The 56,918-nt window shown below is 45.5% G+C and carries 57 protein-coding genes and 1 tRNA gene (1 of these 58 running past the window's edge); 32 read left to right on the top strand and 26 right to left on the bottom strand.

The genetic code is table 11. The features are described from left to right. The 7 genes from H8S84_RS18770 to rimO all read left to right on the top strand — a co-directional run. Window positions 1–497: the 3' portion of an aminopeptidase P family protein gene (locus H8S84_RS18770; RefSeq protein WP_187068927.1), read on the top strand. The gene continues 1,120 nt to the left of window position 1, outside the view; the window shows 497 of its 1,617 coding nt (coding positions 1,121–1,617); its start codon lies beyond the left edge, outside the window; the stop codon is at window positions 495–497. A gap of 136 nt (window positions 498–633) precedes the next feature. Continuing rightward, entirely contained in the window at window positions 634–822 is a 189-nt protein-coding gene (rpmG, locus tag H8S84_RS18765) for a 50S ribosomal protein L33 (protein ID WP_187068926.1), read from the top strand. Window positions 823–824: 2 nt separating this feature from the next. Beyond that, entirely contained in the window at window positions 825–980 is a 156-nt protein-coding gene (locus tag H8S84_RS18760) for a DUF4295 domain-containing protein (RefSeq protein WP_119432107.1), read from the top strand. A gap of 107 nt (window positions 981–1,087) precedes the next feature. Then, complete coding sequence (gene ftsY / locus H8S84_RS18755; RefSeq protein ID WP_187068925.1) at window positions 1,088–2,047, top strand: signal recognition particle-docking protein FtsY; 960 nt, start codon at window positions 1,088–1,090, stop codon at window positions 2,045–2,047. Between the two features lie 12 nt (window positions 2,048–2,059). Next, a complete protein-coding gene (locus H8S84_RS18750; protein WP_187068924.1) occupies window positions 2,060–2,602 on the top strand; it encodes a carboxypeptidase-like regulatory domain-containing protein in 543 nt (180 codons plus the stop codon). 117 nt (window positions 2,603–2,719) lie between these two features. Next, window positions 2,720–3,124, top strand: a complete 405-nt coding sequence (locus tag H8S84_RS18745) for a hypothetical protein (RefSeq protein WP_187068923.1) — start codon at window positions 2,720–2,722, stop codon at window positions 3,122–3,124. A 258-nt stretch (window positions 3,125–3,382) separates the two neighbouring features. Beyond that, window positions 3,383–4,696 carry a 30S ribosomal protein S12 methylthiotransferase RimO gene (gene rimO, locus H8S84_RS18740; RefSeq protein ID WP_187068922.1) on the top strand — a complete coding sequence of 438 codons (1,314 nt, stop codon included), beginning with the start codon at window positions 3,383–3,385 and terminating at the stop codon, window positions 4,694–4,696. Window positions 4,697–4,996: 300 nt separating this feature from the next. Here rimO and H8S84_RS18735 read toward each other — a convergent pair whose 3' ends face one another. After that, window positions 4,997–5,377: a PH domain-containing protein gene (locus tag H8S84_RS18735; protein WP_187068921.1), complete on the bottom strand. Its 381-nt coding sequence runs from the start codon at window positions 5,375–5,377 to the stop codon at window positions 4,997–4,999. Between the two features lie 218 nt (window positions 5,378–5,595). On the opposite strand from H8S84_RS18735, the gene bshC reads away from it, so the two are divergent. Both bshC and H8S84_RS18725 read left to right on the top strand, forming a co-directional pair. After that, window positions 5,596–7,158: a bacillithiol biosynthesis cysteine-adding enzyme BshC gene (bshC, locus tag H8S84_RS18730; protein ID WP_230407259.1), complete on the top strand. Its 1,563-nt coding sequence runs from the start codon at window positions 5,596–5,598 to the stop codon at window positions 7,156–7,158. Further along, window positions 7,158–7,733: a 5-formyltetrahydrofolate cyclo-ligase gene (locus tag H8S84_RS18725; protein ID WP_187068920.1), complete on the top strand. Its 576-nt coding sequence runs from the start codon at window positions 7,158–7,160 to the stop codon at window positions 7,731–7,733. Before bshC ends, H8S84_RS18725 begins: the two co-directional genes overlap by 1 nt. A 1-nt stretch (window position 7,734) precedes the next feature. Here H8S84_RS18725 and H8S84_RS18720 read toward each other — a convergent pair whose 3' ends face one another. The 4 genes from H8S84_RS18720 to mnmD all read right to left on the bottom strand — a co-directional run bounded on the left by H8S84_RS18720 (window position 7,735) and on the right by mnmD (window position 10,964). Then, on the bottom strand, window positions 7,735–8,841 hold the full coding sequence (locus tag H8S84_RS18720; RefSeq protein ID WP_187068919.1) for an endonuclease/exonuclease/phosphatase family protein: 1,107 nt from the start codon (window positions 8,839–8,841) through the stop codon (window positions 7,735–7,737). 173 nt (window positions 8,842–9,014) lie between these two features. Continuing rightward, window positions 9,015–9,323 carry a hypothetical protein gene (locus H8S84_RS18715; RefSeq protein WP_187068918.1) on the bottom strand — a complete coding sequence of 103 codons (309 nt, stop codon included), beginning with the start codon at window positions 9,321–9,323 and terminating at the stop codon, window positions 9,015–9,017. A gap of 222 nt (window positions 9,324–9,545) precedes the next feature. Next, the gene (locus H8S84_RS18710; RefSeq protein ID WP_187068917.1) at window positions 9,546–10,220 is read right to left on the bottom strand and encodes a TlpA family protein disulfide reductase; all 675 of its coding nucleotides are present in this window, start codon (window positions 10,218–10,220) and stop codon (window positions 9,546–9,548) included. 66 nt (window positions 10,221–10,286) lie between these two features. Beyond that, window positions 10,287–10,964 (bottom strand): tRNA (5-methylaminomethyl-2-thiouridine)(34)-methyltransferase MnmD, encoded by a 678-nt coding sequence (gene mnmD / locus H8S84_RS18705; RefSeq protein ID WP_187068916.1) that lies wholly within the window; start codon window positions 10,962–10,964, stop codon window positions 10,287–10,289. A gap of 161 nt (window positions 10,965–11,125) precedes the next feature. On the opposite strand from mnmD, the gene H8S84_RS18700 reads away from it, so the two are divergent. The 3 genes from H8S84_RS18700 (at window position 11,126) to H8S84_RS18690 (ending at window position 13,566) form a co-directional block, all read left to right on the top strand. Continuing rightward, the gene (locus tag H8S84_RS18700; RefSeq protein WP_187068915.1) at window positions 11,126–11,554 is read left to right on the top strand and encodes a thioesterase family protein; all 429 of its coding nucleotides are present in this window, start codon (window positions 11,126–11,128) and stop codon (window positions 11,552–11,554) included. Window positions 11,555–11,575: 21 nt separating this feature from the next. Then, entirely contained in the window at window positions 11,576–12,649 is a 1,074-nt protein-coding gene (rlmN, locus tag H8S84_RS18695; protein ID WP_187068914.1) for a 23S rRNA (adenine(2503)-C(2))-methyltransferase RlmN, read from the top strand. 146 nt (window positions 12,650–12,795) lie between these two features. Beyond that, a complete protein-coding gene (locus H8S84_RS18690; RefSeq protein ID WP_187068913.1) occupies window positions 12,796–13,566 on the top strand; it encodes an outer membrane beta-barrel protein in 771 nt (256 codons plus the stop codon). Here the strand turns inward: H8S84_RS18690 and H8S84_RS18685 are convergent. Further along, entirely contained in the window at window positions 13,556–14,554 is a 999-nt protein-coding gene (locus tag H8S84_RS18685; protein WP_230407258.1) for a YihY/virulence factor BrkB family protein, read from the bottom strand. The genes H8S84_RS18690 and H8S84_RS18685 overlap by 11 nt on opposite strands. 122 nt (window positions 14,555–14,676) lie before the next feature. Between H8S84_RS18685 and H8S84_RS18680 the strand changes: the two genes are divergently transcribed. Next, window positions 14,677–15,420 (top strand): hypothetical protein, encoded by a 744-nt coding sequence (locus H8S84_RS18680; RefSeq protein ID WP_187068911.1) that lies wholly within the window; start codon window positions 14,677–14,679, stop codon window positions 15,418–15,420. A gap of 96 nt (window positions 15,421–15,516) precedes the next feature. On the opposite strand, the gene H8S84_RS18675 is transcribed toward H8S84_RS18680, so the two are convergent. The 3 genes from H8S84_RS18675 to H8S84_RS18665 all read right to left on the bottom strand — a co-directional run bounded on the left by H8S84_RS18675 (window position 15,517) and on the right by H8S84_RS18665 (window position 18,561). Beyond that, window positions 15,517–16,971: a DUF4403 family protein gene (locus H8S84_RS18675; protein WP_317175457.1), complete on the bottom strand. Its 1,455-nt coding sequence runs from the start codon at window positions 16,969–16,971 to the stop codon at window positions 15,517–15,519. Between the two features lie 96 nt (window positions 16,972–17,067). Next, window positions 17,068–17,385, bottom strand: coding sequence for a thioredoxin family protein (locus H8S84_RS18670; protein WP_187068910.1), 318 nt, complete (start codon window positions 17,383–17,385; stop codon window positions 17,068–17,070). A 195-nt stretch (window positions 17,386–17,580) separates the two neighbouring features. Beyond that, entirely contained in the window at window positions 17,581–18,561 is a 981-nt protein-coding gene (locus tag H8S84_RS18665) for an NAD-dependent epimerase/dehydratase family protein (RefSeq protein WP_187068909.1), read from the bottom strand. 404 nt (window positions 18,562–18,965) lie between these two features. Between H8S84_RS18665 and H8S84_RS18660 the strand changes: the two genes are divergently transcribed. Both H8S84_RS18660 and kbl read left to right on the top strand, forming a co-directional pair. After that, window positions 18,966–20,081 (top strand): hypothetical protein, encoded by a 1,116-nt coding sequence (locus H8S84_RS18660; RefSeq protein ID WP_187068908.1) that lies wholly within the window; start codon window positions 18,966–18,968, stop codon window positions 20,079–20,081. 61 nt (window positions 20,082–20,142) lie between these two features. Next, window positions 20,143–21,339: a glycine C-acetyltransferase gene (kbl, locus tag H8S84_RS18655; RefSeq protein WP_187068907.1), complete on the top strand. Its 1,197-nt coding sequence runs from the start codon at window positions 20,143–20,145 to the stop codon at window positions 21,337–21,339. Between the two features lie 195 nt (window positions 21,340–21,534). Here kbl and H8S84_RS18650 read toward each other — a convergent pair whose 3' ends face one another. Next, the gene (locus tag H8S84_RS18650) at window positions 21,535–23,265 is read right to left on the bottom strand and encodes a tetratricopeptide repeat protein (protein ID WP_187068906.1); all 1,731 of its coding nucleotides are present in this window, start codon (window positions 23,263–23,265) and stop codon (window positions 21,535–21,537) included. Window positions 23,266–23,890: 625 nt separating this feature from the next. Here H8S84_RS18650 and H8S84_RS18645 point away from each other — a divergent pair. The 3 genes from H8S84_RS18645 (at window position 23,891) to H8S84_RS18635 (ending at window position 29,612) form a co-directional block, all read left to right on the top strand. After that, window positions 23,891–28,996: an MBG domain-containing protein gene (locus H8S84_RS18645; protein WP_187068905.1), complete on the top strand. Its 5,106-nt coding sequence runs from the start codon at window positions 23,891–23,893 to the stop codon at window positions 28,994–28,996. Window positions 28,997–29,094: 98 nt separating this feature from the next. Continuing rightward, the gene (locus H8S84_RS18640) at window positions 29,095–29,382 is read left to right on the top strand and encodes a hypothetical protein (protein ID WP_187068904.1); all 288 of its coding nucleotides are present in this window, start codon (window positions 29,095–29,097) and stop codon (window positions 29,380–29,382) included. Between the two features lie 17 nt (window positions 29,383–29,399). Further along, on the top strand, window positions 29,400–29,612 hold the full coding sequence (locus H8S84_RS18635; protein WP_187068903.1) for a PLDc N-terminal domain-containing protein: 213 nt from the start codon (window positions 29,400–29,402) through the stop codon (window positions 29,610–29,612). Here H8S84_RS18635 and cdaA read toward each other — a convergent pair. Continuing rightward, window positions 29,609–30,457, bottom strand: a complete 849-nt coding sequence (gene cdaA / locus H8S84_RS18630; RefSeq protein ID WP_187068902.1) for a diadenylate cyclase CdaA — start codon at window positions 30,455–30,457, stop codon at window positions 29,609–29,611. The two genes, H8S84_RS18635 and cdaA, sit on opposite strands and share 4 nt — an antisense overlap. Next, complete coding sequence (gene folP, locus H8S84_RS18625; protein ID WP_230407264.1) at window positions 30,454–31,311, bottom strand: dihydropteroate synthase; 858 nt, start codon at window positions 31,309–31,311, stop codon at window positions 30,454–30,456. Before folP ends, cdaA begins: the two co-directional genes overlap by 4 nt. Window positions 31,312–31,354: 43 nt before the next feature. Between folP and H8S84_RS18620 the strand changes: the two genes are divergently transcribed. The 4 genes from H8S84_RS18620 (at window position 31,355) to H8S84_RS18605 (ending at window position 34,651) form a co-directional block, all read left to right on the top strand. Then, window positions 31,355–31,909, top strand: a complete 555-nt coding sequence (locus H8S84_RS18620) for a DUF1599 domain-containing protein (RefSeq protein WP_187068900.1) — start codon at window positions 31,355–31,357, stop codon at window positions 31,907–31,909. Between the two features lie 371 nt (window positions 31,910–32,280). After that, window positions 32,281–33,372: a BT_3928 family protein gene (locus H8S84_RS18615; RefSeq protein ID WP_187068899.1), complete on the top strand. Its 1,092-nt coding sequence runs from the start codon at window positions 32,281–32,283 to the stop codon at window positions 33,370–33,372. 54 nt (window positions 33,373–33,426) lie between these two features. Further along, complete coding sequence (locus H8S84_RS18610; protein WP_187068898.1) at window positions 33,427–33,933, top strand: shikimate kinase; 507 nt, start codon at window positions 33,427–33,429, stop codon at window positions 33,931–33,933. 103 nt (window positions 33,934–34,036) lie between these two features. Continuing rightward, on the top strand, window positions 34,037–34,651 hold the full coding sequence (locus H8S84_RS18605; protein WP_187068897.1) for a sterol desaturase family protein: 615 nt from the start codon (window positions 34,037–34,039) through the stop codon (window positions 34,649–34,651). A 40-nt stretch (window positions 34,652–34,691) separates the two neighbouring features. Here H8S84_RS18605 and H8S84_RS18600 read toward each other — a convergent pair whose 3' ends face one another. After that, entirely contained in the window at window positions 34,692–34,862 is a 171-nt protein-coding gene (locus tag H8S84_RS18600) for a hypothetical protein (RefSeq protein WP_187068896.1), read from the bottom strand. A 282-nt stretch (window positions 34,863–35,144) separates the two neighbouring features. Here H8S84_RS18600 and H8S84_RS18595 point away from each other — a divergent pair, with 282 nt between their 5' ends. Beyond that, entirely contained in the window at window positions 35,145–35,417 is a 273-nt protein-coding gene (locus H8S84_RS18595; RefSeq protein WP_187068895.1) for a hypothetical protein, read from the top strand. Here H8S84_RS18595 and H8S84_RS18590 read toward each other — a convergent pair. The 5 genes from H8S84_RS18590 to pheS all read right to left on the bottom strand — a co-directional run bounded on the left by H8S84_RS18590 (window position 35,382) and on the right by pheS (window position 38,759). Beyond that, the gene (locus H8S84_RS18590; protein WP_187068894.1) at window positions 35,382–35,873 is read right to left on the bottom strand and encodes a response regulator; all 492 of its coding nucleotides are present in this window, start codon (window positions 35,871–35,873) and stop codon (window positions 35,382–35,384) included. The genes H8S84_RS18595 and H8S84_RS18590 overlap by 36 nt on opposite strands. A gap of 251 nt (window positions 35,874–36,124) precedes the next feature. Further along, window positions 36,125–36,198, bottom strand: a tRNA-Asn gene (locus H8S84_RS18585). 134 nt (window positions 36,199–36,332) lie between these two features. After that, the gene (locus H8S84_RS18580) at window positions 36,333–36,746 is read right to left on the bottom strand and encodes a Rieske (2Fe-2S) protein (RefSeq protein ID WP_230407257.1); all 414 of its coding nucleotides are present in this window, start codon (window positions 36,744–36,746) and stop codon (window positions 36,333–36,335) included. After that, a complete protein-coding gene (locus H8S84_RS18575) occupies window positions 36,739–37,596 on the bottom strand; it encodes a 3-hydroxyacyl-CoA dehydrogenase NAD-binding domain-containing protein (protein WP_187068893.1) in 858 nt (285 codons plus the stop codon). Before H8S84_RS18575 ends, H8S84_RS18580 begins: the two co-directional genes overlap by 8 nt. Before the next feature lie 137 nt (window positions 37,597–37,733). Then, the gene (gene pheS / locus H8S84_RS18570) at window positions 37,734–38,759 is read right to left on the bottom strand and encodes a phenylalanine--tRNA ligase subunit alpha (RefSeq protein ID WP_187068892.1); all 1,026 of its coding nucleotides are present in this window, start codon (window positions 38,757–38,759) and stop codon (window positions 37,734–37,736) included. 285 nt (window positions 38,760–39,044) lie between these two features. Between pheS and H8S84_RS18565 the strand changes: the two genes are divergently transcribed. From H8S84_RS18565 to H8S84_RS18530, 8 genes are all read left to right on the top strand, one after another. Then, entirely contained in the window at window positions 39,045–39,884 is an 840-nt protein-coding gene (locus H8S84_RS18565) for a LiaF transmembrane domain-containing protein (RefSeq protein ID WP_187068891.1), read from the top strand. Between the two features lie 11 nt (window positions 39,885–39,895). Continuing rightward, window positions 39,896–40,921 (top strand): sensor histidine kinase, encoded by a 1,026-nt coding sequence (locus H8S84_RS18560; protein ID WP_187068890.1) that lies wholly within the window; start codon window positions 39,896–39,898, stop codon window positions 40,919–40,921. Beyond that, a complete protein-coding gene (locus H8S84_RS18555; RefSeq protein ID WP_187068889.1) occupies window positions 40,918–41,664 on the top strand; it encodes a LytR/AlgR family response regulator transcription factor in 747 nt (248 codons plus the stop codon). Before H8S84_RS18560 ends, H8S84_RS18555 begins: the two co-directional genes overlap by 4 nt. Before the next feature lie 250 nt (window positions 41,665–41,914). Then, window positions 41,915–42,547, top strand: coding sequence for a TetR/AcrR family transcriptional regulator (locus H8S84_RS18550; protein ID WP_187068888.1), 633 nt, complete (start codon window positions 41,915–41,917; stop codon window positions 42,545–42,547). Window positions 42,548–42,572: 25 nt separating this feature from the next. After that, on the top strand, window positions 42,573–43,940 hold the full coding sequence (locus H8S84_RS18545; RefSeq protein WP_187068887.1) for a TolC family protein: 1,368 nt from the start codon (window positions 42,573–42,575) through the stop codon (window positions 43,938–43,940). A 34-nt stretch (window positions 43,941–43,974) separates the two neighbouring features. Then, window positions 43,975–45,126: an efflux RND transporter periplasmic adaptor subunit gene (locus tag H8S84_RS18540; protein WP_187068886.1), complete on the top strand. Its 1,152-nt coding sequence runs from the start codon at window positions 43,975–43,977 to the stop codon at window positions 45,124–45,126. A gap of 22 nt (window positions 45,127–45,148) precedes the next feature. Beyond that, window positions 45,149–48,571 carry an efflux RND transporter permease subunit gene (locus H8S84_RS18535; RefSeq protein ID WP_187068885.1) on the top strand — a complete coding sequence of 1,141 codons (3,423 nt, stop codon included), beginning with the start codon at window positions 45,149–45,151 and terminating at the stop codon, window positions 48,569–48,571. 5 nt (window positions 48,572–48,576) lie between these two features. Then, window positions 48,577–48,828: an acyl carrier protein gene (locus H8S84_RS18530; protein ID WP_187068884.1), complete on the top strand. Its 252-nt coding sequence runs from the start codon at window positions 48,577–48,579 to the stop codon at window positions 48,826–48,828. Between the two features lie 262 nt (window positions 48,829–49,090). Here H8S84_RS18530 and H8S84_RS18525 read toward each other — a convergent pair whose 3' ends face one another. The 4 genes from H8S84_RS18525 to H8S84_RS18510 all read right to left on the bottom strand — a co-directional run bounded on the left by H8S84_RS18525 (window position 49,091) and on the right by H8S84_RS18510 (window position 51,668). Then, a complete protein-coding gene (locus H8S84_RS18525) occupies window positions 49,091–49,831 on the bottom strand; it encodes a M48 family metallopeptidase (RefSeq protein WP_187068883.1) in 741 nt (246 codons plus the stop codon). Window positions 49,832–50,070: 239 nt separating this feature from the next. Next, window positions 50,071–50,295, bottom strand: coding sequence for a hypothetical protein (locus H8S84_RS18520; RefSeq protein WP_187068882.1), 225 nt, complete (start codon window positions 50,293–50,295; stop codon window positions 50,071–50,073). 19 nt (window positions 50,296–50,314) lie between these two features. Continuing rightward, window positions 50,315–50,857, bottom strand: a complete 543-nt coding sequence (locus H8S84_RS18515; RefSeq protein ID WP_187068881.1) for a YkvA family protein — start codon at window positions 50,855–50,857, stop codon at window positions 50,315–50,317. A gap of 196 nt (window positions 50,858–51,053) precedes the next feature. Next, window positions 51,054–51,668, bottom strand: a complete 615-nt coding sequence (locus H8S84_RS18510) for a C40 family peptidase (RefSeq protein WP_187068880.1) — start codon at window positions 51,666–51,668, stop codon at window positions 51,054–51,056. Between the two features lie 290 nt (window positions 51,669–51,958). Here H8S84_RS18510 and H8S84_RS18505 point away from each other — a divergent pair, with 290 nt between their 5' ends. Continuing rightward, window positions 51,959–52,336: a hypothetical protein gene (locus tag H8S84_RS18505; protein WP_187068879.1), complete on the top strand. Its 378-nt coding sequence runs from the start codon at window positions 51,959–51,961 to the stop codon at window positions 52,334–52,336. A gap of 184 nt (window positions 52,337–52,520) precedes the next feature. Here H8S84_RS18505 and H8S84_RS18500 read toward each other — a convergent pair whose 3' ends face one another. The 4 genes from H8S84_RS18500 to H8S84_RS18485 form a co-directional block, all read right to left on the bottom strand. Further along, window positions 52,521–54,659, bottom strand: coding sequence for an acetate--CoA ligase family protein (locus H8S84_RS18500; protein ID WP_187068878.1), 2,139 nt, complete (start codon window positions 54,657–54,659; stop codon window positions 52,521–52,523). Window positions 54,660–54,830: 171 nt separating this feature from the next. After that, entirely contained in the window at window positions 54,831–55,325 is a 495-nt protein-coding gene (locus tag H8S84_RS18495) for a hypothetical protein (protein ID WP_187068877.1), read from the bottom strand. Window positions 55,326–55,410: 85 nt separating this feature from the next. Next, window positions 55,411–56,175, bottom strand: a complete 765-nt coding sequence (gene map / locus H8S84_RS18490; protein WP_187068876.1) for a type I methionyl aminopeptidase — start codon at window positions 56,173–56,175, stop codon at window positions 55,411–55,413. 102 nt (window positions 56,176–56,277) lie between these two features. Next, entirely contained in the window at window positions 56,278–56,733 is a 456-nt protein-coding gene (locus tag H8S84_RS18485) for a hypothetical protein (protein ID WP_187068875.1), read from the bottom strand. Window positions 56,734–56,918: the final 185 nt, after the last annotated feature.

Raw genomic sequence — 56,918 nt, 5'->3', positions numbered from 1 at the left:
CCCGCACCATGCCAGCCAACGGTAAGTTTACTAAAGAGCAGAAAGAGATTTACGAACTGGTGTACAAAGCACAGGAGGCAGCCTTTGCGGCGTGTAAAGTAGGTAATGATTTCATGGCGCCCCATGAGGCAGCAGAGGAAGTAATTGCAGAAGGTTTGCTGAAGCTTGGCATCATAAAAGACAGATCTGAAGTGCAGCGTTATTTCCCGCACGGTACTTCGCACTACTTAGGCCTGGATGTGCACGATCCGGGTGCTTACGGTGCTTTTAAGCATAACACGGTAATTACGGTAGAGCCGGGAGTCTACATTCCGGAAGGAAGTCCCTGCGATAAGAAGTGGTGGAATATCGGTGTTAGAATTGAGGATGATATTCTGATCACAAATAAGGGTTGGGAGAACCTCTCAAAACTGGCGCCGCGTACCGTAGCAGACATCGAAAAGACCATGGCACAGCCGAGTGCACTGGACGATTTTATACTTCCTGCGCTGAACTAACCGCACACTGTCACCTGTTTATGTAATATTTGTGAACCACCTCGCTTAAATTTTACAATAAATGTTATACTTTGTTTGTAATTAGAGATTTAAGCCCCTATATTTGCAGTCCTAAATAAAAAATTACGATAGAGAGATGGCTAAAAAAGCAAAAGGTAATAGAATCCAGGTTATCATGGAGTGCACAGAGCATAAAGCGACTGGCATGCCTGGAACTTCAAGGTACATCACTACCAAAAACAGAAAGAATACTACTGAGCGTCTTGAGCTTAAGAAGTATAACCCAGTATTGAAAAAAGTAACTGTACATAAAGAAATTAAATAACCATGGCTAAGAAGGTAGTTGCAACCCTAAAGACTGCTACAGGTAAAGACTGGGCAAAAGTTATCAAGGCTGTGAGATCTCCAAAAACTGGTGCTTACAGCTTTAAAGAGGAGATGGTACCTGTAGATAAAGTACAGGAGTTCCTTGCTAAGAAGTAATCAGCCGACTCTATTACAGATAGAAGAATTCAAAAAGTCCCACTAATGGGACTTTTTTAGTATATTACCGTATCACCGGAAGCCTTCATCCTTACAAAAACATCAGTATGGGCATTTTTGACTTTTTCAGTAAAGAGAAGAAAAAAGAGTCGCTCGACAAAGGACTTGAGAAAACCAAAAGCAGCTTCTTTGGGCAACTGAGCAAGGCTGTTATCGGCAAATCTACAGTTGATGTGGAGGTGCTCGATGAACTGGAAGAAATCCTGGTACATGCCGATGTAGGGGTAGAGACGACGGTAAAGATTATTGACCGCATTGAGAAACGTGTAGCCCGCGACAAGTACGTGAGCACCGATGAGCTGGACAAGATACTGCGCGAAGAAATTGCCGCCCTGCTGGAAGAGAATCGTGCCGGTGACGGAGCCAACTTTGAACTGCCTGCAGGTGTAAAGCCTTACGTGATCATGGTAGTTGGTGTGAATGGTGTGGGCAAAACCACTACTATTGGCAAGCTTGCCGCACAATTCCACAAAGCAGGTAAAAAAGTAGTACTTGGCGCTGCCGATACCTTCCGTGCCGCTGCCGTTGACCAACTGATCATTTGGGGAGATAGAGTAGGTGTGCCGGTTATATCGCACGGCATGAACACCGATCCCGCTTCTGTTGCCTATGATGCCGTTAAAAAAGGCGTTGAGACTGGCGCAGATGTAGTGATTATAGACACGGCTGGCCGATTGCACAACAAAGTAGGCTTGATGAACGAGCTTTCGAAGATCAAGCGTGTGATGCAAAAAGTAACAGAAGATACCCCACACGAGGTACTTTTAGTATTGGATGGCAGCACTGGCCAGAATGCACTATTGCAAGCCCGTGAGTTTACCAAAGCTACTGATGTTACAGCCTTAGCTATTACCAAACTAGATGGTACAGCCAAGGGCGGTGTAGTGATTGGTATCTCTGATGAATTTAAAATTCCGGTGAAGTATATCGGAGTTGGCGAGAAAATTGAGGACTTACAATTATTCGACAAGCACGAATTTGTAGAGTCTTTCTTTTCACGCAAATAAAGTATAAAAGCCATGGAAAAGCTTCTGTTGTTGCCGTTGGCACTGCTGTTCCTGCAGTGCAACGGTTCTAAGTCTTCGCAATCCGCCAATCCACAAGAGCAGACGGAGCAGGCAAACGCACAACAGAAGCAGGCCCCACTTGCTACTGCCGAACAGGCGCAGGACCAGCAGGCTCCTATTGAGCAAGGTATAGCCGGTCAGGTGCTATGGCAGGCAGGCAACCAGATGCCTTCGCCAGATGCGCCGCCAAGCAAAGGTAGAGGCATACAGCGCACGTTGTACATCTACGAGCTTACCAACAGCAACCAGGCAAAAACCACAGAAGGTGTTTTTCACACCAATATCCAGACTAAATTAGTTACTCAGGTTGCTACAGATGCTAATGGTAACTTTGCAGTTAGCCTCAAGCCCGGCAAGTATAGCCTGTTTTCGAAAGAAGAGAAGGGGATGTTCGCAAACCTTTTCGATGGGGAAATGAACATCAATCCGGTAGAGGTAAAGAAGGGGCAGGTTACAAGCGTGGAGTTTCTAATCAATTATCAGGCAAGTTATTAGCCGGAAAAGCAAGTCTTACTACATACTTTCCAGATAAAAGTACACAGGTGTTTATTAATGCATTATAATCCCTACTTTTATACTTACTGTAGGGTATAATCTTAATAAGCATATAAAATGCGAATGTTAAAGTATGGCTTAATGGAACTGGCGTACGATAAGGCTCATGATATTCTATGTGTAAATTGGTCGGATGAGTTAAGCGTAGAATCTTACGAGTTTTTCCAAACAGTTGTATACTTGTTTACATTTATTCAAAAGAAGCAGGTAACAAACCTGATGATAGACTCGGGTATACCTGCCGGCGGAGTACTTACTGAAGAGATCATTGAATATTTTATCCAGAGTATCCCCAACACGCCTCTAAAAAATATTGCTCTCCTTGAGTCGCCGGATTATCTCTGGGACGGCAATCTATACCAAGTAATAAAGCTCCTTGTTACGACCTACCAACTGCCAATCGCAGTTAAATTAATGAAAAACAGAGTTGCTTGCTATAAATGGTTTCTGCAGTCATTGTAGGAAAAGCCATAAAGCAATATTAGTCACTTAATCAAAGTGCAACAGGAACCATTACCTGTTAAGGCTCCTGATCTTATATAACCATTGCCAGCTGGTTTGGGGGTAATGAAACTAACAGTACAAGAATCAATTGCACTATAGCCTGCCCTTTATTACCCAAACATATTGTACCTTTGCGAACTGGTTCCTAAAACGAACCATTATGGTCTGATAAAGGTTTTTATCGATTGTAGCGTATTTCATTAAATATACAAGTAAGTGAAAGTAAGATCTTTAAAGAAGGATAAGGTAAACGTAATCACCCTGGGTTGCTCTAAAAATCTGGTGGATTCGGAAGTACTGATGGGGCAGCTGCGTGCCAACGAATTTGATGTGGCGCACGAGTCTGACAAAGACGATTCCAATATCATCATCGTGAACACCTGTGGCTTTATCGATAATGCCAAGCAGGAGTCTATTGATACTATACTTCGCTATGCTGATGCCAAAGAAGCTGGCCAGATAGATAAGCTGTACGTTACAGGTTGCCTTTCGCAGCGCTACAAGGATTCTCTTGAGGCTGAAATACCGCAGGTAGACGCATACTTCGGTACGCTGGAGTTGCCGCGCCTTCTTAAAACTCTGGAAGCTGATTATAAGCACGAACTTATCGGGGAGCGTTTACTGACAACGCCTTCGCACTTTGCATACTTTAAAATTGCCGAAGGCTGTAATCGTCCTTGCTCTTTCTGTGCCATCCCTTTAATGCGCGGTAAACACGTAGACCGCCCAATAGAGGACTTGGTGAAGGAGGCGAAGCGCCTGGCAGGTATGGGAACAAAAGAGCTAGTCCTTATTGCCCAAGACCTTACTTATTATGGCCTGCAGCACTACGGTGAGCGCAAACTGGCAGATCTGCTAAGAAACTTATCTGATGTAGAGGGGATCGAGTGGATCAGGATGCAGTATGCTTACCCGTCTCAGTTCCCGATGGAGGTGTTTGAAGTGATGAACGAGCGTGAGAACATCTGCAAGTACCTGGACATGCCGCTGCAGCACATTTCTGATAACATGCTCAAGACTATGCGCCGTGGCATTAGCAAGCGCAGAACGATTGAGCTGGTAGACCAGATACGTCAGCGCGTGCCGGACATCGCCTTGAGAACAACACTTATCGCAGGTCACCCAGGAGAAACAGATCAGGATTTCCAGGAGCTGTACGATTGGGTAGAGGAGACTCGCTTCGATAGATTAGGTATCTTTACTTACTCTCATGAGGATAACACACACTCTTATACTTTAGAGGACAACGTGCCGGAAGAGGTGAAGCAGGATCGTGCCGACGCTATCATGGAGCTTCAGCAGGGAATCTCTGTGGAGATGAACGAAGAGAAAGTAGGCAAGACTTATAAAGTACTGTTTGATCGCAAAGAGAGCGGCTATTTTGTTGGCCGTACACAGTACGATTCTCCGGAGGTAGACAACGAGGTGTTGGTGCCAGCAGATAGCAACTACGTTCGCTTAGGTGACTTTGCTAATGTGAAGATCACTGACTCTTCTGACTTTGATTTGTATGGTGAGGTGGTGAGTTAACCACTCCTAATATAGATTTTAACAAAAGCCCTGTAAGTTAATCTTGCAGGGCTTTTTGCTTTTAGTATAGTTATCCAACCACCCCTAGCCCCTCCTTATCCAAGGCGGGGAACACTGCTGTTACTTTCGTAATAGGATAAACTCTGTAGCAGCTGCTTAACCTCCCTTCCTCCAAGATCTTTACAAGATGACAAAGAGGAATGGCCTTGACTACTGTGTTGGCAATTGAAGCAGTAATAGCAAAATTCTCCGCCTTGGATAAGGAGGGGCTAGGGGTGGTTTGACCCTATAAAGTAGGTCCTAATTCAACACATACCTGCTCAGCACCCGATACGCCTCATTTATATTCTCTCCCTTTCTGAAATCCTGTTTGATAGTAGGTTCGGTTTCGCCGGTTAGCCAAATTTTGAGTTCTGCATCCAAATCAGCAATACCGGCACTTTCTTTTGAGAACATCTTTATACTTCCGTACGGGATGCTGCGGTAATCAATTTTGGATCCGGTTATGCCTTGCTTGTTAACAAGTATAAGCCGCTTGTTTGTGAACACCAGCATGTCCCGGATCAGCTTGTAAGCTTTTTCAATCCGTTCATCTTCTATAAGTATAGGTTGAAATTCCCTGGATATTTTTTCGATAGACACCTCTGAGGCGTGGCCCATCATGCCGCTTAGTAATCCCATAGTTGTTGATTAAGGTTTAGCGTATTTACGTTATTTAGTTGATAAGTTTTATCGCCTGGCCTCCTGTAGTTGCTTTCTGTCGTGTTGGCTGCAATACCCTTTACAAAAAAGTATAACTTTACGCAGCAGCCAGCAAAAAGCAGATGCTGCAACAGAATTCTTGTAAAACTGTTAAAGAGGCTATACCCTGGCCAAACATGCTGATGGAAGTATCAACTATGAAAGTAACTAAAATGGATTACGCTGCCGCCGGCGCGTTTTCGAAAACAGTAACAGACTATCTCTGTCAAAACGAAAAGCTACAACCGTTCTATAACCGCTACCCAACTTTAGAGGTTTTCGAGGCCCAGCTAAAGGAGAAAACTTTCTCCGAAGCACAACGCCAGACACTGCACCAGGCCCTACAGCAGCAGTATACTTCCATAACAAGTATAAATCCCAAAGTGCAGCAGAATTTAGACCTGCTGCAGCAGCCGAATACCTACACTGTTACCACTGGCCATCAACTCAACATCTTCACTGGTCCGTTATACTTTGTGTACAAGATCATCACAGCCATAAACACCTGTAAGCAACTACAGGAAAAGTACCCGGACTATAACTTTGTGCCGGTGTACTGGATGGCCACCGAAGACCACGACTTCGCCGAGATTAACCATTTTAACTTGTTTGGCAAAGGCTACAAGTGGGAGACAACACAGAAAGGTGCAGTTGGTCGCTTCAGCACAGAGGGCTTAGACAAACTGATGGAAGAACTGCCGGAAACTTATCCTGTGTTTGACGAGGCATACCGTAACAGCAAAACACTTGCTGATGCTACACGTGCCATTACGTATGATTTATTCGGAGAGTATGGCCTGTTAAGTATAGACGGTGATGATGCAATGTTGAAAAAATCCCTGACACCTGTAGTGGAGAAGGAGCTGACGGAGCAGTTGTCTAATAAACTGGTAGAGGAGGCGAATGCAGAGCTTGAAAAGCTTGGGTACAAGCCACAAGTATACTCAAGAGAGATCAACTTATTTTACCTGAAGGATAACCTGCGTGAGCGTATTGTGCAGGAAGACGGAAAGTATAAAGTATTGAACACAGATATCAGCTTTACTTTAGAAGAAATACTCCAGGAGGCACAGGAGCATCCGGAGCGTTTTAGTCCAAACGTTATACTTAGGCCACTTTACGAAGAGCTGGTGCTACCAAACTTAGCGTACATAGGCGGAGGGGCAGAGGTAGCTTACTGGTTTCAGCTGAAGAAGCTATTCGAAGCATATAAAGTGACTTTCCCGATGCTGATGCTGCGCAACTCGGCACTGTACATTACCCGTGGCAACGCCAGCCGCATGCACAAGCTTGGTCTGAAGCCGGAAGAGATGTTCCAGTCTTACCTGGACCTGAAAAAATACCTGTCCAGCCAGATACACGAGGAGGAAATAAACCTGGAGGAACAGCGCAAAGCTGTAACAGCTGCCTTTGCCGAGGTAGAAAAGCTGGCGCAAGACATTGACCCTACCTTAGTAAGAGCAGTGGCCGCCGAAGAGCAAAAGGCAAATAACGCGCTGCAGATGCTGGAGAAGAAAATATCAAAGGCACGTGACAGCAAACACGAGCAAACCTTTAAGCAACTCGAAAACCTGAAAGAAAAACTCTTTCCGAACGGTAGCCTGCAGGAACGCCACGATAACCTGCTTTCTTACCGCACCAATAACCCGGATTTTATACCTGCTTTGGTAGAAGCTTTTGATCCATTGGAGTTCAGGTTTACCATACTTGAGGAAGAATAATGCAGAAGGCAGAACTGCGTAAGCTGATGCTGCAAAAGCGTCGGGCACTGCCTTTAGAAGAAGTGCAGCGGCGAAGCGAAAGTATAGCAGATCAGTTTTTTAGCCAGTTTGTGCTAAAGCCGGGGCAAACGGTGCATGTGTTTCTGCCGATTGTGAAGAACAACGAAGTAAACACATGGCCTATTATTGAGCGTCTACGGCAGGAGCACCCGGAGGTGCGTGTGGCTGTTCCGGTTACCGATGTAGCTCAGAATATACTTACTCATCACCATTTGACTGATGAGGCTGTGCTGATTGAGAACCCATGGGGAATACCGGAGCCACAGGACGCGCACATTATTCATGCAAATGAGGTAGACGTGGTGCTTATTCCGCTGCTGGCTTTCGATTTGGCCGGTCATCGGGTAGGGTATGGCAAAGGTTTCTATGATCGATTTCTGGCCGACTGCCGACCCGATGTGTTAAAGGTAGGCCTGTCGCTGGAGCCGCCTGTGGAAAGTATAGCAGACCCAAACCCGTTTGATGTGCCGTTAGATGCCGTGGTAATGCCGCAGCGTGTTTGGAGGAATAACTAATCTATTGCGATTTCCCTTCACGCTTGTCATCCGCAGCCTCTTCTCTTCCTTCCTCTATCAATTCCGAGGCTTCTTCCTGAGTTTGCGAATCGGCTTCGGGTTCTTCTTGATCATATTTATTTTTAGGAGAAAAGCTTAGCCTGATGAAGATCGGGAAGTGGTCTGATGCAATGTCGGGGAGCCTTTCTATACTTTCCAGCTTAAAGTGTGTGGAGTGAAAAACATGGTCGAGGGGCCAGCGTAGAATTGGGTAGTCCGCGTTAAAGGTATTGTAAAAACCACGTCCCAGTCGTGGGTCCAGTAATCCGCTTACCTCCTGGAAAAGCTCCGTCGTGCGCGACCAGGCCACATCGTTAAAGTCACCGGCTACAACAACCGGGTATTTGGAGTTGGCGATGTCACGGGCAATTAATACAATCTCGGCATCACGTTTTTCGGAGGTGGCATCCTCGGTAGGTACTGGTGGTTTAGGGTGCACGGCATGCAGTTCTACCCATGTACCATTGCGGAGTTGTACAAACGTTTTAATAGAGGGAATGTCCTTGTCGAGCAGGTAGCTTACCTTTTGCTGGCGCAAGGGCAGTTTGCTGTAAAGGTGCATCCCATAGGTGTTCTTAAGTGGGATTTCAACGCGGTACGGGTAGCTTTTGGTAATGGGTGCCAAGGCCTGCTGCCATACTAAATCAGACTCCAGCAACAGCAAAATGTCAGGCTCATATTTTTGGGTAAGGGTTATTAGTTTATCATGCTCCGTGTTGTCCATCAGTACATTAGATACTAATAAGCTTAAATGGGTGTCAGAGGGGCTGTTTGCATCAGCATCTTTCACTTCTTTTGGCGCTACGAAAGTATACGGGAAGATATTTACTGCCTGGTATACAATAGAGACTAATAAAGCTACCAGTAGAAACTTGTCGCGTTTTCGGTTCCTGGGGGCAAGCCAGATGTAAAGTATAAAACAAAGTATAGCAAGGGCAAAAATTTGCAGGCGCGGGTAGTCAAAAACACGCACATACCATTCCTGCGAGTGCAGAATCGGCAAGGCAGTGGCAAGTATGGTAAAAGTCGCCAAGGCTTGTAGCGTAATAGTAATTGCTGCGTTCTTCATAGTATGGTTAGTGTTTATAGCAGCAGAGGCACATAAATTAAAAGCACTATATATTATAATGCTGCATTACGGAGTACAGAGCCCTAAGTTGAAACTTTATAAAAACCACCTTAAACAGAAAGCCCTCCCGACATGCACTGTCAGGAGGGCTTTTACAGGTATAGCAATGTAGCTTACTTCTTCTTTTTCTTTGCGTTCAGGCTTTTCAGGTGCTCTACCGGACCAAACTGCTTCTGCTCAATAGTCTTGCCTCTCAGGTAAATCTTTCTAAGCTGCACTTCTACCGGAGCCATTGTTTTGGTCATGTCCGAAGAAACAACCTTGATGTAGAATTCTCTGGCTTCTGTAGCAGCGCCTCTTTCGAAAGCATGCGTTTGCTGGTTTTTGTTAACCGGCATACCCGGAATAACATGGTAGTTTGTGCATACCACCTCGTACTTTGATAAAAAAGGTTTGATAAAGCTTCTGAATAACTTCTTCATTATAAATAATTTGTGAACAAGGGTTAAAGAATTTGCAAAGTAACTTTTTAATTTTATATATCAAGGCTGCTGGCTAAATTATCATAAAACTTTAACAAACCAATAATAATGGATAAAATGGTATATAAAGTATAAGTGTGCTATAGTTCAGCTTATTGAATAATTGCAATAAACAACTAATAGCAGTTTCAGTTCAATTTTAGACAGAAACAATAAAGTGGCTTATAGTTGCTTCGTCTTGCTGAGCAAATGCTCTATTTCATTTTTTAGGTGCTCATAGTTAAACTGGTAAGCTTGTTCGGTAGTTACTTTGGTGCCTGCTACCGCTGCGCCTAATGTAACAGATACGATCTGCCTGTCTTGGGAAATAAAATAGTTGGCAGGGTAGCCTAAAGAATGTTTAAAGCCATTGATGTCTAAGTCCGTATTGGGTATATCACGCGGGGCTGAAGGTACCAAAATAACTTGCTTGTTATACTTAGAAGCTAATGCAGAAAGCTTATCCTTAGTATCGTGAAAGAGTATTATAAAAGTTACCTTATCGCCATATTCTTCCACAATCTTATTATATGCAGGAATTTCGGCTATACAGGGTGTACACCACGAGGCTGAAGCAGAAAGTACTACGGGTTTATCTATACTTCCCAGCGAAAAAGGCTTGTTGCGCCGGTCTTTGAAAACGTGAGGCTCCACTAAGCTGTTAATAAATATACTGATGCTGGAATCGCGATACGCTTTTGTGAGCTCCTCATTCTTATCGTTCCAGGCTAGTTGGGCTTTTTGACTATATCTCTGCGATTTTTCAAAAGCCTGCTTATAGGTAATGGACTGAGTATTTTGCGCAAAGGCTGATGTAACGCTTAGAAGGCAAAGCGCCAGAGTTAGTATTGTTTTCATTGCTTGAGTTATTATTGCCGCTCAAGATAAGGATTTATGACAGAAAGTATAGAGTAGAAGCTATACTTACTCCAACGGCTTTACCCCACGTGTCATTTCGCGTTTGCCCGGAGGGCCAGGCAGGGCCTCTACTTCAAAGCCAGCAGCTTTTAGGCTGCGCTTAAAAGAGCCTTTGGCACAGTAAGTAACCAATCCTCCTCCCGGGCGGGTGGCATTGTACAGTTTCACAAACATCTCCTCCGACCACAGTTCCGGCTGCTTCTCAGGAGCAAAGGCATCAAAATAAATCAGGTCGTAATACGATTGCGGCGCTACAAACTCTTCCAGCGTCTCGTGCATTTTCTGCAGCGAAAAGTATGGGATCATATCCACCGGCTCGTTCCATGGCGACTGGTGCATCTGCAGAAACACATCGTGCAGCTCTGGGTTAAGTATAAACTTATCGAACTGCAGTTGCTGTACTACCTCCTGTTGCAGCGGGAATTTCTCCAGCGTATCGTACTGTATAAAAGCTTTCTTGGCCAACGCAAACGGGTAGGTAAGTATGGCGTTTAAGCCAGTGCCAAAACCAATCTCCAGGATCTTAATGTCTTTTTTATAAGACATAACATGCTCCAGGCCGTGCTTTATGAAAACATGCTGCGACTCCTGCAGTGCACCGTGTACCGAGTGGTAGTGCTCATTGAGCTCCGGTACAAAAAGCGTGTTTGAGCCGTCTTTCGTTTGTCGTATTTCGAGGTGCATGTTTTTTGTGTTACTTTACAAAGGTAAGCAAAGCTGTGCACTGGCTGCAACAAATAATAATATATTAAGAGCCGTTGCATAAGGAACTAAGCTGAATATCAGCTTACAATGCTTGCGTTTTTGTGCAAGTATAAAATTAAATCTGTAAGAAATAAGCAACAATGGCAAGAATAAAAGTAGCGATACCGTCTCATAGTCACTTTATAGCAAACATACCTGTACGTGTTACCGACCTGAACTACGGCAACCACCTGGGTAACGACGCACTGCTCTCTATACTGCACGAGGCACGCATGCAACTGCTGGGGCGCTTTGGGTGGAGTGAGCTAAACATAGGTGGCGCAAGTATGATTATGGCAGATGTGGCGATTGAGTATAAAGGTGAGGGCTTTTACGGGGATGTGCTAAGTATAAAACTTGCCTTCGACGACATCAACAAGTATGGCTTTGATATCACCTACCATGTGCAGAACCAGGAGGGTAGGGAAGTAGCGCGCGCTAAAACAGGTATGCTGTGCTTTGATTACCAGAACCGGAAACTAATAGCCCTGCCAGACGAAGTAAAGGCGAAAATTGAAACTAAAGCCTGAAGATTTTTGTAATTTTGCAGTATGAATTTGATTGCAGATATAAACATCATCAATAAGAAAGACATCCGTAAGCTAACGCTCGACGATCTGAAGGCGTGGCTGGTGGAGCAGGGCGAGAAACCATTTCGTGCCAAGCAGGTATACGAGTGGCTCTGGAAGCACTCTGCCCAGTCTTTTACAGAGATGAACAACGTGAGCCTGGCCCTGCGTGAAAAGCTGGAGCAGCACTTTGCCATTAACGCGGTGGAGGTTGCCACTGAGCAGCTAAGCAACGACGGCACTATCAAATCTGCTTTTAAACTTCACGACAGCAACATTGTAGAAGGTGTGCTGATACCGCACAACGAACGCAAAACCGCTTGTGTGAGCAGCCAGGTAGGTTGTTCACTTACCTGTAAGTTCTGCGCAACCGGCTACATGGACCGCGTGCGTAACCTCGATGCCGCTGAGATCTACGACCAGGTGGTGCGCATTAACGAGCAAAGCATGCGCCAGTACGGCACGCCGCTTACCAACATTGTATACATGGGTATGGGTGAGCCAATGCTGAACTATGCCAACGTAATGAAAAGCATTGAGCGCATTACCGCACACGATGGCCTGGGCATGGCTGCACGCCGCATTACGGTAAGTACAGCCGGTATCGCTAAGATGATCAAGAAAATGGCGGATGATGGCGTGAAAGCTAACCTGGCTCTGTCGCTACACGCAGCTAATGATGAGAAGCGCAATCAGATCATGCCGATCAATGAGACTAACTCTCTGGAGGCTTTAACAGATGCGCTGAAATACTATCACCAAGTAACAGACCGCAAGGTAACATACGAGTACATCGTATTCGATAACTTTAACGACTCGCTGGAGGATGCTGAGGAACTACTACGTTTCTCTAAGATCATCCCTTGCAAGATCAACCTGATAGAGTATAACCCGATAGAGAACGCTGATTTCGTGAATACCAACGACGATCGCCTGCAGGACTTTATCTATTACCTTGCTGACAGAGGAGTACAAGTGAACGTGCGCCGCAGCCGTGGTAAAGATATAGACGCTGCCTGTGGCCAGTTGGCTGTGAAGGAGAAAAAGACAGCTTAGGTGCGATCTAGTATCGCGTAGCACGATTTTAAGGAGACTACCTCAATTTATAGTATAAAAACACAAAACCGGCTCTTGCAATTTTAAGCAGGAGCCGGTTTTATTTTGCTTTAAATTCGATAGATTTGCTACATATATAAATTCCTATGAAAGCGTCTATACCCTTTATAATCATCTTCTTACTCTTTTTAAGTGCTACAAATATCCTAGCTCAGGAATCTACAGCTGAGGAAGTAGAGATAGAAGAGGACTTGCCAAAATTAGCTATAGAAAAAGCAGTTGTTTTAGGTGCTTCATATACACATATTAAGTTTGGTAATATTAGAAGTGTAGATGAATTCAGTGATAGTGATTACTTTGGTTATGGTAGTGATGACTTCGAGGAGTCTACAGATATAACAGGTGGATTAATGTTTAATCTGAGTTCACCAAGATTTAGTAAGAAACTAAAAATTGCTACAGGCTTATTTATTAACTCTTATCGAACAAAAGCTGGTTTTGAGGATTACTTTACCAACCCAAACTCTGGTGCTTCTTCGGAAATAGTAGTTATGAATAAGATTTCGGCAGTATATGTTGCCGTTCCGCTAATGCTGCAGATTGATTTTCCTGTCAAGACTTTTATTCCTTATTTCAAGGCGGGTCCTGGTTTAAGTATACTTGCTTATGTTGATCATAACAGATATGCATGGCATGATGATATGAATGATAATAGAGTTAATCAGTATAACTATGACCCAGAAAATAAATCCATTGCCAAAAGTATCTCAGGAGCACTCGGGGTTAGGTTTCCTGTTACTAGTAAGAATAATGGTGTTATTGAATTTAGCTACCAAATAAATGATGGCCTTGCTCCAAGAGAGCATGCTCACCAGACTAATCAAATAATTTCGGGAGTTGTAGGGGTTAGCTTTTAACTTTATACCTTCCCTCTGCAGGTGGTCTTCCGCTTTGCTTGTCTGTTTTATCCTCGTGTACTTCGCGCTCTTCTACAAACACAGCGTGTGGTTTTGGTCTGATGTGCTGGCCATACTTATTAGCGTATTGTTGTGTAAACTCTGCCCCAAACAGCACGATCATAGAAGAGTAGTAGATCCAGACAAGTATGATGATAATAGAACCGGCAGCACCATAAGCAGAACCTGGATCCGAAGTGCCAATGTACCAACTGATCAGGAATTTGCCTATCCCGAAAAGTAGGGCAGTGATAAAAGCTCCTACTAAAGTGTCTTTCCAGCGGATCTGAGCATCGGGCAGGTACTTAAATATGAGGGCAAAAAGTATTGTTATAATGCCCACCGAAACCAGGAAATCTATCAGCTTAATAACCCATACCCCCACGCCGGGCAGCATATCCGAAATGTAGCCGCTCATTACAGAAATAGCTGCACTAAGTACAAACGACACCAGCATGAGCAAGGCAATGCTAAGTATAATGCCAAAGGAAAACACACGCTCCTTGGCCATGCGCATAATACTATTGGTAGGCTTTACCTTCAGGTTCCAGGTTTTATTAAGCGATTGCTGCAGGGTTACAAAAAAAGTGGTGGCAGCAAAAATTAAGGTGCCTATACCTATCCAGAGCGCCAGCCCTCCAGACTCACTCATCTGAGCGTTTTGTATGATAGTCTCTACCTCCTTGGCTGCCTGAGGTCCGATAGCTTTTGATATCTGGTTAGATAACTCTCCGGACACAGCCTTCTCCCCAAAAAATGCTCCTGCTGCCCTTATGATGATGATGAGCAGAGGTGGAATAGAGAAAATGGCGTTGAATGCAAGTGCCGCAGCCAGCATAAGTGAGTTATTATCGGAGAACTCGCTAGCAGAATCCTTTAGTAGCGCAAAAGTGTCTTTAAATGTATAGCTTGGCATAGGCAGTCCGTATTCCGTATGGTTATAATGCATTTGATACGGGGCCTTGCATACTATGGTTAAAATCGCTGTGTTTAGCCTGCTGAAGATGTAGCTATTCTGCGAAAAAATCACGTATTACGTTGTATCTTACGCAATCAATTAGCCTTAACACGATGTCATACTTAAAAAAAACCAAAGCCCTGCTGCTGCTGTGCCTGCTTATGCTGCAAACTGTTTTTGTACTGGCGCAAACTTCCGATGCAAAAGCAAAAAGTATAGCAGACAGGGTAATGAAGAATATGGGCGGCGAAAAGGCATGGAACGACACCCGTTACCTTGCCTGGACCTTTAACAACCAATATCAGGTATGGGATAAGCACCAGAACCGGTTCAGGTGGGAAAAGGATAGTTTAGTAGCCGTTATCGATACGCAAACAAAAGACGGCAAAGTATACGTGGCAGGGCAGGAGTTACAAAATCCTGAAGAGAAGCAAAAGCTGTTAGAGCGTGCCTATGCCCTCTGGATAAACAACTCTTATTGGCTAGTGATGCCCTTTAAGCTGCAGGACCCAGGTGTAACATTAAAGTACATAGGAGAGGAAGCCACTATGGACGGTGCCAAAGCCGATGTGCTGGAGATGACTTTTGAGAACGTAGGACTGACGCCGCAAAACAAGTATAAACTGTGGGTGGATAAAAACGATGGGCTGATAACACAGTGGGCTTTCTACCGGAACTACAACGATGAGCAACCTGCTTTTACCCGCTTTTGGAATGACTATAAAACCTATGGAAGTATAAAGCTGGCCAGTAACCGCAGCAATCCGCAGAGCGATTTCAGGTTGATGCACATTGCCGCTCCTGCATCTGTGCCAGACAAAGTATTTAACAGCCCTACCCCGATAGAGAAGCTTTGATTATCTGACGAAGGATTATGTGACAAAGGACAAAGGACTCTCCTATGTAGGCATAAGTCTTTTTTCCTTTGTCAAAAAGTCTTTTGTCTAAAATAACTAGAGCTTATCTACTGTAGCTGTAAGTGTGCCTTTTGCGTTTACAACTGCTTTTATTCCATCTTTGGTCAGGTAAATGTTATCCGGAGTAATGTGCTTTATACTTCCGCGCAGCAGTAACGATTCATGCACACGTCCCTGCTTGTCCAGTGTGTTCTGCAGCATCTTTTTAGCATCATCCAGTTGGCTCTGTACCGGAATGCTTACCTGCGCCTGGATCATATCCTTAAACTTGTTTTTAGCTAGCCAGCTGGCAGTGTTCAACAGTTTATCTTTAGTGTCCAGATCATAGTCTACATCACGCACTTTAATAGAAGCGGTCTGCGCATCGTAGTATGGGGTGCCGCGCAGGTATACTTTACCTACTATTTTCTTTGTAAACAAGCCAGCCTTAGTTTTACCATTCACATCCAGCATCAGAACCAGCTGTTCACCACCGGGTAAAATGGCTGCGTCGTTTACAGTTAATTCGCTTTTGCCACCATCAAACTTATAGGTTTGTTTTGCCACCTGTGCCTGCATCATCTTACTGGCATGGGCATAGGGTATAGTAGTAGTAAGGCCGATTTGTATATCATCTGCCAAACGGCTGTCCACGATCAGCTTAGGTAGGTTTTTGTTTACCTGTGTCTGTGGCTTCCCGTCTGTAGACACCGATATATAGGAGGTGATGCCCAGGCGCGTGTTAAGGGTGCCGTTCTGAGCATAAAGCGGAGCCATACGCACCTCTTTTGGCACAACCGTTAACCATGCATTCATATCATCATCCAGTTTAACAGGCTCCTGCACCATTTGCCAGGCCTGCGCCACATACTTTTTCATGTCCAGGCGGTTTTGTAGTTCCTTATCCAGTTGCTTTGAAAGCGATGCCATCTGGTTGCGCAGGGCAGGCTCAACAAAACGGGCTAACCCGATCTTGAGCGGGCCTAACTCCAGTACAGGCTTTGTGTTGCCCCACTCAAAGTCACCGCTTGTAATTGTGTTAATTCTGTAGTCGTCGGTCAGGCCGATTTTGCTCTCGGTCTTGATCACCATATCAAAAGTGGTGTCCTCTGTTTTATCAATGGCAGGGCAAAGTTTGCAAGGGTCCCATTTCCAGCGGCCTTTGGCATAAATGCGCAGCGGTACGCTAAAGTATACTTTATCCTTTTCGGCCCGGATGCTCATGCGCCCACCCTTCGAAACGGTTACGGCAACGTTGTCATCGTCCAGGTTGGTGTCTTTATACAGGATGCCTTTTACCTCGTCGTTCAGCTTCTCTTCCATGGCTGCTATTGAGATAGAAACCGGAACAGTAATAGACGAGAGCTGGGGCTTGTAAACAGGTGCCGCTACTGTTGTAGCCTCTGGGGCAGAAGCATTCAGCTTGTCTGTGCTGGAGCAGCCTGTTAGTGTAAAATTTATTGCCGTAATTAACAGCAACGAGTAGATAAAGGAGGTTGTAGATTTCTTCACGAATTTTGCCTGATTTTAAAAGCGGCGCAAGTTACTATGCTATTTTGATTTGCGCTATACTTTGTGCCGGCAGTGCTGCAAAATTGTGAGATATAGCTATTTAAGCTTTTGCAGCATCTGCTTTATTTCTTCTTCAGACGATAACAGGCCACATTCCAGAATAGTGCCATTGCGGTAAACGGCAAAAAAGGGGGTGCCTGTAAGTTTTACCTCCTGGCTAGTAACAGGATTCTGGTCGGCATGCATTCTTACAAACGTAACATCACTATAAGTAGGGTCTGTTGCAAACTTCTCGAAAGAGGGTGCCAAGCTCTGGCAAACTGGGCAGGACTCATTTATAAATTTCACAATTACTTTTTCTTTCTCAAAGATCAGCTTTCTTAAATCATTGTCGTCAGACTCCAGAATACTCATAAATTATACTTTACTGCTGTTTGGTTTTTAAATCGAATATGTGCAACAGACCTGAATTTTTGCTGTGCGTTTGTACATACGTGTAAAACCAGCCTATAGTAGTTTAGTTTAAAATTAGATGATTGTACTTTACAGGGTAAATAAAAAAGGCAGCACAACCGTACCGCCTTTTTTATTTACAAATTTCAAATGAGCTTATTGGCCCACTGCCTGCTCTTCTTTCATCTTCTTCAAATTCAGGAGCATGTCTGCTGTCATGGCATCCAGATCATAAGCTGGTTTCCATCCCCAGTCCTGCTGTGCAGCGCTATCATCTATACTTTGAGGCCACGAGTCAGCAATCTGCTGGCGTGAGTCTGGTTTGTAAGTTATTTCAAACTCCGGTATATGTTTCTGAATAGAGGCTGTGATTTCTTTAGGCGAGAAGCTCATGGCGCTCAGGTTGTAAGAGCTGCGCACTTTCACCTGCTCAGCCGGAGCGTGCATCAGGTCCAGAGTAGCTTTCAGCGCATCCGGCATATACATCATTGGCAGGTAAGTATCTTCGCTCAGGAAGCACTCAAACTTTGCATCCTCCAGTGCTTTGTGGTAGATATCCACAGCGTAATCGGTAGTGCCGCCGCCAGGTAAAGCTTTATAACCAATAAGACCGGGATAACGCAGGCTGCGCACATCCAGCCCATATTTCTCAAAATAGTATTCGCACCAGCGCTCACCAGCTTGCTTGCTGATGCCGTACACTGTGTTAGGATCCATAACAGTGTGTTGTGGTGTGTTCTGGCGTGGTGTGTTCGGGCCAAAAACTGCAATAGAGCTTGGCCAGTATACTTTCTCAACTTTCTGCTCCAGAGCCAGGTCCAGCACGTTAAACAGGCCATCCATGTTCAGTTGCCAGGCAAACTTCGGGTTTTTCTCGCCAGTAGCCGACAGTACAGCTGCCAGGTGGTAAATTTGCTTGAACTTATACTTAGCGGCTAATTCACCCATCGCTTTCAGGTTCAGCACGTCAATCTTCTCGAACGGACCCGAATCACGTAAGTCTGCCTGTTTTGGTGCCGCAATATCTGCTGCTACTACATTTGCTCCCCCATACATATTACGCAGCTCCAGCGTAAGCTCAGAGCCAAGCTGCCCGCAGGCGCCTATCACCAATACTGTGTCAGTTGTGTTTGCCATAGATAAATAATATTCTTCACACAAAGTAACCGAATTCAGGTCAATAGTGAAAGTATAAGCATCAAGAATGGCAGCGAGTTAACGAAAAGTGCGGGTAAATGTAAGTTTAGTGCAAAAGGCAGAGGTGCTGATTTTGCACCAGCACCTCTGCTCTACTCACTAATCTAAACTAACTTGTAACTAACCTTAGCACAAAGGTATAATGGCTTTTTGGAGGGTGAAACAGCTAACATCAGAATTAACTGAGAGTTAATAAAAGGGTAAAGTATAAATAATGCACAGCTGTTTCAAGAACCGGAATTTCTTATATTTGTTTAGCTGGCAGGCGCATTTTACCCGTAAAAATCTGTTTTTAAACACGAACACCTTAACTTTACAGCATAGGCTGCAAGCCAGGCGCAGAAATGAATTTCGAAGAATACCTGATAAAAAAACGGATTAACAAATCGGATTTTGAGGCCGGTGATCCGGTTCGCTTTGCGGCCTGGCAGGAAATGTATACCCAAATGCACCCAAACAGCTTTTTAGTAGCTGTAAAGATGCAGTTAAACAATGTGCGTCTGCGCTACCACCTGGCCGAAGAGGATGTGCCGAAGACAGCACCTGCCACCACGGCACCACGTCCGGCTGTAAGAAGAGCAGCTGCACCAACGCCAGAAACACCTGCACAACCCACTGTTCCACAGGAAACATCTGCCGTAGAAGCCGCTACTCCTAAGCCAAGACCGATAGTGCGTAGGCCGACAGCATTACCGAAAACAGGGGAGGGGGCGACAGGAAAACCAGCCACAGAGCAAGAGTCAGCACCAGCTAAACCAAGACCTGTCATAAAGCGGCCGGTTATTAGTAAGCCTGCAACTTCAGAGGAACTGCCAAAGCCTGCAACAGAGGGGGAAGGCGTAAATAAGCCAGCTACTGAGGAGGCAAAGCCTGCTGCGAGGCCACGGCCTGTCATCAAGCGTCCGGCGGCGCTGCAAAAGCCGGAGCAGGCAGCAACAGGAGAGGAGCCATCTGCAGCTAAACCTGCCGCAGAAGAAAATGCTGCGACTACACCTGCACCCAGACCACGCCCGGTGATTAAACGGCCAACTGCCCTGCAAAAACCTGCTGAAGAGCAGACTGAGGCTGGAGCAGCAGATAGAAGTACGACAGAAGGCAAAACAGAAGAAACTCCGAAACCTGCACCACGTCCAAGGCCCGTAATTAAGCGACCTGTAGCCTTACAAAAGCCAGCTGCCGAAGAGCCAAAGCAGGAAGATGCTACTGCCACGCCGGCCGCCGCACCAGAATCCGCTGCCCCTCCAGAGCAGAAGCCACCAAGGCCACGACCTGTCATTAAACGGCCAGCGCCACCAACTGAGGCTGCTGATAAACCTGATGGTGCATCTGCAACTGAACAACCAAGGCCTGAGTCGAATGCAGGAGACAAGCAAAAGCCAAAACCACCCAGGCCCCGGCTTATCATTCGCAAACCAGAGCCGCCAAAACCTGATGAAGGCGGTGAGGCCACAGGTGTTTAATGGCTAATACTATACTTGTAATAAATCGAAAAACGATAAACGGATAAGAACAAAAGGGACTATGTACGAAACTTTAAAACCAGACTTAGAGCAGCAGCTTGCCGAAATCAAAGAAGCAGGACTGTATAAGCAAGAACGCATTATCACTACACCACAGGGTGCTAATATTGATACCACGCAGATGCACCATGTGCTAAACTTCTGCGCCAACAATTACTTAGGGCTTTCTGCTCATCCAAAGGTTATTGAGGCTGCCAAAGAAGCTATTGATACGCACGGCTATGGTATGAGCTCTGTACGCTTTATTTGCGGTACCCAAGACATCCACAAAGAACTGGAGCGTAAAATCTCGGAATTCCTGGGCACAGAAGATACCATACTTTACGCAGCCGCTTTCGATGCAAACGGTGGTGTGTTTGAGCCGCTTTTTGATGCAGACTCAGCTATTATCTCGGATGCACTAAACCATGCCTCTATCATAGACGGAGTTCGCCTTTGCAAAGCGCAGCGTTTCCGCTACAACCACAACGACATGGCCGACCTGGAGGCTAAACTGCAGGAGGCTGTAAATTCCAACACGAAGCACCGCATTATCGTAACCGACGGTTCTTTCTCTATGGACGGTACTATTGCGCAGCTAGATAAGATCGTAGAGCTAGCCGAAAAGTATAAAGCCCTGATTATGATCGACGAGTGCCATAGCTCTGGCTTCCTGGGCAAAACTGGCCGTGGTACACACGAGTACCGCAATGTGATGGGCAAAATTGACATTATTACAGGCACGTTAGGCAAAGCTTTGGGTGGCGCGATGGGTGGATTTACTTCCGGCCACAAAGAGATCATCGATATGCTGCGTCAGCGTTCGCGCCCATACTTGTTCTCTAACTCACTGGCTCCGTCTATAGTTGGTGCCTCTATTGCTGTGCTTGATCTGTTGAGCTCTACCACTGAGCTACGCGATAAACTGGAGTGGAACACAAAGTACTTCCGTGAGCAGATAACAGCAGCTGGTTTCGACATCAAGCCAGGTGATCACCCAATTGTGCCGGTAATGCTTTACGATGCACCGCTTGCGCAGGAGTTTGCTGCCCGTATGTTGGATAAAGGCATCTACGTGATTGGTTTCTACTACCCGGTAGTACCAAAAGGTCAGGCGCGTATTCGTGTGCAGATCTCTGCCGTGCATGATAGAGTACACCTGGATAAGTGTATCGAAGCCTTTACTGAGGTAGGTAAAGAATTGGGTGTAATTAAGTAATTGTTTATTCTTTACAATGACACAAAGGCCACTTCCGGTAAGGGAGTGGCCTTTGTATTAATAGCCTTCGTTAATGGCGCGAGCCTCCTGGCTCGTGACCGGCTATAGTTGGGCCTCCGGCCCAGTAAGATTTAAACCCGATACTATTGGCATTGGTTAAAAACCCGCACCAGCGAAAAGTGTCAAAAGACTTTACTATACCGCAGCAGGCTCTAGTCCGAATTGCTGGCGCATGGCTTTCATGCGGTTGCGTGGCATCGAGAATTCCGTTTTGGCTTTGTCTTGCATACGCACGATATACTTGTCTTTCTCCCAAGGTGAGTAGTTAAACATGAAGTACGCGTTGATGATAACAGAACGGTTGATGCGGATAAAATTCTCATTACCCGCCAGCATATTTTCTAGTTCGGCAATAGTATGGTGCGTTTCCAATAGCTCTTCGCCGTCTGAGAGAAAATACTTTTTGTCTTTCGTTTCAAACCAGTAAATAGTCTCGATAGGCACTATTACCTCGCCGGAATGTTTTACAGCTTGCACATACTTTAAGGGAGCCATGGTAGCAGGTTGCTCCGGGGTTATAAACTCATGGGTTATACTTTGTGCCTGCGCCTCAACAAGTGGTTCCATGGTATTATCTGCGTCAGGTTGTTTCTTTTTATAGCGCCATAGCATATAAGTAGAGCAAATAAAGAGGGTAGTGCCAAACAGCATCCACCAAAATTTCTTTTTGTCTGCAGATATTATGCTGTTCATAAAAGATGGCTCTGCCTTTTGAAGTTGTAAAGAATCCTCGGCAGGGCCTTTGGCTATGGCAACACCTTCCAGTTCCTTAAGCCTGAGCAGTGAATCAGTGAAGGCTACATAGCGTTCTTTGTATTCCAACGACTCTTTCTCTCTTCCTGCCAGCTTATACTGGTCGGCTACCCGCTCAAAATATTCCCGGTAAAGCCAGTCATATCTATTATCTGCAATTGCCTTCTCTGTTGATTTTAGCAATTCAATGGCTTTCAGGTACTCCTTTTGCTTGCTGTGGTACTCTGCCAGGTACCATGTGGCTCCTATTTCTTTATACTTGTCACCGGCTTCTTTTGCCCTGGCTATAGAAAGGTTCAAATTCTTTTCAGCCTCCGGATATTTTCCTAGCACTGTGTAAGTGCGGCCCACCTGCCAGTACGCATCTATCAGCTTGTCGTCACCGGGTTTAGTAAGGCCACTCTTGTGCAAAATCTGTTGTATCTCAACAGTAGATTTAAAATACTCCAGCGCCTGCTCATATTCCTTCAGCTCAAAATGCATAGAGCCGAGGTTATTATAGCAAATGCTTTTTGCCGGCAAGTCGCCTAGTTCTTCTGCTATAGCCAAGGCTTGTTTTAAGTAATTGATAGCTTCAGGAATCTTGTCGAGGTTGCCGTGTACGTTTGCTAAGCCGTTAAGTGCTCTGCGCAGCAATGGCTTTTCGTTTTGCAATACTTTGGTTGCTGCCTTAAACTGCTCCATCGCTTTCACAAACTCTCCGTTCACAAAATAAGCCTCACCTAAAAAGACAAGGGCCTCACCGTAGCCTTTCTGGTCATTCAACTCTTTGTATAAGACGACTGATGCTGAAAGGTATACTTTGGCAGAATCAAGTTGGCGTAAGTTTTTGTAAGAAGAGCCGCTCCAGAAAAGTGCCTTAGCTTCTGAGGATTTATCATTTATACTTCGGGAAATGCGCAGCGATTTTTGGCTGTATGCAATAGCTAATTCTGGCTTCTCCTGGTGCGTTTTTTCATACAGTGCGCCTAAGATAACCAACGAGTCTTTAGGAGAAACAACAGGAGACTGCCCGAAAGTATAAGCGGGTAAAAAAGCCAGTAAAATTAAGAGCCAAGTAGCTATACTAATTAAGTTTTGCCTCTGGTGTTGGAAAGCTTGTCCTCGTTGCATAAAAAGCTGGGAGAATTGCAGGTTTTGAAGCGCAATTTAAGTAAAAACACTTGTACTCAGATGTTTTAGCGAATAAAAAACTTCTGAATTTCATCCTCAAAGTTCGGCATTTCAGCCCCGGATTTCCTGATTTCAGCTACAAATTGCTTGGTTTAAGCTGTTGTGACAACACAAGGTGTGTTTTTTAGGCTAATTTTGCATCGTACTGTTACCCCAGATAGGTGGCAGTACAGTTAAGGGTAAAAGCTTAACTCGCGCCAAACACTTTACCAAAAACTATGAAAAAAACTGATGCAAAAAAGCCGCTCCTGCTGGAGCGGCTTTGAGCTCAGCAGTACCTGGGCCTTGTGCCCGTCAGCCACAAAACCTAACACTATAAAACTATGATGAAAATGATCACCCTTCCCAACCTGCCGGCTGGCCCGGCCCCTAGCGCTTAAGCCGCTTATATTACCCGCCGCCGCACCAGGTGCCGCGGTTACAGTGGACTTAGCTCTAGCTGCTCCATTATAGGGTACCCAGAATCTACTCGTATTTTTTCGTGCAAAAGTGCGGCGCGGGCTGTAACGGCTCCTGCGTGTGCTGCTTTTTGCATAAGCCCAACTATGAAAATTTTTAAACCCTTATGAGATCAACTTTACAAACGGAAAGCGCCTGCGCAGCTACTTCTATAGCGCTGGGCTACTGGAAAAAAAGTGTTTTGCTCTTGCTGTTGCTTATAGCGGTGCATGCCACATCTTTCGGACAAACGTTTATGTCGAAAACAGACTTTACCTACTACCCTGTAGCAGACATGGATGTAGATAAAGACGGCAAATTAATTGTATTAACAAATTCTGAGATTCAAATCTTAAATTCATCCGACTTTTCCCTTCTCAAGAAGTTCTACCACCGCATGAGCGACTATGGTGGTAGTGCAAATGGAGTGGCAGTAAACAACGAAGGTTTGATTTACACCGCTACCTGGAGTAACGAAGTTATGGTTTATGACTATCATGGCAACATGGTTAACTATATCACCAGCAGCTTCACAAGTGTGAATGATGTAGCCATAGGATCAGATGGAAATCTTTATGTATTAGATGCTGCCAAGATAAAAATCTTAACACAGTCAGGAACACTTCTAAGGACTATCACTACCGGAGCTTCAGGAGGCGCTCTCCGCTCAATAGCTGAGCGTGACGGAAGAATATATCTATTCAACAAAGACCAGGGGAAGATAAACATTTACGAAGCCGCGACAGGGAACTTTCTATTTAATATAGGCTCTGCAGGTTTTAGTGATGGGCAATTCTTTGCTGACGACAATCCTCCTTCGCATGATTTGGCATTCGACTCGAAAGGTTTATTGTATGTGGCAGATAAAGTTAATCACAGAGTCCAGATATTTAACCAGAAGGGCGAGTTTATAAAAAAGTTCGGAACATATGGTAGTGGCGATGGTCAGTTCGACTATACAAAGTCTGTTGCGCTGGATATGGATGATAATATCTATGTAAGCGAGAAACGCACGTACAATTCAAACAAAGTACAGAAATTTACTGCATTAAACTTCCTTACCCAAACTATCAATAGCTTTACTACAATTGGTAATAAGAGAGTAGGAGATGCTCCTTTTACACTAAGTGCAACTTCCAGCACAAGTATGCCAGTGAGCTTTGAAAGTACAAACTCCTCTGTTATAAGCGTAACTGGCAACACCGCTACTGTTGTAGGCGCAGGTACCGTGACAATTTACGCAAAGCAGTACGGAAACACCACTTACTTCCCGGCATCAAGTGCTCAAACAATTACTGTTGCGGCTAACCCTGCTACAGTGTCAGGTACAACGGTAACGGGAGTTACAGCTAACACTGCCATTTGGAGTAGCAATATAACAGCCGATGGTGGCGCTGCAGTAACAGCAAGAGGCTTTACCTTTAACACAACAGGTAGCCCAACAATAACTGCTGACAGTTATACTTCTAACGGGACTGGTACAGGTACATTCTCAGAGAATAAATCAGGATTAGCGCCAGGAACTACCTATTATGTACGTGCTTATGCTACAAACGCTCAGGGAACATCATACGGAGCCGTGCATACTTTTACGACACCAGCCAGCCTGGCAAGTATAACAACTGCAACGCCAACAGGTATAGATTATACTTCAGCAACGCTTAATGGAGAAATTACTTCTACAGGTGGAGCTACACTGGGTGAGTGGGGCTTTATTTACAGTACTACTTCCGGCTTGCCGCATGCTACGCAGTCTAAAAAAGTTGTTGGTAGTGGTGGCATTGTGGGCAGCTATGGAGGCGTTATAAATGGCTTGCCTACCGGTACCAAATATTATGTGCGTGCTTATGTAGAAAACAGCGTTGGCACAGCCTATGGTAATGAGATCTCTTTTACAACCAACGCTGACCTACCAACTTTAACTGCTACAACTTACAGCAACGTGAAAGCTACTACAGCTACATGGAGCAGCAGCATTACATCAGATGGAGGTGGAGCAATTACCGAGAGAGGCTTTATCTTTAGTACAACTGGAGACCCGGCAAGCGGGCCTAACTCTGGACAGAGTAGCGGAAGTGGAACAGGTGCTTTTTCATTAACATATGAGCACTTATCACCTTACACAATTTACTATGTAAGAGCCTATGCCAAAAACGTAAAGGGTACAGCATATGGATCGTTAGCTGTTTTTGCTACTCCTGCGCCTGGCGTGGCTACGCTGTCTGATGTTACAGTGAGCAACATTACAGCTACAACTGCTACATGGAACAGTAGTGTTACGAATGATGGTGGGGCAACTATTACAGGCAGAGGCTTTGTGTATAACACAACAGGAGTTCCAACACTTAGTGATCCTAAGAGCGTTGTTACAGCAGGTATGGGAGGATTCTCGGCTAACGGTGCAGGCCTTACTGGTAATACTATATACTATGTAAGAGCGTACGCTACCAACTCTGCAGGAACTGCTTACAGCTCAATCTTATCATTTAAAACAACAGGTCTGCCTGTTGCATTGGCAACAAGTGTAAGTAATATAGCTGCCACTACAGCTACATGGAGCGGAGATGCTACAGCTACTGGCGGTTTAACAGTTACAGAAAAGGGCTTTGTATTTAGTCCGGTAATTTCTAATCCAGACTTGAGTAGCAGTAGTTCTGTCAATGTAGGAACTGGTAGCGGAACATACTCTATTGACAAAACCGGACTGAATCCTAATACCAACTATTATGTACGAACTTACGCTAAAAGCTCAGTTGGTACGGTTTACGGCGAAGTGCAAACCTTTAGAACGCTTCAGAAAGTTACACCTGTAGTTACTTGGGCCACTCCGACAGCTATCACGTATGGTACAGCCTTAAGTTCCATACAGTTGAACGCTACAGCAAAGGATGCTAGTGGTAATACAGTGGCAGGTAGTTTTGCTTACTATAAGAACGAGTATAAGAATCAGGATGCCTCAGGGGCTATACTAAACGCAGGCACATATACCTTATATGCTGTGTTTACGCCAACTAATTTAAACGATTATCTTGTAGTTGAGAAGCAGGTTACAATGACAGTTAACAAAGCTACGGCAACAATAAGCTTGTCCGACCTAAACCACGCTTACGATAGGTTTGCCAAAGCAGCTACAGCTACCACAACTCCTGCAGGACTTTCAGTTAATATCACCTATCAAAAAGAAGGGGTGAACCTAACAGGTGCTCCTACTGATGCTGGTTTGTACGATGTGACTGCAGTTATTGACGATGCTAATTATGCTGGCTCAGCAGTGACTACAATGAGAATAAATAAAGCAGTTCAGGCTATAACCTTTAATTCTCCAGGTTCAAAAATATACGGAGATCCTGCTTTTAACTTGAATCACACAGCAGGAGCATCCGGTGAACCAGTATATTTTACTGTAGTATCAGGACCGGCAACTATAACTGGATCTACCTTAACCATAACTGGCGTAGGTACTGTAACGGTGCGTGCTTCGCAGGCTGGCAACAACAACTACAACGCCTCAGCAGATGTTAATCAGAGTTTCACTGTTAACAAAGCTGCCCTTACAATTAAAGCAGACGATAAATCAAGGGCTTACAAAGCGGCTGATCCTGCATTTACCTTTAGCTACACAGGTTTCAAAAATGGGGATAATGAAACAAGTCTAACTAACTTGCCAACAGCCACTACAACGGCAACTAATTTAAGTGCTGTTGGTGCTTATGACATTGTACCCTCAAACGCAGTATCTGAAAACTACAGCTTCACATACACAAAAGGAACCCTAACAGTAACGCAAGCTAGCCAGACAATCAATTTCGCTGAGATAAGCGACAAGCAAATGTCTGATCCGGCTTTTAATATTTCGGCTACTGCAAGCTCTGGGTTACCTGTTTCACTCAGCATTGTGTCTGGTCCGGCTTCTCTGTCTGGTAACACAATTACGCTTAATGGCACAGTTGGTACAGTAACTGTTAGAGCTACGCAAGCTGGTAACACGAACTACAGTGCAGCGGCAAGTGTTACCCGTGAGTTCGTGGTAACAGATAAAGCTTTAGCAAACATTACGTTAGCTAACCTTAACCATACTTATAGTGGCACAGCTAAAACTGCAACAGCAACGACCTCTCCAGCAGGACTTACTGTAAACATTGTTTATAAGAAAGACGGAGTAGTAGTGGCAGCTCCAACTAGTGCAGGTACTTATGAGGTTATGGCAACTGTTAACGAGGCAAACTACCAAGGAAGCAAAAGCGGTACACTTACAATTGCTAAGGCTGTGCTTACTGTAAGAGCTGAGAATAAAACCAAGAAATATGCTGAACCAACTCCTGCGTTTACAGTAGTTTACGAAGGTTTCCAGAATGGAGAGACAATCAATTTGCTTACCACTCCGGTGGTAGCTACAGCTGCAGTAACAGATTACACTTCTGCTGGCCAATATGATATTACTCCAGGCGGTGCCGCAGCGGACAACTATACTTTCTCTTATGTAAAAGGCACTCTGACAATAGAGAAAGCAGACCAGACCGTAACTTTTGCTGCCTTAAGTAACAAAACATTTGGAGATGCACCGTTTGTGCTTACAGCATCTGCTTCATCTGGTCTTCCGGCAGCTTTTACTGTAACAGGTCCTGCAGAAGTTTATACCGAAAACGGTTTCAACAAAGTTAGAATTACAGGTGCTGGCATAGTAACGGTTACAGCCTCTCAAAGCGGACATAACAATTACAACGCAGCTGAAAGTGTAACGCGTAGTTTTACAGTAAATAAAGCCAACGCAGCCATCGCCATCAGCAACCTGGAGCAGCAGTATGACGGGCAGGCTAAGCAGGTAACTGTTACCACTACACCAACAGAGCTGCCAGTTATAGTTACCTATAATGGTTCAGAAGTGCTTCCGACAGCCTCAGGAACGTATGCAGTGGCTGTTCGCGTACAGCACGAGAATTATGTTGGAGAAACTACGGCCACACTTACCATTGTAGGTACCACTGCCATTGGCGACGCGAAAGAGCAAGTGAAGCTGTCTTACTACCCGAACCCTACAGAACGTTTCCTATACTTAGAACTGCAGGAGGATGCAACGGTAGAAGTGATTTCGGTTACAGGGCAGACACTGCTGCGCGAGCAGGCAAAAACAGGCGAAGTTATACTTGATCTTGCTAAGCTGCGCACGGGGCAATATATACTTCGTGTGCAGTCGAAGCAGCGGCAGGTACAGAAGAAGATTATCAAGCGCTAAATCTATACATTAGTTTAAACATAAAGCCACTCTCCTTAGGGGAGTGGCTTTTTTTTATTTTTGTATATTGTCATCTAAAACAGCTAAAAGCAGACAGCATGAATGACATTAAAGTTAAGCCTGGGCAGTTATTAGTTGGGACGGTATTATCGTGGCTGGTCGTTTCTTTTCTGGCTTATGCAACGGCGGGCGTTCGCGGAGAGGCTAATGTTATGTATACGCTGCTGCAGATCACTTTCTACTTTTCTATACTACTATCTGCGGAGGCTTGGGTGAGTATGCTACTTAACCCGCAATGGACGCGGGTTAACCTGGGGACTATACTTTTGTTTGTAGCACCGGCCCTGCTTTACCTGATGTGGTTTGTAAGCGAAATGCTGTTTTAAAAGATAAAGACTCCTGTATGGAACAGCTGTTCGCTCAATATCCTCTTGTAGTTATACTTATACTTGCTAATTACCTGGTAGTGCTTTTAAGTATATTCCACCTTATTTTCAGATCGCACTATACTTTAACACAGCGCCTTAACTGGATGGTATTACTTTGGATACTACCTGTATTCGGGCCTGTAACCTATTGGTACTTCTGGCAAAAAGGGAAAAAGACCGGTAATTAAGCGGCACTCACAGACTTTTCTGCGGCAGCGGGGGCAGAGGATGCACGTTGGTCTGTGTCAAACAAGAATTGATTTAGCTTGACGCGTAAGTCTGATGAAGATAGGTTACGGTATACTTCGCCGTTTCGTACCAGGGCAATCTGGCCGGTTTCTTCTGATACCACCAATACCACGCTATCCGTGATCTCAGTTAGGCCAATGGCCGCACGGTGTCGCAAACCCATAGAGGCCGGTATCTCCTGGTTCTCAGATACCGGAAGAATACAGCGGGCCGCCTTAATGCGATTGCCTGAAATAATTACGGCGCCGTCGTGCAGCGGACTGTTTTTATTGAAGATGGAGACCAGCAAGCGCTTCGAGATAACAGCATCGATCAAATCGCCGGACTCGGCATAGTATTTTAGCTCTGAGCTTTTAGTGAACACAATTAAAGCACCGGTATTCTTGCCAGCCAAAGATTTTGCGGCTTCAATAAAAGGCGTAAGGCTTAGCTTGTCTGTCTGCTCGCGGCGCCACGGGAAACCCCGGAAAAAACGGTCGTTGTTAAAGGCTGTGGTTTTGCCGATAAGCAGCAGGAAGCGCCGGATCTCGGGCTGGAAAAGTATAATGGCGGCTAGTACACCTACCCCCATAAACTGCCCAAGTATAATACTCAGCAATTCCATGCCGGCGGCACGCACCACCAGGTACAGCAGGTAAATAGAAAGCAAACCCAGGAAGATTTTTAGGGCAACGCTACCCGTCAGGAGCTTGTACAGTTGGTACAGCAGCACTGTAACGAGCAGGATGTCGATCACATCGAGCATCTCTATCTCTAAAAACCCTATGCTGAATAAAAATATCAAAGTAATGTTTTCGTGTAAAGTTGTACTGTTTGTTTTGTCTCTTTTACGTCGTGCACCCGTAAAATGTCGGCGCCGTGCATCAACGCTATGGTATTAACGGCTATTGTGCCCGTAAGTGCATCGGCCTGATCTATGCCTAAGGCTTTATAAACCATGGATTTGCGTGACATGCCGGTAAGTATAGGCAAGCCTAATATACGCAATTCATCCAAACGGCGCAGCAATTCAAAATTGTGTTCAATGGTTTTGGCAAATCCGAAGCCGGGATCAAGTATAATATCCTTTACGCCAAGCTGGTTTAGTTTTGCCACTTGCGCCTGCAGTTCATCAATCACCTCAAGCACCACGTCCTCATACTTAGCCAACGTTGTCATGGTTTGAGGCGTTCCGCGCATGTGCATTAAGATGTAGGGAACCTGTAGTTTAGCTACGGTTTCGAACATAGCTTCGTCCAGGTTTCCGCCAGAAATATCGTTAATTATACTTGCTCCGGCATTTACGGCAGCCTCGGCTACCTTTGCTCTGAACGTATCGATAGAAAGTATAGCCTCCGGGAAAGCAGCATGTATGGCCTCAATGGCAGGTACTACCCTGTCAATTTCCTCCTGCTCTGATATGTCGGTTGCCCCTGGGCGACTGGAGTAGCCTCCAATGTCCAAGATATTCGCACCTTCTGCCAACATGGCTTCGGCACGTTTTACAGCCTCTTGTGTAGAACTGAGCCTGCTGCCGGCATAAAAAGAGTCGGGGGTAAGGTTAAGAATGCCCATCACCTGCGGCGTACTTAGCGAGAGGATATTTCCGCGGCAGTTGAGTGTACTTTTTTTATGAAAAAGCTTATCTTTCGAATCCAATGGTGGCATTTCAGTCTATCGTTTTAAAATTAAATCTAAAAAGTTGATTAGCCAAACACTCCAGGAATATAATAGCGTAGTAAACCGCTGCAAAGACACGTTTGTAAAGAAAACCAAAGATTACGGTACTGCCTGGCGCGTACTGCGTGTGCCCTCTATCACCGATCAGATATTTATCAAGGCGCAGCGCATCCGCTCTATCCAGGAGAAGGGGAAGCAAATGGTGGAAGATGATATTAACGGAGAATTCGTCGGCATTATCAACTACTGCGTAATAGCTCTAATGCAGCTTAACCTGCCCGCGGATGCGCCGCTAAGTCTTTCGGCAGAGGAGGTAGAGCGGGAGTATACGCACCATATTGAAGAGAACATTAAACTGCTAAATGCCAAGAATCACGACTACGGCGAGGCGTGGCGCGACATGCGGGTAAGTTCTATCACGGATATTATCCTGATGAAGCTGTTCCGCACCAAGCAGATTGAGGATAACGAGGGCCAGACGCTAATATCGGAAGGTGTAGAGGCTAACTACCGCGACATGATCAACTATGCAGTTTTCGCACTGATCAAGTCAGGGTTTGCAGAGCCGGTGAAGTAGGGAAGTATAATGTGGGGTCCAACCACCCCTATCCCTACTTATCCAAGGCGGGGAAGTTATACTTACTGTTTCTTCTATACTATCCTATAGCTTTGCTCTCCTCCTCCTGTCATCCTGAAAGAATCTTGTGTGAAGAGAGGTTATGCAGAAGCTAGATACTACTTGTCTGCAAAAGTAGTAGCAGAATTCCCCGCCTTAGCCAAGGAGGGACTAGGGGGGTGGACCCAGTGTTGCATACACGCGGATTAGTAAATCCGAAACAGGCAAATTGTAAAAAGCGAGTCTGGAGACTCGCGTTCACATTGCGTCACCGGTTGGATACCGGCGCCAGATTTTTACTTTAGCATCATCAAGCTTTTAACTAAAAAGTCATGAAATACATAAGCAAATTTTGCTGGCTCTTTGTGGGCGTGCTGTTCATCTTTTCGGGTTTGATCAAAATTAACGACCCGGTTGGTACAGCTATCAAGTTAGAGGAGTACTTTGAAGTATTCTCTACCGACATTGCTCCTTTCTTTAAAGCTTTTGAGCCATACTCGCTGTTCCTGTCCATCTTTTTAAGTGCGGCAGAGATTGTGTTGGGTGTGGCACTGCTTGTGCGCTGGAAGCTAAAGAGTGTTTTAATCGCCCTGCTGGTCATGATCGTGTTCTTCACCTTCCTGACATTCTACTCAGCTTACTTCAACAAAGTAACTGACTGCGGTTGCTTCGGCGATGCAATCAAGCTAACCCCTTGGGAGTCGTTTACGAAAGACATCGTGCTGCTGGTGATGATCATTATCCTGCTGATGACACAGCGTTACCTACCCCAGTTTATCAGTGAGAAAACGGGTGCAGTTGCTACTGCTCTTACGGCTATACTTTCGGTGGGCATTGGCTGGTATGCTTACGAGCACCTGCCGTACATCGATTTCCGCGCTTACAAAGTAGGAAACAACATCCCAACTATGATGAAGCCTACGGCACCGCTGCGCTACAAGTATATTATGGTGAAAAATGGGGAGGAGCAGGAATTTGAAGAATACCCAACCGACCAGAGTTATACTTTTAAAGAGATGATAGCCATTAACCCGGAGGATGGCCCGAAAATCACTGACTTTAATGTATGGAACGACCAAGGCGACTTTACGCAGGAAGTGTTAACCGGCAATAAGCTAATTATACTTGTGCAGGGAGCATCTAAAGCAGACCGTGACTCCTTTAAAGAGATAACCAAACTGGTGAATGCAGCGGAACAGCAGGGAATAACGCCTCTTGCTGTAACCAGCAGCAGTAGCCAGGAATTTGAGGAGTTCCGCCACGAGGTAAATCTGGCCGTGCCGTATTATTATGGTGATGGTACGGTGATTAAAACCATTATGCGATCTAACCCAGGTATACTTTTGTTGCAAAACGGTACGGTAAAAGGCAAGTGGCACTACAACGACACGCCAAGTATAGAACAGGTGAAGGAGTTACTGTAACTTTGCCTTAAGTTAAATGAGAGTCGTTTAAAAGCTACATATATTTTTCGTTAGATGCTGGTGTTTTTAGTAGGCATGATGGGGAGTGGCAAATCCACGCTGGGCAGGCAACTGGCGCAAATGTTGGGCTATACATTCATAGACCTGGATGAGTACATAGAGCAGCGGGAGCAGAAAACCATCCCCGCCATTTTTGCAGATCAGGGCGAAAATACCTTCAGGCAGAAAGAGCGTGATGCTCTGCAGGCTGTAGTGCAGGAGTATGCAGATGCTGTGGTGGCCACAGGCGGTGGTACTCCATGTTTCTTCGATAACATCAACTTCATGAACCAGCAAGGGAAAACTGTTTTCCTGGCTGTTCCGCCGGAGGCAATAGTGCGCAGGCTCACGGTTACAGATTTAAACACCAGGCCACTTTTAGCGGGCAAGAGCGAAGCAGAAATAACTTCTTTCATGGTTAAAACATTGGCACACAGAGTGTGGTTTTATCAACAGGCAAAGTATACAGCAGAAGGCGCTGCCATAACTGCGTCACAATTGGCGCAGTTGCTCAACCAATAGTTATAGCGGTCCGTTATACACCTAAGTAGGCAACTAATCTTGTAGCTGTTTTTTCTGAAAAATTATACTTTTGCGGCACTAAAACGATACACAAAGCTTAACTATGAAACCCAACCACAAAGGACGAGCTCAGCTCTTCGAGAATCCTATTCTCGAAAAGATGACAAGAACACATATTGCCCTTCCTATCTCTATCTTTATAATTATAGCCATCGGAATGCTGTACTATGGCTTAATGCATAGCTTTATAAATTTAGTGCAAGCTATAGGCTTTTTCGTTTTGGGCTGGCTGATTTTTACCTTGCTAGAGTATTTGGCGCATCGATATGTGTTTCACATGGAGACAGATACGCCGCTTAAGGCAAAGCTGCAGTATGTGTTTCATGGTAACCATCATGAATATCCTAAAGACAAGAAGCGCCTGGCTATGCCGCCGGTAGTCAGCCTGCTTTACGCTACTATGTTCTTCTTTATTTTTGAGCTGATATTTGGGCAGTATGTATTTGGTGTGGTGGCTGGTGTACTGTTTGGGTATGCCATGTACCTGTTTGTGCACTACATAGTACATGCCTATGCGCCTCCCAAAAATTTCCTGAAGCAGCTTTGGATACACCATAGTATACACCACTACAAAGATCCTGAGGTGGCCTTTGGTGTTTCTTCGCCGCTGTGGGACTACTTACTAGGCACTATGCCAAAACGGAGCAACAAAGCTTAGGTATAAAAAAAGGAGCCACATGGCTCCTTTTCTGTTTCTGTTATCTTCTCAGCTTCCTGAAGAGCCATGTTATCAACAGCACCACTATTACAATGATAATAAGGGCTGTCCACATGCCGGCCTCAAAAATGTCTCCTACCAGCTCGCAACTGCTCAACGTGAAGGTTAGCAGCACAAGCAGCGTCATTAAATATGCTCTTATGTTTTTCATAGTTTTATACGTTTGGTTTAGTGGCATGCATCCAATACTCAGCGCTTAAAGCTATATATGAAAACATTGCCATATCTTATGTTACTGCATTAATGCTTAAAAGGTTAAGTATAGCCTTTGTGAAGTATGTGCTATGGCATGGGCAAGTTAGTGGTTTTTGCCGCTAAGTAATTGTTATATTTCTGTTAAACATGACTACAGTCATTTTATATGTAGACTGCTGTGGGTAAGTTTGTTAGGAAGACTTAATTTGAAAAGCTTATAACCCGCGTGTCACAGAGTATGAGAGATAACAGAGTACAAGCAGCTTTAGAAGAGTTAGGGTATGAGTTAGAAGGCTCGTTAGCTAGTAAGCTGTTTCATAATATCAAGCTATACATGTTGTACAACGACAGAGACAGCTTTATGAGCATGTTAAATTACAGATCAAACCTAGAGCCGCTGGAGAGGATAAAAGAGGATTATTTTTTGTTTAAGTTCATGCTAAAGCAGATGAAGAGTAAGTCACCTGCTAAATTGCTAGGCTTTATCAGCGACAGAAAATTTGTGGACTGAGCTGCTTAAGCAGTTACTTGGTAGTTTTACAATTTCAAGCCAGTACTTAGTTATAGTTGCCAACAGGTCAACCAGCGATGTAAATGAAGTGGGTTTGGTAATATAAGAGTTTACACCGAGTTGGTAAGTTCTTATTACATCTTCTTCGGCACTAGAAGTTGTAAGTATAATTACTGGTATAAAACGTAAGTGTTGATGTTGCTTTATCTCCAGCAGTGCCTCCCGGCCGTCTTTTTTAGGCATGTTTAGATCGAGCAGTATAATGCTGGGTGCTGGAAACTCTTGTTTGTCCTCAAACCTGCCCTGGTTAAGCAGGTAGTCCATTAGCTCTTCTCCGTTTTCTACAAATTTTATGTCGCTTGCTGCGTTGGCCTCTTCCATGGCCTCACAGATCAGCATACGGTCTTCAGCGTCATCGTCAGCAAGAAGAACCAGCGGCCTTTCATTCAAACTCATCCTGCGCTATACCTTTAGATGTCTATAAAATGTGTCACTTATTGCCCTTCAGAACTGAAAGCTGCTGCGGTATTATCAGCTACTAAAGGTAACATATTTTTTGAATTGTAGAGTAAAGTTGCTTTTATAAGTTGTGTTACGGCCGCTGCAAATAATTAGTAAGCAAGTAGTGAGGTAACTTATATATGCTGTAGGACTTATAGTTGCAGGTTGCACTAAAACAAAAAAGCCACTCTAATGAGTGGCTTTTGCTCCCCCTCCTGGGCTCGAACCAGGGACCCCCTGATTAACAGTCAGGTGCTCTAACCGACTGAGCTAAGGAGGAATTTCGACATATCATCTGCGGCTTTCCCGCTGATTGATGGTGCAATATTACGGCGGTTTTACTTATTACGCAAGTCTGTAGCTAAAAAAATCTTTTATAAAAGTATAAGCCGCTGTAAATCAAATAAAAATTTTTTAGTTCGAAATATACAGCAGATTACCTGATAGCGAGGTTCGGTACTGCTTTAAACTGTATACGGCAGGGCCGGATGTAACATTGCCTTGAAAATTAAACTGAGAGCCGCAGCATTCATCCACGATAAACAAGTTAGACTGATCTACCTTTACCTGGCCGCAGGCGGAAGTAGGGTCGTATGGGCAGGCACGCTCAAAGGCAGTATATAGGCTGGCGGTTTGGCGTACCAGTAAAATCCCTTTATAACCGGCATTTAAGTATACATAGCCACCATCGCGCCTCAGCTCGGGGTACTGCAAACTGGTTACATTTATTTGCTCGTTTACGGGTACTTCAGGTATGGCAGGGCCTTCGTAGCTGTCTTTGCAGCCAACCAGCAAAAGGAGAAGCAGGAGTGGCAGCAGCCTACTCATACTTATAAAAACCCCTGCCGGATTTGCGGCCGTGGTGTCCGGCATCCACTTTCTGTTGCTGTATGCGGCTTGGTCTAAATTTTGGATCATAATGGAAAGCCTCAAACATAGAGGTTGTTACCGAAAAATTAGTGTCAACGCCAATTAAGTCCATCAGTTCGAAGGGGCCCATCTTAAAGCCGCTGGCCTGCATCAGTTTGTCAATAGTTTCAACGTCTGCAACGCCTTCTTCCAACAGCTTAAGCCCCTCCACGTAAAAATGGCGCGCTACACGGTTAACGATAAAACCTGGAGAATCTTTTGCCATAACAGCAGTTTTTCCAAGCTTCTCGGCCAGTTGCTTTATTGTTGAGGCGATCTCAGGGGAGGTGGCAGCACCAGAAATTACCTCTACCAGCTTCATAATGTGGGCCGGGTTAAAGAAGTGCATGCCCACCACACGCTCCGGGTTCGGAACGGCAGCAGCTATCTGCGTTATCGGAATAGAAGAGGTGTTGGAGGCAAGTATGGTGTCTGGTGTGTTTATATCAGCCAGCTCTTTAAAGATGCTCTGCTTTACCTCCAGCTTTTCTACAATGGCCTCAATAATTACATCACAACTCAGTTGCAGCGTATCGCCGGTGAAGGTGATATTCGCTAAAGCAGTCTGTTTCTCCTGTTCGGTTAGCTTGCCACGCTCAATGCCTTTGTCCAGATTTTTAACAGTAGTAACCTGGGCTTTCTCAAGCACCTGCGCGTTGATATCAAAAAGTATAGTTTTATACCCTGCCTGGGCGCAGATCTGTGCTATGCCTTGCCCCATGGTACCGGCACCTACAACTCCTATCGTTTTGATATCTTCTAGTTTCATTTTTTTTGATTGTTAAATGGTTGGATAGTTAAATTGTTGTTTTCGTAGAAACGCAATGCTTTGCATCTTGCTGGCTATCCAGGCAACAGGCAAAAGCTATTGGCGAAGCCTAACAAGCAGCAATAAACGATCAGCAATTAAATAACCCCCTCAAATTGGCGCAGGAAACGCACGTCGTTTTCTGTAAACAGGCGAAGGTCTTTGATCTGATACTTCAGCATAGTGATACGCTCTATACCCATACCAAAGGCAAAGCCAGAATATACTTTAGGGTCTATTTTGCAGCTCTCTAATACAGCAGGGTCTACCATACCAGCACCGCCAATCTCTACCCAGCCGCTGCCTTTGCAAATGTTACAACCTTCGCCTTTACAGATAAAGCAGGAGATGTCGATCTCAGCGCTAGGCTCTGTGAACGGGAAAAAAGACGGACGGAAACGGATTCTGGTGTCCTGGCCGAACATCTCTTTAGCAAAGTAGTAAAGCGTTTCCTTCAGGTCCTTAAAGCTAACGCCCTTGTTTACATATAAGCCTTCTACCTGGTGGAATACCATGTGTGCACGTGCTGAAATAGCTTCGTTGCGGTACACGCGGCCTGGCATAATGCTGCGCAGCGGTGGCTGGTTGTTCTCCATCAGGCGCACCTGCACATTAGAAGTATGGGTACGTAGTAATTTATCCTTGTCTTCGCTCAGGAAGAAGGTGTCCTGCATTTCGCGGGCAGGGTGGTTTTCCGGGAAGTTAAGGGCGGAGAAGTTGTGCCAGTCGTCCTCAATTTCTGGGCCTTCGGCCACGTTAAAGCCAATGCGCTCGAAAATACGCACAATCTCACGGCGAACCAGCGAAAGCGGATGGCGTGTGCCTAAGGTGTTAGGCACTGGAGGCAACGTAAAATCAAAACCTGTGTCGCCGGCTGTGTCGGCTGCACTTTGCAGTTGCTCCTGCGCCTGGTCAAAACGCTCCTGGGCACGGTTTTTAAGTGCGTTTAACTGCTGGCCTACTTCGCGGCGCTGCTCAGGGGCAACCTGCTTCAGGTTGTCGAAAAGTTCTGCCACACGGCCTTTGCGGCCAATGTAGGTAATCCTGAACTGCTCCAGTTCGGCAGCGTTGGTAAGTTGCGCCGCCTCTATCTCTTGTGCTACTGCTTGTATGTTCTCCACCATAATATGCAAAGATAAAATTACTATGGGATAATACGTAAAATCTACGGGCAAAATGGTTTTACTGTGATGCTATGGCAGTTGCCCCTGCATCTCTCCCGAAACAAGGTCGTGATCTTTGGCGCCAAATGGGTTAAGGAAAACTACATAGTAAAAGCTCTATATACTTGTTAACTTTACCGACGCAAACCCCTCGTTTACCGACTTCTCTCTGTGGCTAGCCTATTTGCTATAGACCTGCGAAGACAATTGAAGTACATTTGATCAGAAATTAAAACAAAAGGAACTATGGATAACAGAGATTATAACAACTACGGCGGCAACTGGGACAGTCCGCGCCGTGGCGGTAGCGGAGGCAAAGTAATGGCAGGCATGCTGCTGGTAGTAATTGGCTTGGTTATACTTGCCACCAAACTAGACTACTTCTTTCTGCCTGGCTGGGTGTTTTCCTGGCAAATGTTTTTGATCGTGCTAGGCTTATTTGTTGGCTTTAAGCACAACTTCAGAAAACCGGCCTGGCTGGTGCTGATCATCATCGGTACAGTTTTCCTGATAAGCGACCTGGTGCCGGGTATTAATCTCAAATTTTACTTCTGGCCAATTCTGCTGATCGGTATCGGACTGTGGGTAATGTTAAAGCCCAAAGGGCACTATCCCCGGCACATGCCGCCACCACAGCCACAGCAACCCCAGCAGCCAATAAATGACTACACCGGCGATTATGCCAGTAGCGCTACGGTAGGGCAGCAGGATGAAGGTTTCAACGTTTTTGGCAGCGACGCCTCTACAGAAGATTACGTGGATGCCACTGCTATTTTCGGAGGAGTAAAGAAGAGCATCATTTCTAAAAACTTTAGAGGAGGCGAGGTTGTGAGTGTTTTTGGCGGCACGGAGCTAAACATGAGCCAGGCCGACCTGCAGCAGCCGGCTGTATTGGAGGCAACGCAGATCTTTGGAGGCACCACGCTGATAGTTCCGCCGCACTGGCAGGTTAAATCGGAGGCGGTGGCTATACTTGGCGGCATCGACGACAAACGTCCGGTAATGCCCGGCGGCTACGACCCGAACAAAGTGCTGATCATAAAAGGTACCTCTATGTTTGGCGGTCTTCAGATCAAGAGCTTCTAAAGTATAAAAATATGTCTCCACTGCGCATCATACTTGTTTACTTGGGTTGGGCCCTGTTGTGGTCTGCAGTACAGGCAATGCTGCTGTGGTCGGTGGGGCTGCCCGTAGACGTAGCTGTAGCTGATGCGCTGCTCACTAACCTGCTGCTGACAACAGGAGGTTATGCCATGGGAACAGGATTGCGTTACTATCAGCCAAGTATAAAACAGGGTGCTTACTTGTTTGGTTGGAGCCTTGGCCTGGCCGGGATCTGCATATTGTTATTTGATTTTATAGTAGAACGTGCGTTTAGCTCTAACGAAGTATACCTGAGCTTTGAAAGTGCTACGCTGCCTGTAAGGCTTGTGTTTGCCTGGCTAATGGTGCTGCTGATGCTGCTTATGAGCTGGATGTGGTACTACACACGTAACCGGCAGCAGGACGAGGAACGCAAAGCAACTACAGAAAAGTTGGCCCGTGAGGCTGAACTGAACACGCTTCGTCAGCAATTGCAGCCACATTTCCTGTTCAATAGCCTTAACTCTATCAGCGCACTGGTAGGGGCAAGGCCGGAGCAGGCCAGAACAATGATCCATCAGCTATCGGAGTTCCTGCGGGGTACGCTGCGCAAAGAAAACCAGCAGCTGGTAACGCTGGAGGACGAACTGAGGCACCTGGAGCTATACTTGGAGATAGAGAAGGTACGGTTCGGGCATCGCCTGCAAACTGCCATAGAAGTACAAAATGAAACTATGAACATGCGCCTGCCGGCTTTGCTGCTGCAGCCCGTAGTAGAAAATGCCATTAAGTTCGGCCTTTACGACACCATCGGCGATACAGCCATAAATATAAAAGCCACTGTCGCAGATCATCACCTGCAACTACAGGTGCAAAACCCCTACGACCCCGACACCACACGGCCAAATCGCGGGACAGGCTTTGGGTTAAGCTCGGTGCAGCGTAGGCTATACTTGCTGTACGCCCGCCAGGACCTGTTAAGCACCCGGCAGCAAGACCATACCTTCATCACCACCATCAAAATTCCGCAAGCAAAATGAGTAGTAAGTGTCTTATAATTGATGACGAGCCATTAGCCAGAAGTATAGTGGCAGAATACCTGCAGGGCCACCCCGACATAGAAGTGGCGCAGGAGTGCGGCGACGGGTTTGAAGGCGTGAAAGCCATTATGCAGCACCATCCCGACCTAATCTTCCTGGATGTGCAGATGCCCAAAATAAACGGCTTCGAGATGCTGGAACTGGTGGAGCATGCGCCTTCGGTAATCTTTACTACGGCTTTTGATGAGTATGCCATTAAAGCTTTCGAGGCTAATGCCGTGGATTACCTGCTAAAGCCATTCAGCAAGGCCCGGTTTGATGCAGCCCTGCAGAAGTGGCAGGAGCAGCGAAAAATAGCCGCACCAGAAGCAAAGCTGCAGCAACTCGAAGAAACACCCGCCAAGCAACCCGAAGAGCAGGTACGCATTGTGGTAAAAGTGGGTAATAACATCAAAATCATACCTGTGGTCGATGTGCTATACTTAGAGGCCTACGACGATTATGTGAAGATACACACCAAAGAGGGCACTTTTCTGAAGAAGAAAACCATGGGCTACTACGAAAACACCCTGAACCCCAGCCAATTTGTGCGTGTGCACCGCTCTTTTATACTTGCCCTGCCCCAACTCACCCGAATAGAACCTCTGGAGAAAGACAACCACGTGGCACTGCTGAAAACCGGCGAACGCATACCCCTGAGCAAGAGTGGCTACACAAAATTAAGGTCAGTTTTAGGATTGTAACTTTCTGTAGATGCCATTTCGCTGGTAACGTGATTGCCGCTGTCGTCTGTCCTGGTAATTCCTCTTAGTGTCAGATGTTATGGCTTATTTGTCTTCTTTTTCGCACATACTGTTATGTCAGGTAGGGTGTAAGGTTATGGTATGTTATTTATATACAGAGTTATATGGCCAATTCTATAAGAAATATTTACATAAATTTAACGTTCGGAAACTTTCGGAATTAAAAACGTTTCCATAGTTTTGTGGTGAAATGGAAACAACTGAGAACTTAGAGACCAAACTTAAAATTACACAGGCCGCTTTCGAGCTCTTCTGCCAGAGGGGTATTAAAAGTGTGTCGATGGATGATATTGCCCAGCACCTGTCTATGTCTAAAAAAACCATTTACAAGTGGTTCGATAACAAAGACCAGATCGTGTACTACTCCTGCAAAACATTTCTGCAGACAATGGAAGACGATTGTGAGTGTTCTATGCAGGGGGCCGGTAATGCAATCGAAGAACTTTGGGGACTGATGGAGATGACGAAGCGAGTAGTGGCCAGGGTGCATCCATCCATTTTCCATGACGTGCAGAAGTATCACGGCGACAGCTGGCAGCTGTGGTTGGCCCACAAGTATGAATTTATACTTGAGAAGGTAAAGCTAAATATACTGCGTGGTGTGGCAGAGGGACTTTACCGCGGCGATTTGGATGTGGAAATAATAGCACGGATGCGCTTGGGAATGATAGAGATGGCCTATGATAATAAACTGTTTCCGCCGCACGAATTCAACATACAGAAAGTGCAGGTAGACATGTTGGAGCACTATATGCTAGGTATGGCTACTTTACGCGGACATAAGATGATTAATGAGTTTAAGCATAGAATCGAAGAAGAATAACACTACCTACTACCTAAATAAAATTATGAAGAACTATCTAAGCCTATTTTTAGCTGTCTTTGCGCTGATAGGCTCTACACACGCACAAGGGCAGAGCCCACAGTCGTTTAGCCTGCAGGAAAGTATAAACTACGCACTGCAGAACCGCGCCAGCCTTGCCGCTACCCGCAACGAGGAAAAAATCGCCAAGGCGCAGGTTGGCGAAATAAGAGCAATGGGCTTGCCGCAGATCAATGGCTCACTGGATGTGGGAGATAACTTTGTACAGCAACAGAGCTTCTTGCCGGGTGAGTTCTTTAACGACCCTAATGATCCTAACTCTCCACAGCCAGGTACTTTCGTGCCGGTTACCTTTACGCCGGCATATACTGGTAATGCGGTGTTGACAGGTAGCCAGTTGCTATTTGATGGTACTTACCTGATTGGCTTAAAAGCAGCTAAAACCTATACAGAGCTTTCCCGCAAAACCACTGCCCAAAGCGAAATAGACGTAGCAGAGCAGGTGTCTAAAGCTTATTATGGTGTGCTGGTTAACCGTGAACGTATGGAATTGCTTAACCAGAACATTGCCCGCTTAGACACGGTGCTAAGCCAGACACGCATAATGTTTGAGAATGGTGTTGCTGAAAAGCTAGACGTAGACCGACTGCGTGTATCGCTGAACAACTTAAAGGTAGAAAAGCAGAAAGCAGAGCGCCTAATGGAGTTGAGCGAAAGCCTGCTAAAATTCCAGATGGGCATTGATCATAGGCAACAATTAACCCTGACAGACAAGCTTTCGGAGGTAGAGGTAAGTATAGCCAAAGTTGCTCCGCAGGAGTTTAACTACGGCAGCAGAATCGAATACTCTATACTTGAAACACAGCGCGATTTGGCTGAGCTCGACCTGCGCAACAGGAAATCAGGTTACCTGCCTAAGCTATACTTAAATGCCCGCTATGGTTACAACGCAGCAAACAACGATTTCAGCGAAATAACCCAAACAAGAAATTGGCTGGAGTATGGCTATGTTGGTGGTCAGATTCAGCTTCCTATATTCGACGGCCTACGCAAACACTACCAAATACAGCAAGCTAGGCTGACCCTGGAGAACACCAAGTTTGGCTTTGAGGCGTTGCGCCAAAGTATAGACCTGCAAATCGACCAGTCCTCAACAGAATTAACCAATGCCCTTGATGTGCTGGATTCGCAGCGCGAGAACCTGGAGTTGGCAGAGGACATTGCCCGTGTGGCCAAGATCAAGTTTCAGGAGGGTGTCGGATCTAACCTGGAGGTGATTACTGCAGAGACAGAGCTTCGCGAGGCCCAAACAAACTACTACGCTGCTATCTATGATGCTCTAGTTGCAAAAGTGAACTTAGAGAAAGCCACTGGCACCCTACTTACTAAATAAAACTATCGAAAAACTACCAAATCGCTAAACTGAAATGAGACGAATACTAGGAATATCTTCTATGGCCCTGTTGCTAGGTCTGGCTGCTTGCGGCGGAAACGACGACAAAGAAAAGCAGCTGGAAGAACTAAAGGCAGAGCAGGTAAAAATAGAAGAGCAAATTGCAGCTCTTGAGGCTGAACTGAAGGCGGAAGGCAAAACTGTTGCCACTGAGAAAAAGACTGTACCTGTAACCGTGGAGGCGCTAAGCCAGGATACTTTCCGCCATTACCTGGAGGTGCAGGGTAAGGTTGATTTTGACCAAAACGTGCTGGTAAGCGCCAAAGTGCCGGGTGTACTTACAAGCGTACGTGTTGAGCGTGGTAATAAAGTGTCTAAAGGACAGACAATGGCTACCATCGATGCGCAGGTGTTGGAGCAGAACCTGGCAGAGGTAAGAACCCGCCTAGATCTTGCCAAAATTGCTTACGAAAAACAGAAAAACCTGTGGGACCAGAAGATCGGCACCGAGATGCAGTACCTGACGGCCAAAAATAACAAAGAGGCCCTGGAGCGTAGTCTGGCTACACTGCAGCAGCAGCGCGATCAGTATAATATCAAGGCTCCGATAAGCGGTGTGGTAGATGATGTTATTCCTAATTCAGGAGAGTCTGTAGCACCGGGCATGGGTATTATCCGGGTGGTTAACACACAGGGCGGTAAGATTGTGGCAGAGGTATCAGAGGCTTATCAGGCTAAGATAAACAAAGGCGACGATGCAGTGGTTTTCTTCCCGGACCTGAACAAGGAGATTGAGACGAAAGTGGATGTAGTGGGCAATTTTATTAACCCAACCAGCCGCACATTTACTGTTGAGCTTCGCCTGAAGAATGGCAACGAAGTGAACCTGAAACCTAATATGGTGGCTGTGGTGCGCATCCAGGATTATAAGAATGAAGGCACTATTGTGTTGCCTGTAAACTTGGTACAGCGCGACGAGAAAACCGAGTATGTGTATGTGGCCAAAAAAGAAGGCGACAAGTATGTAGCTGCCAGAAAAGAAATTAAAACAGGCATGACCTACAAAGGAAACGTGGAAGTGTTAAGTGGCCTGACTGCCGATGACCAGGTAATTACTGCCGGTTACCAGAGTGTGAACGAGGGGCAGCCAGTGGTGTTTACCCAGAACAGCCTGACGCAGAAGTAAGTCATACTTTTAAAGTAAAACTATGAAACAGTTTAAGCCAACCAGTTGGTCTATCGATAATAGAACAAGTATCTATATCATAACCGTTATTATCTCGCTGGCGGGTATCTTCTCTTACATCAACCTGCAGAAAGAGAACTTCCCGGACATCGTTATCCCGACGGTGTTTGTGAGCACCATTTACCCAGGCACCTCTCCATCAGACATGGAGAACCTGGTAACGCGACCAATAGAGAAGGAAATTAAAGCTATTAACGGCGTTAAGAAAGTTACCTCCAACTCCATTCAGGATTTCTCGATGATTACCGTGGAGTTTAATACTGATGTGGAGGTGGCCGAGGCGAAACAGCAGGTGAAAGATGCTGTAGATAAAGCCCGACCAGACCTGCCAACCGACCTGGACCAGGAGCCGAACGTGCAGGAGGTAAACTTCTCTGAAATTCCGATCATGTTCGTGAACGTGTCGGGTAACTACAGCCTGGACAAACTGAAGCAGTATGCCGAAGACCTGCAAGACAGGATGGAGGAGTTTCCGGAGATTACCCGCGTAGACATGGTAGGCGCCCTGGACAAAGAGGTGCAGGTAAATGTGGACCTGTATAAAATGCAGGCTGCAAAAGTAACTTTTAATGATATTGCCGCTGCCATCGCACGTGAAAACATTACTATTTCAGGTGGTAACGTTACCGTTGGCGAGGCCAAGCGTTCTGTGCGTGTGGTGGGCCAGTATGTAGACCCAAACAAGATCGGCGACATCGTTGTGAAATCCTTATCGGGTGCCAACATACAGCTTAAAGAGATTGCCGAGGTAAGAGAAGGCTTTGAAGAGCAGGAAAGCTTTGCCCGCCTGGACAACGCACCGGTAATTACCCTGAACGTGATCAAGCGCAGCGGCGAGAACCTGATCGAGGCTTCTGACAAGATCCGTGAGACAATTGAAGAGATGCAGGGCTCTACCTTACCAGACGACCTGAAGATCACCATCACCGGCGATCAGTCTAAAATGACGCGCCATACCCTAAACGACCTGATCAACACCATTATCATCGGCTTTGTGCTGGTAACGCTGGTGCTGATGTTCTTTATGGGTACAACCAATGCGATTTTCGTCGGTCTGTCGGTGCCTATCTCTATGTTTGTGGCATTCCTGACATTCCACTTCTTTGGCATCTCGCTAAACATGATCGTACTTTTTGCCTTCCTGCTTGCTCTAGGTATAGTAGTAGACGACGCGATTGTGGTAATTGAGAACACGCACCGCATTTTCCATACTACCAACTTAAGTATAGTTAAATCATCGAAGGCTGCGGCAGGTGAGGTATTTATACCTGTATTGGCTGGTACGCTTACTACTATTGCGCCGTTCTTCCCGCTGCTGTTCTGGCCGGGGATTGTGGGTAAGTTTATGCAGTACCTGCCTATTACGCTAATCGTAACGCTTGTATCGTCGCTGTTGGTGGCATTCATCATCAACCCTGTGTTTGCTGCGTCTTTCATGAAGAAGGAGCACAAAACAGAGGCAGAAGTTGCACCGCGTTCCCGCAAGATGTTCTGGATTCTGACTGTAGTGGGCTTAGTGCTGGCACTTATCGGCTACATAGCTGGCTGGTACGGTACTGCCAACCTGCTCATGCTGCTAGTGGTGCTAGTACTGCTGAACAAGTTTGTGTTTACTGGCATGATCAACAGATTCCAGAACAATACGCTGCCTCGTTTTATGAGAGGTTACGAAAATGTTCTTCGCTGGATGCTGGTAGGCAAAAGACCGATCGGTGTGTTCTTCAGCATCATTGGCCTGTTAATTTTTTCAATAGTTCTCACAGCACTTCGTCCGCCTAAAATGGTGTTCTTCCCTTCTGGTGACCCGAACTTCGTTTATACTTATATCAACATGCCTGTCGGTACAGATCAGGCTGTAACAGACTCGGTTACGAAGATCGTGGAGAAGCGGGTTTACAACGTGATAGGCGAGAACAACCCAAACGTGGAGTCGGTGATTTCGAACGTGGCCATTGGTGCCGGCGACCAGAACGAACGTAGTGCTACACCACAATCTCATAAAGGAAAGGTTACCGTTGCCTTTGTTGAGTATAAAGACCGTGAAGGAGATATTTCGACCTCAGATTACCTGACTAAAATACGTGAAGCGGTGCAGGGTATACCGGGTGCTGACATCACAGTTGACAAGGAGCAAAGTGGGCCACCAGTTGGCAAACCAATCTCGATTGAAGTTGCCGGTGAAGACTTTGAAGGGTTGATCAGGCTGTCGAAGCAGGTAGAGCAGTACATAGATGAGCAAGGTATTGGCGGTATTGAAGAACTGCGTTCTGACTTAGAGGATAGCAAGCCGGAGATTATCGTGAACATTGACCGTGAGCGTGCGAACCGCGAAGGCATTAGCACAGGGCAAATAGGGCAGGAGGTGCGTACAGCCATCTTCGGTACAGAGGCCTCTAAGTTTAAACTGGATGAGGAAGAGTACCCTATACAGGTGCGTTACGCTGAGCCTTACCGCGACAATATTGACGCCTTGCTGGATATGCGCATTACGTACCGCGACATGAACTCAGGGCAGGTGCGTCAGATCCCGTTATCGTCGGTAGCAAGTATAGATTACTCTACGAGCTATGGGGGCATTAAACGTAAGAACCTGAAGCGTATGGTTACACTGGAGTCGAACGTACTGGATGGCTACAACCCGAACGAGGTAGTACAGCAGATAGAGACGTCTTTGCAGAACTTCCAGACGCCAGAGGGCTATGAGGTGAGAATGGGCGGACAGCAGGAAGAGCAGCAGGAAACCATGATATTCCTTATGGTTGCTCTGGTAGCGGCTTTCCTGATCATCTTCCTAATCCTGGTAACGCAGTTTAACTCGGTATCGAAGCCGTTTATTATACTTTCGGAGGTGCTGTTCTCGATCATAGGTGTGCTTTTGGGCTTCTCTATCTTCGGAATGGATACTTCGGTGGTAATGACGGGCGTTGGTATAGTGGCGCTGGCCGGTATTGTGGTGAAGAACGGTATTCTTATCGTGGAATTTACAGACATTTTACTGGCAGAAGGCCGGGAGTTGAAGGAAGCCATTGTAGAGGCTGGTAAAACACGTCTGAACCCGGTATTGCTAACGGCCACGGCTACTATACTTGGTCTTATTCCGCTGGCAATAGGCTTAAACCTGAACTTCTTTACGCTGTTCACAGAGTTTGAGGCAGGCTTCTTCCTGGGCGGAGACAGCGTGGCGTTCTGGGGACCGTTGGCCTGGACCATTATTTTTGGCCTAAGCTTTGCTACCATCATTACCCTGCTGATTGTACCAGTAATGTACTTATTGAACGAGAAATTAAAAGATAGATTAATTAGTAAGAGAAAACGTGGAGCTCTTAAAGTAGATCAGCAGCAAGAGGTTCATGTAAACGGAAAAGTTAGAGAATACACAGTTTAACTACTATGATTGCTACAGCTAACGCTATTGAGAAAGAGGTTATCCGTATCATTAGCAAAACAAAAGAGATAAAAGCAGATCGCCTGTGGGCCGACAGAATGTTACAGGATTTTGGCTTTGATACAGTGGATGTGGTGGATATTATCCTGGAGTTGGAGAAGAACTTTAAGATCACTATTCCAGACGAAGTGCCAATTGACAAAGTAGGCGACTTTATCGATTTTGTTTCGACACATACGCTAAGAAAGGCCAGCTAAATTTTTATTAAAACACACGCAAGTAAAAAGCCCCGAAGCATGCTCCGGGGCTTTTTTGTGTCTATGAAAGTTTGTTCTGCTTTGCGTCTTATCTGCATTGGGCTTTCCGCCTAACTGTTCTGCTATGGCAAATCAAGAAACGAAGTATGGCTCACAGAAGCCTAAAGACTTCCTCTGTTACACTTTACAAGCCACGTTGTGCTTATGACTTGTGGCAGAGAGCATACTTATACTTTAGTAGAGTTAGGCGATAGCTTATACTTTAAAAGATGGAGATACGGTAAGCTTTTAACTTTTTGTCCAGTCCTTTTGCGTTTCCGCAGATGCTGTCGAGTAGTTTCCAGAAGCCGGGGCCGTGGTTCTTCTCTACAGTGTGTGCCAACTCGTGCAGGATCACGTAGTCGCAAAGCGCATCAGGCAGTCGCATCAGGTGCAGGTTCAGGTTAATGTTGTTTGTGTGGGAGCAGCTGCCCCAACGGCTTTTAGCGCTCTTGATAAACACATTCTGATACTCAAAACCGAACTTATCAGCGAAATAAGCCACGCGGCCCGGCAGGTACTGCTTGGCCTCTTTACGATACCCTTCTTCTATTGATTGCCTGATAAACTTCTGCACGTCTGCATCGCGTACATCTTTATGTGCGGGATAAAACACATTAATGTAGCCATCCTGTATTACGCACCGCATGCTGTACTGGGCGTGGGTAAGCAGGCGCAGCGTGTGGTATTTGGTTTTAAACTCCGTAGAGCCATCGTATACGGTAAGCTGCTGCTCATGCTGCTGCATGCGCGCCTGGTGCTCTTTTATCCAGTCTGTCTTGGTATAAATGAGCTGTTCTGCTTTTTCGAAGCTGATATGCGGCGGTACAGCCACACGCACACCCTTTAAAGGGCGTACGCTAATGCTGAGGCGCTTTGCTTTATCGCTTCGCTCAATCAGAACTTTCCCGATTCCGTCAATATGTACATTAACGGAGGTAAGTCGTAAAAATGATGAAGACACTTTGGCTAAAAAGTTAAAATACAAAATCCTGTGACCAAATATAAATAATAATTTCCTTACGAAACCAGAGTTACAGTGCCTTTTGTTCAATTTTATTTAAATATCCTTATTAGTATTGTACTATATTTTAATGTTTTAAGGGATGGGGTTTATGCCTCTGGTATTCTTTAAACAAACATTCAATACAAAAACAAGGGCCGGCTATTGATGTAGCCGGCCCTTGTTTTTGTATGTTTTTATTAGCGGACGTTGCCGCCTGTCGGCAAATCGTCGTGTGGGTTTTTATGTGTACGGCTGCTATCGGTGGTCGAGCCGCGTAGCGTTGGCTCTTTACTACTGGTAGCAGATCCTTGCGCATCTGTGCTATGCCCCTGCGATGTGTGGTCTTTGTTTGGGTGGTTCTGGCCTTTCGGCTGCTTGCCCTGCATTTTGTCGTTGTTCTTATCTGCTTTGTTCGTTTTCATAGTAGTGTGGTTTTGCGTTTTATTCTCGTTTGTCAGTCTCTATCTCAACTGTTCCTTCTGTTCTGTCGGCATACTTCGGTGTACCAAACGAGGGATCAGCGTTATGAGTGGCCTCTGTGTGCTGGTGGTGTGTTTCGGTGGCAGGCCGGTGGCTTTCCCACTCTTTAAATTTATCCAGCTCAGATTTTATACTTGTCATAAACCAGGCAAGCAGGCTGGCATCGTCCAGCAGGCCAAGCACTGGTATAAAGTCCGGAATCACATCTATCGGCATCAGGAAGTAAAGTATAACCGCAATACCGCCAACCAAAGTGGTGGTTGGTATTCCTTTATACTCTCCGGCTGTGGCAGCTTTTATCAGGCGCGAAAGCAGTTGCAGGTTTTCCCATACTTCGCCGGCAATGGCACCCACACTTTTGCTCTGTGTGGCCTTCTTAAAAGCGTCGTTTAAAAGACCTGCTACTTTAGAAGGGTGCTTCAGGTACTGCTCGGCTTTGTTAAGTATATTTTTAAAGATCTTGCTTTCGGCTACATTCTTGCCATCAGGTCTCTGGTTCTCCATAGTTTTTTACGTGCTCTTGTTTATTCTGTTTGTGCGTTAAATTTTAAGGCCGTGCAGCAGATTGCTACGGCGGTGCAAAGTTGCTTAACTAACAGCATCCTTCCTATACTAGATGCAGGTAAAATTGTTGTTTGGGCTATAAACATAAAGCCCTGCAGTGTTCGCTGCAGGGCTTTATGTTTATAAACGCATATTGCTAGTTTACACGGCCGGCCGCATAGTAGTGGTTGCGGTAAAAAGGCTCTTTTAATGAGCTGATCTTTACTCCTCCGCTGGAAGCAGAATGTATGAACTTGCCGTTTTTAAGGTAGATGCCCACATGGAAAACCGGTTGCTTAGGACTACGGCGGAAAAACACCAGGTCGCCGGTGCGGATACTGTCTTTCTGGATGCGCTCTACCTCCTGGAACATGGAATGGGAGCTGCGTCTTAACTTAATGCCGTACAGATCGCGGTAGATGCTGGTTACAAACCCGGAGCAATCTGCTCCCTTTTTTGAGCTGCGGCCGTAGCGGTAAGGTGTGCCTAACCACTGTGTGACTGTTTCTGCCAGTTGCTGCTCGTTGGGTTTGTTAAATCTTAGGTTAAGTTTTTTAAAGAAAAGGCCGGCAGCCTCTTCTTCTGCCAAGGGTTCGTTCAGTTCCAGTGCGCGTACCATGTCTTCGCCGGAGTTAATGGCGTAAGGAGTAATATGGAATGCAACCGGAGCTGTGCTTTCAGGAGTTGCCGACTTAGCCGGTATTACCTCGTAGAAGAAAGATAAGACAACCGAGATAATGGCAAACGCTGTTAATACAATGGTTTTGGTCATAGGGTTTGGCATGTTATCAGCCTGTGCGAAACAGGCAAACAGTTACACCTTTATTTAAAGAACTAAAGCAGGAAAATTGTACAAAATCCTGCATTAAGTGCTGCTTATCAGGCGGATATGGCCTAGCGGCGGGCAAAAATAGTTACAAAACTTTAAATTACAAACAAATGCTGTTTTCTATTTGCCTGACAATGTGGAGTATCTGCCCTGCTTTTTTGATTGTTTACCCTTAAAGTTAAAACTAAAACATAAATAGTATAAGTATAAAGTACAATCCAATAGTAAGCCGAATGGATTTTAAAATTGTTGAACGATCTTTATTTGCCCGTATTGCACGCATGGTGTTAAAGAGCAGCAACGTAGCGATGGTGCTGGGCAAAACCATACATTTAAGCGGTGTTAGCCGCGACGATTTTATGCGTGACCCCGGCTGGGTGGCGCATGAGCTGTGTCATATCAGGCAGTTTAAAGAGCATGGCTACTTTCGTTTTCTGTGGCTTTACCTGGTAGAGTCGTGGCGGGTGGGGTACTACAATAACAAGTATGAAGTGGAGGCCCGCATAGAGGGCATGAAGCACTGCAAGTACATGACTCCGGCCCAACGTGCCGACAGCACCATCTCCCCAACCGGTTTGCCACTGCCCACCGATGAAAAGGAAACAGAATAGAAATGGCCTGAGTAACTCGAACTGCCCCATACAATTCATCTGCTGCAGTAAACATACTAAGGCTGCCAACTCAAGCCTATATTAGCTGTCATCTCGAATATGCCTGAGACGAGAGTCGAAAGGGACCAGCGTAGCTGTGAGAGATCTTATCAAAACTATTGCAAAAGAGTTCTATAGAGGTCTCTCACGCTGTTTGAGATGACAAGATTGCTGCGCTTTTAGGATTCACAAATATACTTTGCACAGGGGCATCAATTATACTTCTCTCAGGTTTGCACACACTTATCCTGGCATCTACTGCTACAAGTGCCCCGGGAGTGCCCATTAGTGGATTGATATCCATCTCACTTATTTCCGGGGCAGCCTCCAACAAAGTGCTTAGCTTCATGATAGCCTCTACAAGCAGCTCTTCGTTAATGCCGGCTTTTCCTCTAGTGCCTTTTATGATGGGGTAGGACTTTAACCGCCGGATCATTTTGCGTGCCTCTTCGCTTCCTACGGGTGCCAGCGCAGCCGAAACATCCTTAAACACCTCTACAAAAATGCCACCCAGCCCGCAAAGCACCTGGTGCCCATACCCATCTTCAGCTTTCGCGCCCAAGTATACTTCTGTGCCGCTTAGCTGCTGCTGAAGTATAACACCGTCTGCGCCTTCTAACTGCATTAGCCTACCGAATGTCTTTTCCAGTTCAGTGCGATATTTTATGCCAACTACCACACCGCCCAAATCCGACTTGTGCACCGGCCCCGACACCTTCATAACCAGTGGATAACCAATTGCGCTGGCATGGTCAAGGGCTTCTTCCAGGGTAGTGGCTGTGTGTTGCTTTACTGTGTTGATGCCAGCGGCATTAAGCAAGTCAAAAACCTTGTCTGGTGGCAAGTATCCTTCCTGAGCCTGCTGGATCACCTGCCTTACTTTAGCTGTATTCACCTCTGGCAGGGTGGGGCAAGTATAAGGTGGCTGCAGTTTATTTACCCTCGAGAGCACATAGCCGAAGCTTACCTCGTCGGTAAAATTAATATGGCCCATGGCATGGAATCGGCTCAGTTCTTCGGCAGCCTGTATGGCAGACGGAAGTATAGGAAAGATAGGCTTGCTGCAGGTTTTCATCTTCTCGTGCAGCACCATGTATACATCGTCTACGCGCCACATACCTGTTGTGCCAAACACTACCACCGATCCGTCTATCTCCTCAAAATCGTTTTCTACTGCATCCAGTATCTGGCCAAGCTGTGTAGCATTGCCAGTAGCGAGAAAATCGATGGGGTTGGCTACCGAAGAGCCGGGATGAAGCTTTGATAACAACGCCTCTGCCTTTGCACCTGTTAGCTGCGGCACCTGCATACCGCCTTTCACAAGTATATCAGTTAGCATAACGCCCGGGCCTCCAGCGTGGGTAATAACGGCAATACGGTTGCCCTTTAGGGGCTGTATAGAAAAGATAGCAGCTACATACACCAACTCTATGCGGCTGTAGCACCGGATAACGCCTGCCTTTCTGAACAGGGAACTAACAGCAGCATCGGAGCCAGCCAGCGCACCTGTATGCGACGACACTGCCCTGGAGCCTGCCTCGGTATTTCCTGCTTTGATGGCGGCAATGCGGCAGCCTTTGTTTACCAGCGATGCGGCATGTTTCAGAAAGCGTTGCGGCTCCTTTATCTGCTCCATGTACAGCAGTTTTATCCTGGAGCTATGCTGTGGGTCAAAGGTTTCGTCCCAGTACTGCAGCACCTCTTCTACGCCTACCTGTGCACTGTTGCCCACCGAAAAAATATCCCGGAACTTAAGCCCTCTCGGTATGGCTGCCTCCAGTAAGTAAGCCATGGTTGCCCCCGATGCAGAAACACAGTCGCAGTCCATGGAGTTGTAGGCTGGTATTGGGCCTGCAAATACGCCTTTATAAGCAGCCGTAATCACCCCAATGCAGTTAGGGCCTATAAGCGTACCACCAACCGAATTTACAATTTGCGCACAGCGTGCTTCCAGTGCTTTGCCGTCTGCACAGGTTTCGCTGAAACCCGCCGAAAACACGATAAAGGCTTTACAGGATTTCTGAAATGCCAGCGTTTGCAGGGCTGACTCCACGTAGTTCGCCGCTACGGCAATAATGGCAAGATCCACGTCGGGTAAAAACTCGCAACTAGGGTAACATGCAACGCCCTGCACCTGCTGCTCTCTGGGGTTTACCGCATACAACTGGCCCTGGTACTGGTGGGCCAGCAAGTTCTGCAATACTTTTCCGCCTGGTTTGCAGGTGTCGTTAGAGGCGCCGATTACGGCTATACTTTTAGGATTAAGGAGCTGGGGTACAAGCATACTTTAGTGGATAGTCTGGCCATGTCTATACTACCCAAAGTAAGGCTTTACACTTTGCAAAAACGTTGACGATTGTCAGTTGTAAAACTGATGCTAGTTAGAGAGGATTGAACTCAGTTCATCAACTCAGCTTTTGCAAAGCTGCTGTTGATTGCTGTTTTGTTTAATATTTTATTGTAGTTCTATCCTTATGCTATCAAACTTTAATTTATTTGGAGGCATGTTGAATTTTATTTCTGTGTCAGAAAACGTAAGGTGTGAATCAAAGTCAACGCCTTTTATGTCGTCTTGAAGAGGAGAAAAATGTCTGCCAGTTTCGCTTTGAAATAAATGTCCCGCAATGATGTCAAAGTCGTTTTTAGATGTTGCAACTGGTCTGCCTATCCGTTTTTCATTCAAGTCGACATTCAAAAATTTTATCATTCCTAAACTGTCATACTCTGCAAAGCTTAGTAAATAATTTTTTGGCTCATCGCTGTAAAATACTTTGATGTGGTCGTTCACTTGTCCGTTTGTATAAACTGTGGCTGGCATTGGTTTGCCGTGATGTTTTGCAGATCCTGTCACCCATTTTAAGATTATAGGATGACTTATTGAAGCCAGTCCAACAGCAACTGCAAGAAGAATAAGCAGGCCAAAAACGATTTTTAAAAGTCTAAGGAGCATGATGTAAACTAGCATTAAACAGTCTGAGTATGGGCAGTAGGTCTTGTAGGACGCTGTTGCTTATAGGTTTTGTCGTAGCCAGCTTTTATTTCCAAATTTCGTTGGAGTCTGTCAAAATCACAGGCTCGTTATCGGTAATTAAAATCGTTTGTTCATGCTGAGTCACATAACCACCTTTGTTACCAACTAAAGTCCAACCGTCATTTAATTCAATCGCAACAGTGGACTTTGTAGCTATAAAAGTTTCTATTGCAACAGTAGTATTCTTTCTAAATCTTTCTCGATTTGTACTAACCCTATAATTCAATATGTTTTCAGGGTTTTCGTGTAAACTTCTGCCAACTCCATGTCCAGCTAGGTTTTTAATTACTTTGAATCCAGCTTTTTTTGCTTCCGTTTCAATCAGATGTCCAACGTCAGATATTTTCACGCCTCCTTTTATGCTGTAAATGGCTTTTTTCAATATGTCCTTTGAAGCGTCTACAAGAGGTTGGTGGTTATGTATATCCTTTCCAAGGACAAAAGAACCTCCGTTATCAGACCAAAAACCATTTAACTCTGCCGAAACATCAATGTTGATCAAGTCACCTTCTTTAAGCGTTTTAATCTCGGACGGAACTCCATGGGCTGCTTCCTCATTTACACTAATGCATGTGTAACCTGGAAAATCATAGGTTTCATTAGGTGCTGATTTAGCACCATAACTTTTTAATATTTCTCCTCCGTATTCGTCCAGCTCTTTGGTTGTCATACCAACTTTGGCATATTCTCTCATCATCTTTAGTGTAGTACCAACGGCCTCACTAACCTTTTTCATTCCTATTAATTCTGATTCTTTTGTTATTGACATTTCGCTTGTTTTTAATTTGCTGCAACGTGTTGGTATAGCAGATGGCGAGGCGTTAGCCGAAGCTTAACTGCTATACTTTGTTGAGTGATGCTGTTCTATAAGTCATTTAGTTAAATTCTCTTTTGCTGGAATCCATATACTATTTTTATAAGGTAGATAATGCCTTATACTTTCCTTCGAACAATAATCCAGAACTTTAATGAAGTCACCATACTTTGAGCTGTCGCCAAACACAATCTGAACACCTGGCCCCTCGTCCTTCCTTGCATTGAAATTTGTAAGTGCTTCCTTAATCTCAATCATTTTCAAACTGTCACTCTTTTCTATTCCAGTAAAGTAAATCTTTTTAAAAGTTCCAGTATGAGAATCAAAAGGCAGTCTTTGGAGAGAGTCGAAGGGTAAGGAATTTGACAGATTCCAGAAGTTCACAACGATTACCCGATTGTTTATGTGTTCTTCTTGATTACTAAAACTATTATACCCATGATAGAACAATGCTGTGACTGCTATGAGAAAAATAAAATCTATAATCCCGTTTGTAATAGCTTGTTTTGACATTATTCACAGCATGTTTCAAAGCAATAGAAACTACTTAAATCTCATTTATTTTATTCTTATTCAACGTAAAAGGCCATTAGACGGTGAAGCTTGTCCGACTTAGTTCACTGTCTTATGGGTGTTGTTGGCCGGGGTTGTTTTTCCCTTTTTCTCCCGGTACTGCGAGTGTAAAAACAAGGGAAAAA

It is taken from the genome of Pontibacter cellulosilyticus (assembly GCF_014306105.1).
Classification (GTDB): domain Bacteria; phylum Bacteroidota; class Bacteroidia; order Cytophagales; family Hymenobacteraceae; genus Pontibacter; species Pontibacter cellulosilyticus.
The sequence above is the reverse complement of the archived record's forward strand: the minus strand, read 5'-3'. Positions and strand labels throughout refer to the sequence as shown.

Excerpts from the sequence above, each read along its gene's own strand:
- rpmG (WP_187068926.1), top strand. The coding sequence starts at position 634 with ATGGCTAAAAAAGCAAAAGGTAATAGAATCCAGGTTATCATGGAGTGC.
- H8S84_RS18760 (WP_119432107.1), top strand. The coding sequence starts at position 825 with ATGGCTAAGAAGGTAGTTGCAACCCTAAAGACTGCTACAGGTAAAGAC.
- ftsY (WP_187068925.1), top strand. The coding sequence starts at position 1,088 with ATGGGCATTTTTGACTTTTTCAGTAAAGAGAAGAAAAAAGAGTCGCTC.
- H8S84_RS18750 (WP_187068924.1), top strand. The coding sequence starts at position 2,060 with ATGGAAAAGCTTCTGTTGTTGCCGTTGGCACTGCTGTTCCTGCAGTGC.
- H8S84_RS18745 (WP_187068923.1), top strand. The coding sequence starts at position 2,720 with ATGCGAATGTTAAAGTATGGCTTAATGGAACTGGCGTACGATAAGGCT.
- H8S84_RS18735 (WP_187068921.1), bottom strand. The coding sequence starts at position 5,377 with ATGGGATTACTAAGCGGCATGATGGGCCACGCCTCAGAGGTGTCTATC.
- bshC (WP_230407259.1), top strand. The coding sequence starts at position 5,596 with ATGAAAGTAACTAAAATGGATTACGCTGCCGCCGGCGCGTTTTCGAAA.
- H8S84_RS18725 (WP_187068920.1), top strand. The coding sequence starts at position 7,158 with ATGCAGAAGGCAGAACTGCGTAAGCTGATGCTGCAAAAGCGTCGGGCA.
- H8S84_RS18720 (WP_187068919.1), bottom strand. The coding sequence starts at position 8,841 with ATGAAGAACGCAGCAATTACTATTACGCTACAAGCCTTGGCGACTTTT.
- H8S84_RS18715 (WP_187068918.1), bottom strand. The coding sequence starts at position 9,323 with ATGAAGAAGTTATTCAGAAGCTTTATCAAACCTTTTTTATCAAAGTAC.
- H8S84_RS18710 (WP_187068917.1), bottom strand. The coding sequence starts at position 10,220 with ATGAAAACAATACTAACTCTGGCGCTTTGCCTTCTAAGCGTTACATCA.
- mnmD (WP_187068916.1), bottom strand. The coding sequence starts at position 10,964 with ATGCACCTCGAAATACGACAAACGAAAGACGGCTCAAACACGCTTTTT.
- H8S84_RS18700 (WP_187068915.1), top strand. The coding sequence starts at position 11,126 with ATGGCAAGAATAAAAGTAGCGATACCGTCTCATAGTCACTTTATAGCA.
- rlmN (WP_187068914.1), top strand. The coding sequence starts at position 11,576 with ATGAATTTGATTGCAGATATAAACATCATCAATAAGAAAGACATCCGT.
- H8S84_RS18690 (WP_187068913.1), top strand. The coding sequence starts at position 12,796 with ATGAAAGCGTCTATACCCTTTATAATCATCTTCTTACTCTTTTTAAGT.
- H8S84_RS18685 (WP_230407258.1), bottom strand. The coding sequence starts at position 14,554 with ATGCATTATAACCATACGGAATACGGACTGCCTATGCCAAGCTATACA.
- H8S84_RS18680 (WP_187068911.1), top strand. The coding sequence starts at position 14,677 with ATGTCATACTTAAAAAAAACCAAAGCCCTGCTGCTGCTGTGCCTGCTT.
- H8S84_RS18670 (WP_187068910.1), bottom strand. The coding sequence starts at position 17,385 with ATGAGTATTCTGGAGTCTGACGACAATGATTTAAGAAAGCTGATCTTT.
- H8S84_RS18665 (WP_187068909.1), bottom strand. The coding sequence starts at position 18,561 with ATGGCAAACACAACTGACACAGTATTGGTGATAGGCGCCTGCGGGCAG.
- H8S84_RS18660 (WP_187068908.1), top strand. The coding sequence starts at position 18,966 with ATGAATTTCGAAGAATACCTGATAAAAAAACGGATTAACAAATCGGAT.
- kbl (WP_187068907.1), top strand. The coding sequence starts at position 20,143 with ATGTACGAAACTTTAAAACCAGACTTAGAGCAGCAGCTTGCCGAAATC.
- H8S84_RS18650 (WP_187068906.1), bottom strand. The coding sequence starts at position 23,265 with ATGCAACGAGGACAAGCTTTCCAACACCAGAGGCAAAACTTAATTAGT.
- H8S84_RS18645 (WP_187068905.1), top strand. The coding sequence starts at position 23,891 with ATGAGATCAACTTTACAAACGGAAAGCGCCTGCGCAGCTACTTCTATA.
- H8S84_RS18640 (WP_187068904.1), top strand. The coding sequence starts at position 29,095 with ATGAATGACATTAAAGTTAAGCCTGGGCAGTTATTAGTTGGGACGGTA.
- H8S84_RS18635 (WP_187068903.1), top strand. The coding sequence starts at position 29,400 with ATGGAACAGCTGTTCGCTCAATATCCTCTTGTAGTTATACTTATACTT.
- H8S84_RS18615 (WP_187068899.1), top strand. The coding sequence starts at position 32,281 with ATGAAATACATAAGCAAATTTTGCTGGCTCTTTGTGGGCGTGCTGTTC.
- H8S84_RS18610 (WP_187068898.1), top strand. The coding sequence starts at position 33,427 with ATGCTGGTGTTTTTAGTAGGCATGATGGGGAGTGGCAAATCCACGCTG.
- H8S84_RS18605 (WP_187068897.1), top strand. The coding sequence starts at position 34,037 with ATGAAACCCAACCACAAAGGACGAGCTCAGCTCTTCGAGAATCCTATT.
- H8S84_RS18600 (WP_187068896.1), bottom strand. The coding sequence starts at position 34,862 with ATGAAAAACATAAGAGCATATTTAATGACGCTGCTTGTGCTGCTAACC.
- H8S84_RS18595 (WP_187068895.1), top strand. The coding sequence starts at position 35,145 with ATGAGAGATAACAGAGTACAAGCAGCTTTAGAAGAGTTAGGGTATGAG.
- H8S84_RS18590 (WP_187068894.1), bottom strand. The coding sequence starts at position 35,873 with ATGAGTTTGAATGAAAGGCCGCTGGTTCTTCTTGCTGACGATGACGCT.
- H8S84_RS18580 (WP_230407257.1), bottom strand. The coding sequence starts at position 36,746 with ATGAGTAGGCTGCTGCCACTCCTGCTTCTCCTTTTGCTGGTTGGCTGC.
- H8S84_RS18575 (WP_187068893.1), bottom strand. The coding sequence starts at position 37,596 with ATGAAACTAGAAGATATCAAAACGATAGGAGTTGTAGGTGCCGGTACC.
- pheS (WP_187068892.1), bottom strand. The coding sequence starts at position 38,759 with ATGGTGGAGAACATACAAGCAGTAGCACAAGAGATAGAGGCGGCGCAA.
- H8S84_RS18565 (WP_187068891.1), top strand. The coding sequence starts at position 39,045 with ATGGATAACAGAGATTATAACAACTACGGCGGCAACTGGGACAGTCCG.
- H8S84_RS18560 (WP_187068890.1), top strand. The coding sequence starts at position 39,896 with ATGTCTCCACTGCGCATCATACTTGTTTACTTGGGTTGGGCCCTGTTG.
- H8S84_RS18555 (WP_187068889.1), top strand. The coding sequence starts at position 40,918 with ATGAGTAGTAAGTGTCTTATAATTGATGACGAGCCATTAGCCAGAAGT.
- H8S84_RS18550 (WP_187068888.1), top strand. The coding sequence starts at position 41,915 with ATGGAAACAACTGAGAACTTAGAGACCAAACTTAAAATTACACAGGCC.
- H8S84_RS18545 (WP_187068887.1), top strand. The coding sequence starts at position 42,573 with ATGAAGAACTATCTAAGCCTATTTTTAGCTGTCTTTGCGCTGATAGGC.
- H8S84_RS18540 (WP_187068886.1), top strand. The coding sequence starts at position 43,975 with ATGAGACGAATACTAGGAATATCTTCTATGGCCCTGTTGCTAGGTCTG.
- H8S84_RS18535 (WP_187068885.1), top strand. The coding sequence starts at position 45,149 with ATGAAACAGTTTAAGCCAACCAGTTGGTCTATCGATAATAGAACAAGT.
- H8S84_RS18530 (WP_187068884.1), top strand. The coding sequence starts at position 48,577 with ATGATTGCTACAGCTAACGCTATTGAGAAAGAGGTTATCCGTATCATT.
- H8S84_RS18520 (WP_187068882.1), bottom strand. The coding sequence starts at position 50,295 with ATGAAAACGAACAAAGCAGATAAGAACAACGACAAAATGCAGGGCAAG.
- H8S84_RS18515 (WP_187068881.1), bottom strand. The coding sequence starts at position 50,857 with ATGGAGAACCAGAGACCTGATGGCAAGAATGTAGCCGAAAGCAAGATC.
- H8S84_RS18510 (WP_187068880.1), bottom strand. The coding sequence starts at position 51,668 with ATGACCAAAACCATTGTATTAACAGCGTTTGCCATTATCTCGGTTGTC.
- H8S84_RS18505 (WP_187068879.1), top strand. The coding sequence starts at position 51,959 with ATGGATTTTAAAATTGTTGAACGATCTTTATTTGCCCGTATTGCACGC.
- H8S84_RS18500 (WP_187068878.1), bottom strand. The coding sequence starts at position 54,659 with ATGCTTGTACCCCAGCTCCTTAATCCTAAAAGTATAGCCGTAATCGGC.
- H8S84_RS18495 (WP_187068877.1), bottom strand. The coding sequence starts at position 55,325 with ATGCTCCTTAGACTTTTAAAAATCGTTTTTGGCCTGCTTATTCTTCTT.
- map (WP_187068876.1), bottom strand. The coding sequence starts at position 56,175 with ATGTCAATAACAAAAGAATCAGAATTAATAGGAATGAAAAAGGTTAGT.
- H8S84_RS18485 (WP_187068875.1), bottom strand. The coding sequence starts at position 56,733 with ATGTCAAAACAAGCTATTACAAACGGGATTATAGATTTTATTTTTCTC.